The organism is Aequorivita marina (genome assembly GCF_031631895.2).
GTDB classification, from domain to species: domain Bacteria; phylum Bacteroidota; class Bacteroidia; order Flavobacteriales; family Flavobacteriaceae; genus Aequorivita; species Aequorivita marina.
In genome coordinates this window covers 1-57,671 of record NZ_JAVMBW020000016.1, presented here as the reverse complement: position 1 = coordinate 57,671, position 57,671 = coordinate 1, and the positions used below count along the sequence as shown (strand labels likewise).

General features: G+C 37.2%; 57 protein-coding genes, 1 tRNA gene and 1 pseudogene (1 of these 59 running past the window's edge). 32 read left to right on the top strand and 27 right to left on the bottom strand.

Features of this window, described 5'->3' with window-relative positions; genetic code table 11:
• The 5 genes from QPK98_RS14325 to QPK98_RS14305 all read left to right on the top strand — a co-directional run.
• Window positions 1–672, top strand: the 3' portion of a protein-coding gene (locus QPK98_RS14325; RefSeq protein ID WP_310994153.1) for an ABC transporter ATP-binding protein. 123 nt of this gene lie to the left of the window's left edge; the window shows 672 of its 795 coding nt (coding positions 124–795); its start codon lies off the left edge, out of view; it ends in the stop codon at window positions 670–672.
• Between the two features lie 91 nt (window positions 673–763).
• On the top strand, window positions 764–2,092 hold the full coding sequence (locus tag QPK98_RS14320) for a DNA recombination protein RmuC (RefSeq protein ID WP_310994152.1): 1,329 nt from the start codon (window positions 764–766) through the stop codon (window positions 2,090–2,092).
• Between the two features lie 58 nt (window positions 2,093–2,150).
• The gene (locus QPK98_RS14315; RefSeq protein ID WP_310994151.1) at window positions 2,151–3,368 is read left to right on the top strand and encodes a porin family protein; all 1,218 of its coding nucleotides are present in this window, start codon (window positions 2,151–2,153) and stop codon (window positions 3,366–3,368) included.
• A gap of 35 nt (window positions 3,369–3,403) precedes the next feature.
• Window positions 3,404–3,772, top strand: coding sequence for a DUF8785 domain-containing protein (locus tag QPK98_RS14310; RefSeq protein WP_310994150.1), 369 nt, complete (start codon window positions 3,404–3,406; stop codon window positions 3,770–3,772).
• Window positions 3,773–3,781: 9 nt separating this feature from the next.
• Window positions 3,782–4,324 (top strand): acyl-CoA thioesterase, encoded by a 543-nt coding sequence (locus QPK98_RS14305; protein WP_310994149.1) that lies wholly within the window; start codon window positions 3,782–3,784, stop codon window positions 4,322–4,324.
• 235 nt (window positions 4,325–4,559) lie between these two features.
• On the opposite strand, the gene QPK98_RS14300 is transcribed toward QPK98_RS14305, so the two are convergent.
• The 3 genes from QPK98_RS14300 to rpmH form a co-directional block, all read right to left on the bottom strand.
• Window positions 4,560–5,132 carry a T9SS type A sorting domain-containing protein gene (locus QPK98_RS14300; RefSeq protein ID WP_310994148.1) on the bottom strand — a complete coding sequence of 191 codons (573 nt, stop codon included), beginning with the start codon at window positions 5,130–5,132 and terminating at the stop codon, window positions 4,560–4,562.
• 80 nt (window positions 5,133–5,212) lie between these two features.
• Window positions 5,213–8,065, bottom strand: coding sequence for a carbamoyl-phosphate synthase large subunit (gene carB / locus QPK98_RS14295; RefSeq protein ID WP_310994147.1), 2,853 nt, complete (start codon window positions 8,063–8,065; stop codon window positions 5,213–5,215).
• A gap of 100 nt (window positions 8,066–8,165) precedes the next feature.
• Window positions 8,166–8,327, bottom strand: a complete 162-nt coding sequence (gene rpmH / locus QPK98_RS14290; protein ID WP_310994146.1) for a 50S ribosomal protein L34 — start codon at window positions 8,325–8,327, stop codon at window positions 8,166–8,168.
• An 898-nt stretch (window positions 8,328–9,225) separates the two neighbouring features.
• Here rpmH and QPK98_RS14285 point away from each other — a divergent pair.
• Together QPK98_RS14285 and QPK98_RS14280 are read left to right on the top strand one after the other, a co-directional pair.
• Entirely contained in the window at window positions 9,226–9,798 is a 573-nt protein-coding gene (locus tag QPK98_RS14285) for a DUF2892 domain-containing protein (protein ID WP_310994145.1), read from the top strand.
• A 115-nt stretch (window positions 9,799–9,913) separates the two neighbouring features.
• A complete protein-coding gene (locus tag QPK98_RS14280; RefSeq protein ID WP_310994144.1) occupies window positions 9,914–10,615 on the top strand; it encodes a TlpA family protein disulfide reductase in 702 nt (233 codons plus the stop codon).
• A 40-nt stretch (window positions 10,616–10,655) separates the two neighbouring features.
• Here QPK98_RS14280 and QPK98_RS14275 read toward each other — a convergent pair whose 3' ends face one another.
• Window positions 10,656–11,576: a lytic transglycosylase domain-containing protein gene (locus QPK98_RS14275; protein WP_310994143.1), complete on the bottom strand. Its 921-nt coding sequence runs from the start codon at window positions 11,574–11,576 to the stop codon at window positions 10,656–10,658.
• 58 nt (window positions 11,577–11,634) lie between these two features.
• Window positions 11,635–12,294, bottom strand: a complete 660-nt coding sequence (locus QPK98_RS14270) for an alpha/beta fold hydrolase (protein ID WP_310994142.1) — start codon at window positions 12,292–12,294, stop codon at window positions 11,635–11,637.
• A gap of 251 nt (window positions 12,295–12,545) precedes the next feature.
• On the opposite strand from QPK98_RS14270, the gene QPK98_RS14265 reads away from it, so the two are divergent.
• The gene (locus tag QPK98_RS14265; RefSeq protein WP_310994141.1) at window positions 12,546–12,845 is read left to right on the top strand and encodes a GNAT family N-acetyltransferase; all 300 of its coding nucleotides are present in this window, start codon (window positions 12,546–12,548) and stop codon (window positions 12,843–12,845) included.
• Window positions 12,846–12,857: 12 nt separating this feature from the next.
• Here the strand turns inward: QPK98_RS14265 and mtaB are convergent, their stop codons facing one another.
• Window positions 12,858–14,204, bottom strand: coding sequence for a tRNA (N(6)-L-threonylcarbamoyladenosine(37)-C(2))-methylthiotransferase MtaB (gene mtaB / locus QPK98_RS14260; RefSeq protein WP_310994140.1), 1,347 nt, complete (start codon window positions 14,202–14,204; stop codon window positions 12,858–12,860).
• A gap of 749 nt (window positions 14,205–14,953) precedes the next feature.
• Between mtaB and QPK98_RS14255 the strand changes: the two genes are divergently transcribed.
• Window positions 14,954–16,618, top strand: coding sequence for an ABC transporter substrate-binding protein (locus tag QPK98_RS14255; RefSeq protein WP_310994139.1), 1,665 nt, complete (start codon window positions 14,954–14,956; stop codon window positions 16,616–16,618).
• Between the two features lie 306 nt (window positions 16,619–16,924).
• On the opposite strand, the gene QPK98_RS14250 is transcribed toward QPK98_RS14255, so the two are convergent.
• Both QPK98_RS14250 and QPK98_RS14245 read right to left on the bottom strand, forming a co-directional pair.
• Window positions 16,925–18,100 (bottom strand): GlmU family protein, encoded by a 1,176-nt coding sequence (locus QPK98_RS14250; protein ID WP_310994138.1) that lies wholly within the window; start codon window positions 18,098–18,100, stop codon window positions 16,925–16,927.
• 171 nt (window positions 18,101–18,271) lie between these two features.
• Window positions 18,272–18,553, bottom strand: a complete 282-nt coding sequence (locus tag QPK98_RS14245) for a type B 50S ribosomal protein L31 (protein ID WP_310994137.1) — start codon at window positions 18,551–18,553, stop codon at window positions 18,272–18,274.
• A gap of 212 nt (window positions 18,554–18,765) precedes the next feature.
• Between QPK98_RS14245 and QPK98_RS14240 the strand changes: the two genes are divergently transcribed.
• The 9 genes from QPK98_RS14240 to QPK98_RS14200 all read left to right on the top strand — a co-directional run bounded on the left by QPK98_RS14240 (window position 18,766) and on the right by QPK98_RS14200 (window position 26,597).
• Entirely contained in the window at window positions 18,766–19,296 is a 531-nt protein-coding gene (locus QPK98_RS14240) for a DUF4199 domain-containing protein (protein WP_310994136.1), read from the top strand.
• A 4-nt stretch (window positions 19,297–19,300) separates the two neighbouring features.
• A complete protein-coding gene (locus QPK98_RS14235) occupies window positions 19,301–20,242 on the top strand; it encodes a glycosyltransferase family 2 protein (RefSeq protein ID WP_310994135.1) in 942 nt (313 codons plus the stop codon).
• A 118-nt stretch (window positions 20,243–20,360) separates the two neighbouring features.
• Entirely contained in the window at window positions 20,361–20,663 is a 303-nt protein-coding gene (locus QPK98_RS14230; protein ID WP_310994134.1) for a type II toxin-antitoxin system RelE/ParE family toxin, read from the top strand.
• 1 nt (window position 20,664) lies between these two features.
• Window positions 20,665–20,949, top strand: coding sequence for an addiction module antidote protein (locus QPK98_RS14225; RefSeq protein WP_191100631.1), 285 nt, complete (start codon window positions 20,665–20,667; stop codon window positions 20,947–20,949).
• A 534-nt stretch (window positions 20,950–21,483) separates the two neighbouring features.
• Window positions 21,484–23,199, top strand: coding sequence for a phospho-sugar mutase (locus QPK98_RS14220; RefSeq protein WP_310994133.1), 1,716 nt, complete (start codon window positions 21,484–21,486; stop codon window positions 23,197–23,199).
• A complete protein-coding gene (locus tag QPK98_RS14215; RefSeq protein WP_310994132.1) occupies window positions 23,199–25,025 on the top strand; it encodes an ABC transporter ATP-binding protein in 1,827 nt (608 codons plus the stop codon). The genes QPK98_RS14220 and QPK98_RS14215 overlap by 1 nt, the downstream gene beginning before the upstream one ends.
• A gap of 59 nt (window positions 25,026–25,084) precedes the next feature.
• The gene (locus tag QPK98_RS14210; protein ID WP_310994131.1) at window positions 25,085–25,636 is read left to right on the top strand and encodes an RNA polymerase sigma factor; all 552 of its coding nucleotides are present in this window, start codon (window positions 25,085–25,087) and stop codon (window positions 25,634–25,636) included.
• 23 nt (window positions 25,637–25,659) lie between these two features.
• Window positions 25,660–26,160, top strand: coding sequence for a hypothetical protein (locus QPK98_RS14205; RefSeq protein WP_310994130.1), 501 nt, complete (start codon window positions 25,660–25,662; stop codon window positions 26,158–26,160).
• Window positions 26,157–26,597 (top strand): hypothetical protein, encoded by a 441-nt coding sequence (locus tag QPK98_RS14200; RefSeq protein WP_310994129.1) that lies wholly within the window; start codon window positions 26,157–26,159, stop codon window positions 26,595–26,597. Before QPK98_RS14205 ends, QPK98_RS14200 begins: the two co-directional genes overlap by 4 nt.
• A 44-nt stretch (window positions 26,598–26,641) precedes the next feature.
• Here QPK98_RS14200 and QPK98_RS14195 read toward each other — a convergent pair whose 3' ends face one another.
• On the bottom strand, window positions 26,642–27,487 hold the full coding sequence (locus QPK98_RS14195) for a DUF2911 domain-containing protein (protein ID WP_310994128.1): 846 nt from the start codon (window positions 27,485–27,487) through the stop codon (window positions 26,642–26,644).
• 531 nt (window positions 27,488–28,018) lie between these two features.
• Here QPK98_RS14195 and QPK98_RS14190 point away from each other — a divergent pair.
• From QPK98_RS14190 to QPK98_RS14175, 4 genes are all read left to right on the top strand, one after another.
• Window positions 28,019–28,480, top strand: a complete 462-nt coding sequence (locus QPK98_RS14190; RefSeq protein WP_310994127.1) for an SRPBCC family protein — start codon at window positions 28,019–28,021, stop codon at window positions 28,478–28,480.
• Between the two features lie 15 nt (window positions 28,481–28,495).
• The gene (locus QPK98_RS14185) at window positions 28,496–29,191 is read left to right on the top strand and encodes an SDR family NAD(P)-dependent oxidoreductase (RefSeq protein WP_310994126.1); all 696 of its coding nucleotides are present in this window, start codon (window positions 28,496–28,498) and stop codon (window positions 29,189–29,191) included.
• A gap of 3 nt (window positions 29,192–29,194) precedes the next feature.
• Complete coding sequence (locus QPK98_RS14180) at window positions 29,195–30,502, top strand: cryptochrome/photolyase family protein (protein WP_310994125.1); 1,308 nt, start codon at window positions 29,195–29,197, stop codon at window positions 30,500–30,502.
• A gap of 117 nt (window positions 30,503–30,619) precedes the next feature.
• A complete protein-coding gene (locus QPK98_RS14175; protein ID WP_310994124.1) occupies window positions 30,620–31,210 on the top strand; it encodes a hypothetical protein in 591 nt (196 codons plus the stop codon).
• On the opposite strand, the gene murA is transcribed toward QPK98_RS14175, so the two are convergent.
• From murA to QPK98_RS14160, 3 genes are all read right to left on the bottom strand, one after another.
• Window positions 31,207–32,526 (bottom strand): UDP-N-acetylglucosamine 1-carboxyvinyltransferase, encoded by a 1,320-nt coding sequence (gene murA, locus QPK98_RS14170; RefSeq protein WP_310994123.1) that lies wholly within the window; start codon window positions 32,524–32,526, stop codon window positions 31,207–31,209. The two genes, QPK98_RS14175 and murA, sit on opposite strands and share 4 nt — an antisense overlap.
• A gap of 18 nt (window positions 32,527–32,544) precedes the next feature.
• Entirely contained in the window at window positions 32,545–33,195 is a 651-nt protein-coding gene (locus tag QPK98_RS14165) for a DUF4290 domain-containing protein (RefSeq protein WP_310994187.1), read from the bottom strand.
• A gap of 79 nt (window positions 33,196–33,274) precedes the next feature.
• On the bottom strand, window positions 33,275–33,565 hold the full coding sequence (locus QPK98_RS14160; RefSeq protein ID WP_310994122.1) for a DUF493 family protein: 291 nt from the start codon (window positions 33,563–33,565) through the stop codon (window positions 33,275–33,277).
• An 82-nt stretch (window positions 33,566–33,647) separates the two neighbouring features.
• Here QPK98_RS14160 and QPK98_RS14155 point away from each other — a divergent pair, with 82 nt between their 5' ends.
• The 5 genes and pseudogenes from QPK98_RS14155 (at window position 33,648) to QPK98_RS14135 (ending at window position 38,264) form a co-directional block, all read left to right on the top strand.
• Window positions 33,648–34,193 (top strand): AAA family ATPase, encoded by a 546-nt coding sequence (locus QPK98_RS14155; RefSeq protein WP_310994121.1) that lies wholly within the window; start codon window positions 33,648–33,650, stop codon window positions 34,191–34,193.
• Window positions 34,190–36,088 (top strand): RecQ family ATP-dependent DNA helicase, encoded by a 1,899-nt coding sequence (locus tag QPK98_RS14150; RefSeq protein ID WP_310994120.1) that lies wholly within the window; start codon window positions 34,190–34,192, stop codon window positions 36,086–36,088. Before QPK98_RS14155 ends, QPK98_RS14150 begins: the two co-directional genes overlap by 4 nt.
• A 5-nt stretch (window positions 36,089–36,093) precedes the next feature.
• Window positions 36,094–37,044: a methionyl-tRNA formyltransferase gene (gene fmt, locus QPK98_RS14145; RefSeq protein WP_310994119.1), complete on the top strand. Its 951-nt coding sequence runs from the start codon at window positions 36,094–36,096 to the stop codon at window positions 37,042–37,044.
• A 173-nt stretch (window positions 37,045–37,217) separates the two neighbouring features.
• A pseudogene (locus QPK98_RS14140) lies at window positions 37,218–37,499 on the top strand (HU family DNA-binding protein); the annotation flags it as partial.
• A 204-nt stretch (window positions 37,500–37,703) separates the two neighbouring features.
• Window positions 37,704–38,264 (top strand): YqgE/AlgH family protein, encoded by a 561-nt coding sequence (locus tag QPK98_RS14135; protein WP_310994118.1) that lies wholly within the window; start codon window positions 37,704–37,706, stop codon window positions 38,262–38,264.
• Here the strand turns inward: QPK98_RS14135 and QPK98_RS14130 are convergent.
• Window positions 38,261–39,106: an aminotransferase class IV gene (locus QPK98_RS14130; protein ID WP_310994117.1), complete on the bottom strand. Its 846-nt coding sequence runs from the start codon at window positions 39,104–39,106 to the stop codon at window positions 38,261–38,263. The two genes, QPK98_RS14135 and QPK98_RS14130, sit on opposite strands and share 4 nt — an antisense overlap.
• A gap of 57 nt (window positions 39,107–39,163) precedes the next feature.
• Window positions 39,164–39,550 carry an START-like domain-containing protein gene (locus QPK98_RS14125; RefSeq protein ID WP_310994116.1) on the bottom strand — a complete coding sequence of 129 codons (387 nt, stop codon included), beginning with the start codon at window positions 39,548–39,550 and terminating at the stop codon, window positions 39,164–39,166.
• A gap of 257 nt (window positions 39,551–39,807) precedes the next feature.
• Here QPK98_RS14125 and QPK98_RS14120 point away from each other — a divergent pair.
• A tRNA-Met gene (locus QPK98_RS14120) sits at window positions 39,808–39,881 on the top strand.
• 75 nt (window positions 39,882–39,956) lie between these two features.
• Here the strand turns inward: QPK98_RS14120 and hisS are convergent.
• Window positions 39,957–41,330: a histidine--tRNA ligase gene (hisS, locus tag QPK98_RS14115; RefSeq protein ID WP_310994115.1), complete on the bottom strand. Its 1,374-nt coding sequence runs from the start codon at window positions 41,328–41,330 to the stop codon at window positions 39,957–39,959.
• 204 nt (window positions 41,331–41,534) lie between these two features.
• Here hisS and QPK98_RS14110 point away from each other — a divergent pair, with 204 nt between their 5' ends.
• The gene (locus tag QPK98_RS14110; RefSeq protein ID WP_310994114.1) at window positions 41,535–42,776 is read left to right on the top strand and encodes an ABC transporter permease; all 1,242 of its coding nucleotides are present in this window, start codon (window positions 41,535–41,537) and stop codon (window positions 42,774–42,776) included.
• 94 nt (window positions 42,777–42,870) lie between these two features.
• Here QPK98_RS14110 and QPK98_RS14105 read toward each other — a convergent pair whose 3' ends face one another.
• The 4 genes from QPK98_RS14105 to rpsF all read right to left on the bottom strand — a co-directional run bounded on the left by QPK98_RS14105 (window position 42,871) and on the right by rpsF (window position 44,703).
• Window positions 42,871–43,344 (bottom strand): DUF6495 family protein, encoded by a 474-nt coding sequence (locus QPK98_RS14105; RefSeq protein WP_310994113.1) that lies wholly within the window; start codon window positions 43,342–43,344, stop codon window positions 42,871–42,873.
• A gap of 141 nt (window positions 43,345–43,485) precedes the next feature.
• Window positions 43,486–44,049 (bottom strand): 50S ribosomal protein L9, encoded by a 564-nt coding sequence (gene rplI, locus QPK98_RS14100; RefSeq protein ID WP_310994112.1) that lies wholly within the window; start codon window positions 44,047–44,049, stop codon window positions 43,486–43,488.
• Between the two features lie 15 nt (window positions 44,050–44,064).
• Window positions 44,065–44,361 (bottom strand): 30S ribosomal protein S18, encoded by a 297-nt coding sequence (gene rpsR, locus QPK98_RS14095; RefSeq protein WP_310994111.1) that lies wholly within the window; start codon window positions 44,359–44,361, stop codon window positions 44,065–44,067.
• Between the two features lie 3 nt (window positions 44,362–44,364).
• Window positions 44,365–44,703, bottom strand: a complete 339-nt coding sequence (rpsF, locus tag QPK98_RS14090; protein ID WP_310994110.1) for a 30S ribosomal protein S6 — start codon at window positions 44,701–44,703, stop codon at window positions 44,365–44,367.
• Between the two features lie 213 nt (window positions 44,704–44,916).
• Between rpsF and QPK98_RS14085 the strand changes: the two genes are divergently transcribed.
• Window positions 44,917–45,630: a LytR/AlgR family response regulator transcription factor gene (locus QPK98_RS14085; RefSeq protein ID WP_310994109.1), complete on the top strand. Its 714-nt coding sequence runs from the start codon at window positions 44,917–44,919 to the stop codon at window positions 45,628–45,630.
• On the opposite strand, the gene priA is transcribed toward QPK98_RS14085, so the two are convergent.
• The 4 genes from priA to nadC all read right to left on the bottom strand — a co-directional run bounded on the left by priA (window position 45,627) and on the right by nadC (window position 50,400).
• Window positions 45,627–48,083: a replication restart helicase PriA gene (gene priA, locus QPK98_RS14080; protein ID WP_310994108.1), complete on the bottom strand. Its 2,457-nt coding sequence runs from the start codon at window positions 48,081–48,083 to the stop codon at window positions 45,627–45,629. The two genes, QPK98_RS14085 and priA, sit on opposite strands and share 4 nt — an antisense overlap.
• 96 nt (window positions 48,084–48,179) lie before the next feature.
• Window positions 48,180–48,608: a DUF2147 domain-containing protein gene (locus tag QPK98_RS14075; RefSeq protein WP_310994107.1), complete on the bottom strand. Its 429-nt coding sequence runs from the start codon at window positions 48,606–48,608 to the stop codon at window positions 48,180–48,182.
• 20 nt (window positions 48,609–48,628) lie between these two features.
• Window positions 48,629–49,543 (bottom strand): YihY/virulence factor BrkB family protein, encoded by a 915-nt coding sequence (locus QPK98_RS14070; protein WP_310994106.1) that lies wholly within the window; start codon window positions 49,541–49,543, stop codon window positions 48,629–48,631.
• Complete coding sequence (gene nadC, locus QPK98_RS14065) at window positions 49,540–50,400, bottom strand: carboxylating nicotinate-nucleotide diphosphorylase (RefSeq protein ID WP_310994105.1); 861 nt, start codon at window positions 50,398–50,400, stop codon at window positions 49,540–49,542. The genes QPK98_RS14070 and nadC overlap by 4 nt, the downstream gene beginning before the upstream one ends.
• 98 nt (window positions 50,401–50,498) lie before the next feature.
• Here nadC and rlmH point away from each other — a divergent pair, with 98 nt between their 5' ends.
• Window positions 50,499–50,972, top strand: a complete 474-nt coding sequence (rlmH, locus tag QPK98_RS14060) for a 23S rRNA (pseudouridine(1915)-N(3))-methyltransferase RlmH (RefSeq protein WP_310994104.1) — start codon at window positions 50,499–50,501, stop codon at window positions 50,970–50,972.
• A gap of 38 nt (window positions 50,973–51,010) precedes the next feature.
• Here rlmH and QPK98_RS14055 read toward each other — a convergent pair whose 3' ends face one another.
• Window positions 51,011–51,316 carry a DUF6122 family protein gene (locus QPK98_RS14055; protein WP_310994103.1) on the bottom strand — a complete coding sequence of 102 codons (306 nt, stop codon included), beginning with the start codon at window positions 51,314–51,316 and terminating at the stop codon, window positions 51,011–51,013.
• A gap of 423 nt (window positions 51,317–51,739) precedes the next feature.
• On the opposite strand from QPK98_RS14055, the gene QPK98_RS14050 reads away from it, so the two are divergent.
• Complete coding sequence (locus QPK98_RS14050; protein ID WP_310994102.1) at window positions 51,740–52,834, top strand: T9SS type A sorting domain-containing protein; 1,095 nt, start codon at window positions 51,740–51,742, stop codon at window positions 52,832–52,834.
• 291 nt (window positions 52,835–53,125) lie between these two features.
• Here QPK98_RS14050 and hflC read toward each other — a convergent pair whose 3' ends face one another.
• The 3 genes from hflC to QPK98_RS14035 form a co-directional block, all read right to left on the bottom strand.
• Entirely contained in the window at window positions 53,126–54,070 is a 945-nt protein-coding gene (hflC, locus tag QPK98_RS14045; protein WP_310994101.1) for a protease modulator HflC, read from the bottom strand.
• A gap of 2 nt (window positions 54,071–54,072) precedes the next feature.
• Window positions 54,073–55,098 (bottom strand): FtsH protease activity modulator HflK, encoded by a 1,026-nt coding sequence (gene hflK, locus QPK98_RS14040; protein ID WP_310994100.1) that lies wholly within the window; start codon window positions 55,096–55,098, stop codon window positions 54,073–54,075.
• 261 nt (window positions 55,099–55,359) lie between these two features.
• Window positions 55,360–57,165, bottom strand: coding sequence for a hypothetical protein (locus tag QPK98_RS14035; protein WP_310994099.1), 1,806 nt, complete (start codon window positions 57,163–57,165; stop codon window positions 55,360–55,362).
• Window positions 57,166–57,671 lie beyond the last annotated feature (506 nt).

The following is a 57,671-nucleotide window of genomic DNA, read 5'->3' as shown; positions in this document are numbered from 1 at the left end:
ACGGGCCTTGTTGGGGCAAATGGCATAGGAAAATCAACATTATTGCGAACCTTAACAGGGATGCAAGGTAAATTAAAAGGCGAAGTATTGTTAAACGGAGAAAGCATAGATCAATACAGCTCTTTTCAACTAGCAACCAATTTAAGCGTAGTATTGACTGAAGCCCCTGCTTCAAAAAATCTGTCGGTTTTAGAAATGATTTCCTTAGGAAGACAGCCGTACACCAATTGGATTGGGAATCTTTCCGAAGCAGATAAAAACGCGGTAAATGCAGCTCTTGAAGCCACCGAAACAACTGGACTAGCCAACAGAAAATGTTTTGAGTTGAGCGACGGGCAAATGCAACGCGTAGCCATAGCACGAGCCTTAGCCCAAGATACACCCATTATAATTTTAGATGAACCTACAACACATTTAGACATTTATCATCGTGCCTACGTTTTAAAACTGCTTAAAAAACTGGCTTCAGAATCGCAAAAAACCATTCTCTTTTCTACGCATGAAATAGATTTGGCAATTCAACTTACTGATAAATTGTTGGTAATGGCAGAAAGCGAAACTTATTTTGGCGAGCCGTGTAAATTAATAGAAGCCGGAAGGTTTGACACACTATTCCCAAAGGAAACTATACATTTTGACGGCAATACAGGGCGGTTTATAATAAAAAAATAACAGCTTATTCGCTTCACTCTTTAAGTAGATTGTAAAGTCTTTTCTATCTTTAGCTATTCAACTAAAAACAAGAATCTAATATCCTCTTACATTGAACGAAACATTCATATTTATTCTTCTAATTGCAGTAGGAATACTCCTTGGCGCATTTTTAGGTAGCTATTTTACACGTTTAAAAAACAAAAGTATAAATGGTAAACTATCGGAGCGATTGCAAAACGCAAAGCTCCAAGAAGAAGCACTAAACCAGCGACTAGAAATTTCAGAAGATAAAAACGACAAGCTTCGAACCGAAAAAGAGCAGCTAAACATCCAACTTACCAGACAAAGCGCGGAATACGACGCGCTGTATGCCGAGCTTGAAAAAGAACAAAAGCGATTTAAGGAGTTTGAGAAAGACTTTCAGGAAAAGTTTGAAAATCTCGCCAACAAAATTCTCATTGATAAAACCGAAGTTTTTACGGTTGCAAATCAAAAAAACATAGAAGGCATCTTAAAGCCTTTAAACCAAAAAATAAAGGACTTTGAGGAAAAGGTTGGCAAAAACAATGTCGATTTTATTAAAACCCACGCCGAATTAAGCAAGCAACTTCAGTATTTAAACGAGCAAAATGTAAAAATAAGTCAAGAGGCAGACAACCTAACCAAAGCGCTAAAAGGCGATTCAAAGATCCAAGGAAATTGGGGCGAGATGATTCTATCCCGAGTATTGGAGGAATCAGGCTTGGAAGAAGGACGGGAATATACCATTCAAGATAGCCATGACAATCCGGATGGTGGCAGGTTGCAAACAGATGTTATTATCCACCTTCCCGATGGTAAAAAAATGATTATTGACAGTAAGGTTTCGCTTACAGATTTTGAAAGATTTGTTTCCGAAGAAAATGAAAATCTTAAAAAGAAGCATTTAAAAGACCATATCAACTCCATAAAACGACATATAAACAGTTTGAGCGAAAAAAAATACTATCATTTAATAAATGAAAGCCCAGACACCATTTTTATGTTTGTCCCCATTGAACCGGCTTTTGCCTTAGCGGTTGCTCATCAAAAAAACCTATATCAAGAAGCGTTTAAGCGCAAAGTAATGATTGTAACCCCTTCTACCCTTTTGGCTGCCCTGCGATTGGTAGAGAATCTCTGGGAAAATGACAACCAGAAAAAGAACACCCTAGAAATTGCAACAGAAGCTGGAAGATTGTACGACGCCTTTGTGGGACTTTTAGATGAGCTGAGTAAAATTAGACGTCAATTGGGCACCGTTCAAGGCTCTTTTGACAATGCTTTAGTTAAATTAGAAGGAAAAGGCAACCTCGTGCGAAGAGTTGAAAAATTACGCAAGCTCGGTGCGATTACCAGTAAAAATATTGATCAAAAATACTTAAAAGGCGCGTCTAAAAATGAAGACCATAATAAGTAAGGTTTTTAATTGATTTTACGCTACTTTCACTTTTTAAAATATAAAGCTGTCCGCCTCTATGAAATTAAAATTAATTACAACACTCCTTTTATTATCAGCTATCTCACTCTTTTCGCAAACCGACTATGAAGCTGGCTATATTATAAAAACCAATGGTCAAAAACTGGATTGCCTAATAAAAAACGAAGACTGGAAAGGATCTCCCAGCACATTTAATTATAAGCTTGAGAAAAATGGGGCAGTAAAAACTGGTAATGTTTCTACAATAAAAGAATTTGGTTCCGAAACCTACTTTAAATACATCGTTGAAACGGTAGCTATTGAACAATCAAGTGATAAAGTTTCAAATTTAACTGAGGACAGAAACCCAGATTTTAAAGACGAAACCCGCTTTTTAAAGGTTTTGATTGAAGGCGATGCTTCACTGTATTTCACAACAAAAAATAATGAGAATCGATTTTTTTATAAAATAAACGAAGGTGAAATAGAACCCTTAGTTTACAAACGTTTTCTAACTAAAAACAAACGCATTGCTGAGAACAATCGATATAAACAGCAACTTGCCACAGATATTACATGTTCTGAAATGGCTAATCCTAGTTTGAAAAATCTTGAGTACAAACGGACTAAGTTGATTAATCAATTTAAGAAATACAATACCTGCCTTAAAGCAGAAACAGTTGTTTACAAAAAGAAAGCTATTAAATATGGATTTAACTTAAGCCTTCGTCCCGGCATTACTTTTGGCAGTGCGAGCATCCAAAAGAGTGGAGAAACCAAGTTAGACTTTGGCAATAAGTCTGGGTTTAGAGTTGGGCTGGAAGCTGAATATATTTTTCCTTTCCACAACGGCAAATGGTCTATATTCATTGAGCCTACCTATCAAAGTTATACTGCTGACACCGAAATTGCGATAAATACAGATTTTCCCACAATGCAAAATTCAACCGTGGTTACGGTAGATTACAGCGCTCTTGAAGTTCCTATTGGCGGGCGTTTTTACATGTTTTTAAACAAAGATGCTGCATTCTTTATTAACGGCGCACTTTTGGTAGATCTTAGCGTGTTTGACTCAAGTATAAAGTCTAGCAACGATAGCAAATACGACCTTGAATTTGCCTCGGACGCTACAACTGCTGTTGGAGCTGGTTTTAAGTATAAAAACAAATACAGTATTGAGGCCAGATATCATACCTCACGGAATATCATTAACTATACAAATGTAAACGCAACCTACAGCTCTTTTGCCATTATCGCAGGGTATAACTTTTTATAAGCATCTAGTTGTAATATTTTAATTAAATTTAAAAAATGAAAAAGATACTATTTATCATTCTCGGTAGTCTGTTGGCATTATTTCTATGCTATGTTGCCTTTGTATATTACGTACCCTATAGCGAAGGTACCCGTGCGGGAGAGCTTATAAAGTTCAGCCATCGCGGTGTGGCCATTAAAACTTGGGAAGGAGAAATTAGCCAAGGTATCAGCGGCGCCCAGATTTTCTCGTTTTCCGTACTGGACCAAGATAAGGAAGTAATAGAAAGACTAAAGGAATACCAAGGAAGCTATGTAAAAGTTACTTATATAGAACGTTTCGCATCCTTCGCAATTTGGGGCGAAACCAAGTATTTTATAACCAACGTAGTACAAGAAAACTCTCCCCATTTCAACAGAAAATAATCAAGAAATATGCATAAAAACATTGAAGAATCGCAAGTGAAAATTTCGCAACTGATGCTGCCTTCCCATGCCAACTTTGGTGGTAAAATACACGGAGGCTATATATTGTCGCTTATGGATCAGATTGCTTTTGCATGCGCATCTAAACACAGCAAATATTATTGCGTTACCGCTTCGGTAGATAATGTTAACTTTTTAAACCCCATTGAAGTAGGCGAACTGGTTACCTTAAAAGCTTCGGTAAATTATGTAGGGAGAACCTCTATGGTTATTGGTATTCGCGTTGAATCTGAAAATATTCATACAGGCGAAAAAAAACACTGTAACTCCTGCTATTTTACTATGGTAGCAAAAGATGATGAAGGCAACGGAATGGAGGTTCCTGGGTTAATTTTAGATTCAAAAACCGAAATAAGACGCTTTTTAAAAAGTGCAAATCGACTAGCTATAAAAAAACAACAGAAATTCCAAGAGCCTAACTTTGAAGTTGAAAAACATATTAACGAATTAAAAGACCATAAGGTTATCGTGGCCTATAAAGGCTACCTTTAAAACTTAATTCTTCTACTCGAATCCCCCCAAGATTACGAATTTTGGCTATCTTGAAATTGAAATCAAAATGCTAATCGTTTTAATAGTTATTGGAGTGAAGACTGCAATTCTTTTTTTAACTTTGAAATATGGAAACAGTTAGTATTTGGAAATAAGCCTAAAAATCCAATTATAAGCCGAAGCCATATATACGCCTTACTGCTAGTTATTTACAAAATGAATTAGACAACGGCAACTATTCTTTGGCAATTTTTAAGGTGGCCTGCAGAGTGTTAGAAACAACCTTAACAAAGTACAAGCCGCTACTTAAACGAGACATATCAACGTAGGTGCTAATTCCACCGCCTTTACCTTCAGAAACCAAGGTTCCCAAAACATTGTAAACCTGATAGCTATCCACAACAAATAGTGAGGAGATTGTTAGCTTATCCGTTACAGGGTTTGGATAGAAATTTAGGTTTTTAACAAATTTTTCTTCCGAAGATAGCTTTCCCACCACCCTTATCTTTCCGCGCATTAAAGCATCTAAATCATTGTGGTACCGTGTAATCCCTTCATGGGTAAAAGTAATAGAAAACTCTTGGTTTACACCCGATAACAATCCGCTATCAAATGCTTCCGCACCTGAAATACTCGTCACACTTTTCTGCGAGTTATCGGTCCACACCCAGATTACCGTATCACCCACCTCAATAGTTGGGCTGGCAACGGGCATCTCAACCCCCTCTTCCCATGGAATTTCATAAACATTCTGGGCAGAGAGAATAGGTATTGAAAGCAAGAAAAGCAGCAAAGTAATTTTATTCATAAATCAAGATACATTTAAGTAGATTCCTTAATTTACAAAAAAAAATTAACAAAAATCAAAGTAAAATCAGAATGAAACGACTATTTACTTAAATACATTTTTCGTCTAGCATACAAATCGTAAAACTGATCGTCCTTTAAACTGTCGATAAACAAGATACTTTCACCGGTACTTTTCATTTCTGGTCCCAACTGCTTGTTTACATTCGGGAATTTGTTAAAGCTAAACACTGGTTGCTTTATTGCAAAACCATCTAATTTAGGGCTAAAGTCGAAATCCGTCACTTTATTATGGCCAAGCATAATTTTGGTTGCATAATTTACGTAGGGCTCACCGTACGCCTTTGCTATAAAAGGCACCGTTCGGGAAGCACGCGGATTAGCTTCAATTATATATACAATATCATCTTTTATAGCAAACTGCACATTGATTAAGCCAACGGTATTCAGCGATTTAGCAATTTTTACAGTATGGTCTTTAATTTGCTGCATTACAAATTCGCCAATATTGAAAGGCGGAAGAGTTGCGTTAGAATCTCCAGAGTGGATTCCACAGGGCTCAATATGCTCCATAATACCGATGATATAAGCATTCTCACCATCGCAAATTGCGTCTGCTTCAGCTTCTATAGCTCCATCTAAATAATGATCAAGCAATAACTTATTATTCGGAATCTTACGAAGCAAATCTACCACGTGTTCCTCCAATTCCATTTTATTGATTACAATTTTCATCCCTTGCCCACCAAGAACATACGACGGACGTATCAATAACGGAAAATCCAATTGATCTGCCAATGCCAAAGCCTGTTCTGTTGTTTCTGCAACACCAAACTCAGGATAAGGAATGTTGTTTTCTTTCAGCAGTTTAGAAAAGCTTCCGCGATCTTCTGCCAAATCTAAGGAGTCATAGGTAGTACCAATAATGTTAATTCCGTAGCGGTCTAGTTTTTCGGCAAGTTTTAATGCTGTTTGGCCTCCTAACTGCACAATAACCCCCTCCGGTTTTTCGTGGCGGATAATATCATAAATATGCTCCCAGAAAACGGGTTCAAAATACAGTTTATCGGCAACGTCAAAATCTGTAGATACCGTTTCCGGGTTACAGTTTATCATAATGGTTTCGTAGCCACATTCGGCAGCTGCCAATACTCCGTGCACGCAGCAATAATCAAACTCAATTCCCTGCCCTATTCTATTGGGGCCAGAGCCTAGGACGATAATCTTTTTCTTTTCGGTAACAACACTGTCATTTTCTGCATACGGCTCCTCGCCTTCGCGTTGCATTTCATTCTCAAAAGTTGAGTAATAATAGGGTGTCTCGGCTTTAAATTCGGCGGCACATGTATCTACCAATTTGTAAACCCGCTGAATGTGCATTTCTTCACGCTTTTTATATACGTGACTTTCCAGACATTTCAGCATGTGGGCAATCTGTCTGTCACCATAGCCTTTCTGTTTGGCTTCCAGTAATAATTCCCTTGGAAGGGTTTCCAACGTATATTTCGAAATTTCTTTCTCCAACAAGTACAGTTCTTCATATTGACGCAAGAACCACATGTCAATTTTAGTGATTTCGTGAATTCTACTTAAAGGAATGCCAATGTGTATGGCGTCATAAATTACAAACACGCGGTCCCAACTTGCATTTTTAAGCTTATCGAGAATTTGTTCGTAATTGGTGTAACTTTTTCCATCAGCACCTATTCCATTTCGCTTAATCTCAAGAGATTGTGTTGCCTTGTGAAGCGCTTCCTGAAAGGATCGCCCTATCCCCATAACCTCTCCAACAGATTTCATTTGAAGACCCAATGTGCGGTCTGACCCTTCAAATTTATCAAAATTCCAACGCGGTATTTTAACGATCACATAGTCTAATGTAGGTTCAAATAAGGCTGAAGTAGATTTGGTTATTTGGTTGTTTAACTCGTCCAAGGTGTAGCCAATTGCCAATTTAGATGCAATCTTCGCAATAGGATATCCTGTTGCTTTTGAAGCCAATGCTGAAGAACGCGAAACACGAGGGTTAATCTCGATGGCAATTATTTCTTCATTTTCATCGGGACTAACGGCAAATTGTACGTTACAGCCTCCGGCGAAATCACCAATACTGCGCATCATCTTTATTGCCATATCGCGCATGCGTTGGTAGGTACGGTCATTCAGCGTCATTGCAGGAGCAACGGTAATGGAATCTCCGGTATGGATACCCATTGGGTCCATGTTTTCAATAGAGCAGATAATTACCACATTGTCATTTTTATCGCGAAGAAGCTCAAGTTCATACTCCTTCCAGCCCATCATAGCTTTGTCTATCATTACCTCATGGATTGGTGAAATTTCCAAGCCATAAGACAACATTTCATCAAAATCTTCTTCCTTGTATACAATTGAAGCTCCGGCGCCACCTAAGGTGTAAGATGCTCTAATAACCAATGGAAAGCCAAATTCTTGAGCTATTTCCTTTCCTTCTAAATACGAAGTTGCGGTAGCCTGTGGTGCCATGGCCACGTCAATTTTTTCCATCAAGCCTCTAAACTCTTCCCGATCTTCAGTAATATTGATGGCATTTATATCAACTCCGATTAATTTAACACCAAAGTCTTCCCATATTCCTTTTTCATCTGCCTCAATACACAGGTTAAGCGCAGTTTGCCCTCCCATTGTAGGAAGAACCGCATCAATTTGTGGATGTTCTTTTAATATTTGCACCAATGATTTTGTTGTCAACGGTAACAAATACACATGATCGGCCATAGATGGGTCGGTCATAATTGTAGCGGGATTGCTATTGATCAAAATGGTTTCAATACCGTCTTCACGTAGTGATCGTAAGGATTGTGAACCAGCATAATCAAATTCACAAGCCTGCCCAATAACGATAGGGCCAGAACCAATAAGAAGTACGGATTTAATGGAAGGGTTTTTTGGCATTTCTTTTACTTTTTCTGAGCCGCAAAATTACGACAGGATTAGGTATAAAAAAAAGGTGTTGCTAAAGAAACAACACCTTTTTATATAAAATTTATCAACATTATTTTTTGTGACGCATTTCAGACGACACAGATAGTCTTTTTCTGCCTTTCGCTCTGCGGGCAGCCAAAACTTTTCTTCCGTTTACAGAAGCCATACGCTCTCTAAAACCGTGTTTGTTCTTTCTTTTTCTTTTTGATGGCTGAAATGTTCTTTTGCTCATTTTCTTATACTTTAACTGCTGAAATATCTTGTTCTGTTGCCCTCTTTAGGTATCTACCAAAAACTACAGGCTAAATACCAATGCTTATCTTTGCATAGGCGGGTGCAAAAGTACAACAAGTTTTTACTTTTACAAACCTTTTTTAAAAAATATCAATGAATATTTCAGACTTTCGTCTTCTTTAAAAGCCACAACAAATAATTTAAGATTAAACTAGGGCGAAACCTCAATTTAAATTAGTCGTGTCCGACTAAGATATAAGACCGCTGCACTGAAAGACATAAGACGTAAGACTTGCTTTTTAATAGATTGAAAACTAGATAAAATTGATTAAACATCAATAGCGTCCTAAACGTTCACAAGGAAACCATTGAAAGCCTTTATTTAATGGGGCTTTAGAGATAATATGAAGCTTAGGGGGCTGTAATTCAGAATTCCTGTTTTTTGGCCTATCGAAAATTTATCGTAAAATTAGAAGTGAAGTTCCCGTAAAATTTTAGGCTGTTTGAGCCAGCAAAGATAATCATCAAAGCAATGGATTTAAAGGCGAGTTCCTAAAATTTAGGGGACGAACAAAAAATTTAGAGAAGATTTCGTAAGCCTAGCCCCGATGGCTATCGGGGTTTGGTTCGTTTTTTCATCAATGGAAAAAATGAACAGGTTAAATATTTAGGACAGGATTGATTAAACATACTTTTTAATTGATAAATTTTGATGCTAAGTATAATAGCATGCTGTCATTAAATAAAAAATATTCTAATTGCCTATTATCTGTGGCTCAACAAATTTTCTCACTTTTTAATCGGACACTAATGAATTTAAATCGCTTCTTAAACTCCAAAATCTTCAAAATAGCATTTAGTTTTTATACCTTTGCAGCCCATTTTAAAGATGACCCATGTTCAATAAAAATATAAAATTGGTTTTGGCCGCCCTCGTATTAGGAGTAGCGGTTTGGCAGTTTACAGAAACAAATATAGGAAATGGTATTATGCTAATCCTACTTGCAGCGATGTTTGTTTTTCTTTATTTTAAAAATGAAATTATACTGCTTGCATTTCTACGTTTAAGAAAACAAGATTTTCCAGGTGCAAAAAAATGGTTGGACAAAATTAAAGATCCTCATGCTGCCTTAGTGCCAAAACAGGAAGGTTATTACAACTACCTAAATGGCCTGATGATTTCGCAAACCAATATGTCTGCAGCCGAAAAGTACTTTAAAAAAGCAGAAAAACTAGGTTTGAATATGTCTGCAGATATGGCAATGACCAAACTAAACCTTGCCGGGATAGCGATGACCAAGAACCGTAAACGCGAGGCAGAGTTGCTCATGGCCGAGGCCAAAAAACTAGACAAGCACAACATGCTGGACGAGCAAATAAAAATGATGAAGCAGCAAATGAAAAAAGCCGGACAGCCTCGTCAACAATTTGGACGTGGAGGTCGCGGTGGTGGCGGAAGAAGGTTTTAAGAACCAATAAACACTCCTTTTACACGTTTTATCTTTGCATTTGGTCTGCTAAAAACCTGTAAAACTGAACCTTACCTATACAGATTCTTCGTATATTTACGTAAAGCTGTTGTTTATGGGTATAAAACTACGCTATCTACTTTTTTTCTTGACGCTTACCGCCCAATCTCAAATTGAGCAAGGAACCCTATTTTCCGAAGCCATTGAAAAAAATATAAAACACTACAAACAGCAATCTCAAAATGCCTATGCCAATCACAATTTCCAACGTGGCGAGTTTTTATTTGATTCACTAATAAGTCATGTGGTTAATGGAAGCTATCTCGATAACTTTAAGGTGAAAAAGCGTTCCGGTAGAAAAATAGATCTCTACAAGTTTAAAAAGCCAATTTTTTTAATGACCTATGCCTCATGGTGCACTCCTGGCATTGGAGAAGTTCCCGCTCTAAATGCAATAGCTAAAACCCATTATAAAGACATCGATTTTGTAATTCTATTTTGGGACTCGAAAAAAAATGTGCGAAAATCCTCCAAAAAATACTTCCGAAAAATCAAGGTGGTTTATGTAGATGAAAGCGAAAACATAAACAATCATGTTATTGAAGTAATGAAACACAGCCTTGGGTTTCCAACTTCCTTTTTTATTGACGCCAACAAGAAAATTGTAGACGTTAGGCGAGGTGCTTTACATCCATACAACAAAGCCTATGAGGTTTCGTACGAGTTAAACTACAATTCGTTTAAAAATGGAATCTCACTTCTTAAAAACCTGGATACCCAGAAAAAAGATCGTTTTGCTGCAAAACAAAACCCGTAACTTTAGAAAAGCTACGGGTATAAATTTAGTTTAAACCGGTTTATTGATAATAGCCTTTCTCCGGTATTTCAATAAAGTATTCTTTCCCCGATGCGTTTTTTAAATACGTATCGCGCAGCCATGGATTATGGATTTTAAGTATTTTGTAATTAATTCCATATTGCTTTACCCATTCAGCCCAGTCGTCAACGGGCGTATCAACCATTACCTTAAATGTAGGGATATTGGCATACAAATCTTTTGGCCTAAAATTGAAGCCGTATCGTTCTGGATGAGTTAGTATTTCTTTTATTGCTATGATTCTAAAAACATAGCGACTGGTTTCGCTATTGAGCAACAAATCGTAGTAATCGGATTGTTTTTGCCGCTTTATTTGCCTGTTCATTCCAGCCACCCCAGCATTGTAAGACGCGGCAGCCATAGTCCAACTCCCGAATTTAGCTTTAGATTTTTTTAAGTACTCTGCAGCAACCATGGTAGCTTTTTCAAGGTTGTATCGCTCATCAACATAACTGTTAATTTCAAGCCCATACTCTTTTCCTGTACCTTTCATAAAATGCCAGATTCCACTTGCACCTGCGGGCGAACTTTTGTATTCCAGGGCGCTTTCGGCTACTGCCAAATATTTAAAATCGTCTGGTAAGCCGTATTTCTTTAAAAGCGGTTCAATTTGCGGAAAGTACTTATTCGCTCTTTTAAAAAGCAAAAGACCATTAGATTGCCAATAGGCATTAACCAGCAACTCCCTGTCTATACGCTCTCTTATATCTGGATTATAAAGTGGCACGGGCTCTCCCGCAAACTCCAATTGATCTGGTATTGGCAATGCATAAACATTATAGTCATTTACTAATTTTTTCTCCAGATGTTCATCGGTTTGGGTATCCTGTACGGCATTAATACTAATGGCGCTTACTGCCAAAACTGCTATCACCACCCCTAATTTACCTATCAATTTCATAGTGTTTTACTTTTTAAAATATGTACCAATTAAATCATTTTTTATAAGAAATAAAAATCTATTCCTTAAAAATCATCAATAGTTTTTTTGATATCTCGCGCCCCCTGTTTAAGATCATAATATGGGTGCCATTTTCAATAACCTCGCAATCGTGAATATATTTTATAGGAAACACCGAATCTTTTTCGCCGTGAATATGCACCACCTCTGGCAAGACTTTATTACTGCTCCAGTTTATCATTTTTTCAAGTGCCCAATCTAAATATTGTTTATTGCGAACGTGCAGATAGTCTTGATAAAGCGATAGACGTTTTTTAGACTTAGGCCCTATGGAAAACTTGGTTAAATCTTCCACGCTCAGCACTAACTTTGTAGGTATTAACTTATATGCCTTAGTAATGCTAGCCATTTTCATCCGCCTAGGAAGCTCATCCCTTGTTTTTACACTAGAAATAATAATCAGTTTTTTCAGGTTTAAAAAACGGCTCATTTCCTGCACCACAACACCTCCAAATGAAACCCCTATCAAAATAGAACGATCGTGTTTCACAAAATGTGCCATTCGTTTTGAATACGCCGCTAAGGATTCATTTTTTTCCGGAATCAACCACTCAATAATATGGACCTTATAATTCTCCGGAAACCGAATATTTCTAAAGATTTCTCGTCCCGCTGCCATTCCTGGCACGAAATAAACATGATATATATCAGAATTCATAAGTCTTTTGTGAAGAAAATGGGATAGCCCAAAGATTATTCGTAAATTTACGTAAATAAAGATAGAAATATAAATATGCTTTCTATTTCTGCTAAAATTTTCTTTAATTTTATTTTAAAAACAACCTAAATTTATTTTTTGTAGTCACTCTAAATGAATTTTTTAGTTAAACAAAACTGCCTTTTAAAAATTTATTCCTCTGTTGGCTACGCTGAAATTTTATTTCTTAAAAAATATAAAAACAACTCCCAATGATTGAAGATGTAGAAATTACCGACAACGAATTTTTAAGACAATTTGAACTCGAGATTGGAGACAATATAGCCCGGATAGAATACGCCTTACAGGAACGGAAAATTTTCCTTACCAAATATGAAATGCCCGAAGAAATGGAAGACCAAGGCTTTAGAGAGATTTTTATACGAGCCGTTTTTGAAGAAGTAAAAGATCGCGGTATAAGCCTTGTTCCAACAAGCCCTGAAGTAGCAGGCTTTATGCGTAAAAACCGAAGGCGATATAAAGATTTACTACCGGTTGGAATCAATATTTAAAGCCGCATACAACTAAGCGTCCAGAGCCTCCATCGGCGCATTAACAACCTCCTCAAAACGCACCAAGCCATCTTTATCTATCTTGGTAAGTTTTATTTCTTTTAACGTATTTACCAACTCAGGATTCCACGGCGCCTTTACCTTTACATAATTTTCGGTAAATCCGTGAATATAACCTTGCTTGTTCTCTCCTTCAAAAAGAACGGTATGCGTACTGCCCAACTGGCTTTCATAAAAAGCTCTTCTCTTTTTTACTGAAAGCCCACGCAGCATCTTACTCCGCTTATTTCGAACCTTTTTAGGCACAACAGCTTTCATTTCTGCTGCCGGCGTATTGTCTCTTTCGGAATATGTGAAAACGTGTAAGTAAGAAATATCCAATTCATTCAAAAAATGATAGGTCTCTAAAAAATGCGCATCCGTTTCACCCGGAAAACCAACAATTACGTCCACGCCAATACAAGCATGTGGCATTTGCTCACGAATTGTATTTACGCGATCTATATAAAGTTCGCGCATATAACGACGTCGCATCAATTTTAGAATTTCATTGCTCCCACTCTGTAGCGGAATATGGAAATGTGGTACAAATGTGCGCGATTTCGAAACAAACTCTATGGTTTCATTCTTTAAAAGATTGGGCTCTATTGATGAGATACGCAAGCGCTCAATCCCATCTACTTCGTCCAGGGCCTTTACCAAATCTAGAAATGTGTGTTCGTGTTTCTTATTGCCGAATTCACCCTTACCATAATCACCAATATTAACTCCGGTAAGCACTATTTCCTTAATTCCCTGTTGCGAAATATCAGAAGCATTCTTTAATACATTTTCTAGCGTATCACTTCTCGAAATACCACGCGCAAGTGGAATGGTGCAATAGGTACACTTGTAATCGCAGCCGTCCTGAACCTTTAAAAATGCTCGGGTCCTATCGCCTACGGAATAAGAGCCAACATAAAAGTCGGCATCTTCAATTTCGCAGGAATGTACCTCGCCGAAATCATTTTTTGTAAGGTCGTTTAGATAATCCGTAATCTTAAATTTTTCGGTTGCTCCAAGTACCAAATCTACACCATCTACGTCTGCCAACTCATGGGGTTTCAACTGCGCATAGCATCCTATTGCAGCAACAAAGGCTTCTGGGTTTGCTTTTTGCGCTTGCTTAACGATAGTTTTAAAACGTTTATCGGCATTTTGGGTAACACTGCAGGTGTTAATCACGTAAATATCAGCTTTTTCAGAAAATTCAACGCGCTCAAAGCCTTCTCCCTCAAAACCTCTGGCAATTGTAGAAGTTTCGCTGAAGTTTAGCTTACACCCTAGCGTATAAAAGGCAACTTTTTTTGAAGTATCCATAACATTTATTAAACTGCAAATATAAGCGATTCTTGTTAAAAACTAGGATGTTGAACGCCGGATGTTCTATACTAAAACCCAATCTTGGAATGTAATTTAAAACATTAGGGATTTTGAAAAAGTATGTTTTATATTTGAAAAATGATAACAAGTACTTTCAAAGATTAAACTGAATTGGTTAGATTAATCATTGCCTATCAATAGCGTCCTAAACGTTCATAAGGTAACCATTGAAAGCCTTTGTTTAATGGGGCTTAGAGATAATATGAAGCTTAGGGGTCTGTAATTGAGAATTCCTGTTTTTTTGGCCTATCGAAAATTTATCGTAAAATTTGAAGTGAAGTTCCCGTAAAATTTTAGGCTGTTTGAGCCAGCAAAGATAGTCATCAAAGCACTGGATTTAAAGGCGAGTTCCTAAAATTTAGGGGACGAACAAAAAATTTAGAGAAAATTTCGTAAGCCTAGATTTTTTTGGTTCGTTTTTTCATCAATGGAAAAAATGAACAGGTTAAATATTTAGGACAGGATTGTTGCCTATCCGTTTTTTAACATGTAAACAAAAAATTCTGCGAATATCTGCGTAATCAGCGGGAAACATGATTTTTTTCCAAAACAAGAAATTCATCCTATTTATACATCGCGCAGAATAGAATGTGTAGAAGCCAAGTTTATTTTGTGGAAAAGTATGATTTTTGCTATCGTATAATGAATACGCTTCTATCCTATCAAAAAACCTTATATTGAATTGAATGCTACAGTCGAGGTCTAAAATAACATCCCACATCCAGTACCCCACAACTCGTGTTTTACTTTTAATCGCAGTGCTTTTTTCTGTTTTTACTTCCTGTAAAAAAAATTCCGAAACGGAACGCGACCACCTGGTGTTCAGATACAATGAACACGGCAACATCCCTACCTTAGATCCTGCTTTTGCCAGGAATCCACAGGCTATTTGGCCAGACAATCAATTATACAATGGTCTGGTACAACTGGACGATTCGTTAAATATTAAGCCCGATATTGCAAAAAGCTGGGTTATAAATGATTCCACTTATACCTATACTTTTTATCTTCGCGACGATGTATATTTTCATCAAAATAAAGCTTTTGCCCAAGAAGGGCTTCACAGTCCAACCCGTTATACCCGCAAGGTAGTAGCGCAAGATTTTGTTTACAGTTTTGATCGTTTAACTGATGAAAACCTAGCCTCCCCCGGAAGCTGGGTAATGAATTATGTTGCAAATTATAAGGCAATAGACGATCATACCTTTGTAATTCAGTTAAAGCAATCATTTCCGGCTTTTTTAGGCTTGCTCTCAATGCGGTATTGCTCGGTTGTGCCCAAGGAAGCTGTAAGCTTTTACGGCAATGACTTCCGAAGAAATCCAGTAGGAACGGGCCCTTTTCAATTTAAAATGTGGGAAGAAAATATAAAACTCGTTTTTAGAAAAAACCCCTTGTATTTTGAAAGGGACAAAGCGGGCAACAGACTTCCGTATTTAGAAGCAGTAGCCATTACATTTCTGCCAGATAAGCAAAGTGAATTTTTACAGTTTGCCCAAGGAAAGCTCGATTTTATTTCGGGGTTAGATGGCAGCTATAAAGATGAACTCTTAACCAGCAACGGCGAATTACGACCAAAATATACAGATGAAGCCTATATGGTTACGGGGCCATATTTAAACACGGAATACCTTGGATTTTTCTTAGGAGCCGAAACGCCCGAAATAAAAAACAAAACTTTGCGACAGGCCATAAATTATGGCTTTGACCGTTCAAAAATGGTGAAGTATTTGCGTAACGGCATTGGTATTCCCGCCACTCACGGCTTTATTCCCAAAGGTTTACCAGGCTATGACGAAATTGATGGATACACCTACAATCCTCAAAAAGCAAAAGCATTACTTGAAGAATACAAAACTGAAACTGGTGATCTAAAACCGGAAATAACCATAGGCACCAACAGCCAATATTTAGACTTATGCGAATATGTGCAACGCGAACTGGAAAAAATAGGAATAGCCGTAAACATTGATGTCATGCCACCTTCCACTTTACGACAGATGAAAAGCAGCGGCGAACTGGATATTTTTAGAGCCAGTTGGATTGCAGATTACCCCGATGCCGAAAACTATCTATCCTTGTTTTACAGCCCCAACTTTACTCCAAACGGCCCCAACTATATGCATTTTAAAAATGCCACCTATGATAGTTTATATTTAAAGGCACTCTCAATTTCAGATATTGCCAAAAGAAAGGCACTTTATACAAAAATGGACTCTATTATAGTTGAAGAAGCGCCTGTAATTCCCTTGTTTTATGACATGGCGGTACGCTTTGTAAATAAAAAAGTAAGCGGACTAGGAATTAATCCACAGAATTTTTTGGTTTTAAAACGAGTGAAAAAACAATAAGATGGGGTTTGGAGGTTCGGTAGCGGCAATGGTACAGTCAATTCGCAATAATGCGAAACAAATTACCAAACGTAAAAATTACTTTGAAAAAGACGTCGTTTCGAAATACACGACATCCACAAAATCATAGATTATAAAAAGTGCTCACCAACTCAAATTCAAGCCTTCAGAGAAAAATTAAAAAGGGAAGAGTTACATCGACAAAAAAAGATGGCAACTATCTTTGGGATTGTAATGCTTGTAATTGTTGGTCTTTTAATCTATTTTTTATTTTACTGTTAAAGTTCACCTGCCCTTTATAGGCCATCAACCTTTCCGCCATTTCGCTGTTTCCTCAAAAATGTGGTCTAAGATTTTTGCATCGGTTTCTGAAAATTCAATACTTCTTCTTTGCATAACCACTTTAGCCACTTCAAAGGCTTTATTGGTTTTATAGGTAGTAAATCCACCGCTTCCGCCCCAACTAAAACTAGGGATAAAGTTTCGCGGGAAACCACTCCCGAATATATTGGCACTCACGCCCACGACGGTTCCCGTATTAAACATGGTATTAATACCACATTTACTATGATCGCCCATCATTAAGCCACAAAACTGCAATCCGGTTCTGGCAAAACCTTCCGTTTCATAATCCCAAAGACGTACTTCCGCATAGTTATTTTTCAAATTGGAGTTGTTGGTATCTGCCCCCAGATTACACCATTCGCCTAAAACAGAATTACCCAAAAACCCATCATGGCCTTTGTTTGAATATCCAAAAATCACTGAATTGTTTACCTCTCCCCCAACCTTACTATGAGGACCAATAGTTGTATTGGAATAAATTTTAGCCCCCATCTTCAGAGTAGCATTGTGGCAAAGTGCAAAAGGCCCGCGCACCAAGGCACCTTCCATAATTTCGGCATTTTTACCAATGTATATGGGGCCATCAGCGGCATTTAACGTGCAAAACTCAACCTTAGCGCCTTCTTCCACAAAGATATTTTCAGGATTTTTTGTCCAAATATTCGCAGGAAGATCTTGCGAGGTTTTGCCTTTTGTAAGCATTGCAAAATCGCGTTTTATAGCTTCGCCATTTTTTGAAAATATATCCCAAGTGTGGGTAATACGCAACACATCATCAAACTCATATTGAATTATATCAAAACTATCAAAATCAACCTCTTGGCCTTCTGTTGTAAAGAAAGCAATAGGCTCATCTTCTAAAAAAACAGCTTGGTTCTCTTCGAGTCCTTTAACTATATTTACTAAATTTTCTGACGGAAGAAAAGAAGCGTTTATCAAAATGTTCCTTTCCAACTCCAGGAACGGATATTTTTCTGAAAGATAATCTTCAGTAACACTTGTGGTAGTAAAGCCCAAAAGATGCTCCCATTTTTCACGAATAGTCAATATTCCTACTCGAATATCGGCTACTGGTCGTGTATATGTGAATGGCAACAATTGATTTCGGACGTTTCCATCAAAAAGAATATAGTTCATTGATCTGAAGTTATGGGTTAAACACTGTAGGCTTTAAGAAACCAAAGTTAAGCAATCGGGAAATTATAAATTAAAAAAGCCTTCGATTTCTCAAAGGCTTTTAATGATAATATAAGCAGTTGTGTAATTCAATATAAAATTGAGACTACATTATAACCGCCAATTTGAAGACTACTCTTCAGTTTTAGCTTCTTTTTTAGCAGGTTTTTTAAACTTGCTGTATTTGTTTTTGAATTTATCAATACGTCCTGCAGTATCAATAAGTTTTGCTTTTCCAGTGTAGAAAGGGTGTGACGTACGTGAAATTTCCATTTTCACCAAAGGATACTCAACACCATCAACTTCGACAGTTTCTCTAGTATCGGCAGTTGACTTTGTAAGGAAAACTTCATCGTTACTCATATCCTTAAATGCAACCAATCTATAATTTTCTGGGTGGATACCTTTTTTCATCGCTATAATAATTTGTATTAAAAATATTCTCTCCCGACCTTTCGGAAATGAGTTTGCAAATTTAAGTATAAATTAGAAATTAGCAACAAAATACTACACTTTTTTAATTCACTTCAAAATTGATTGCAAATGTAACGTTTTACTATCTTTGTTTACTAACAATTAAAACCAGTGCACCGTACTTTTACAGGTGTAAATTAATTTCAGAAAAAATGGAAAACCAACAAGTCTCGCTTAAAAAAATCGCACTAAACTACGGTGTATTGCTTGCGCTTCTATCTATTGTACTACAGGTAATTTCTTATGTACTTGATGCACACATTGACCGCCCATTATGGCTAACCCTTGCACAACTAGTAATATCAATAGGTGTAATTGTATATGGTATAAAGGCTTTTAAATCTGGAAACGCTGGTTACCTCACCTTGGGCCAGGCACTTAAAACAGGGGTTGCCATTAGCTTAGTTGCCGGATTAATAGCTGTAGTTTTCAACTATATTTTTATGAATTATATTGATCCTGATTTTATTGAAAAAACCATGGAATTTTCTCGGGAACAGATGATCCAGGACAACCCGAACTTAACCCAAGAACAGGTAGATAATGCTATGGATATTTCTGCTAAATTTATGTCGCCTTTAATAATGTCTGCATTTGCTATTATTTCAACATTGTTTTTCGGGTTTATAATTTCATTGGTGTCAGGCTTGATTATGAAAAGGAATCCTCCACAACAATTTTAATTGAATGAACCTATCCATTGTCATCCCTCTTCTTAACGAGGAAGAATCACTTAATGAACTTTACCCTTGGATTGAAAGCGTGATGCAAGCCAATGGTTATTCATACGAGCTCCTATTTATTGACGATGGTAGCACAGATGGCTCATGGAATATAATTGAAAAACTAGCTAAGGAAAACCCAGCGGTTAAGGGAATTCGCTTTCAAAAAAACTACGGTAAGTCGCAAGCCTTACACGCCGGTTTTGCAATGACTCACGGCGATGTAATTATAACAATGGACGCCGATTTGCAGGACAATCCTGAAGAAATTCCAGAACTGTACAACATGATTACCGAAGATGGTTTTGACCTTGTTTCGGGATGGAAAAAGAAACGATATGATTCCGTGCTGAGTAAAAACTTACCTTCAAAACTCTTTAACTATGCCGCACGAAGAACCTCTGGCGTAAAACTGCACGACTTTAATTGTGGGCTAAAAGCCTATAGAAAAGAAGTGGTTAAAACCATTGAAGTAACAGGCGATATGCACCGTTATATTCCCGTTTTGGCCAAAAATGCAGGGTTTAGCAAGATTTCTGAAAAACCCGTACTCCACCAGGCCAGAAAATATGGAACCACCAAGTTTGGCGCTGAACGTTTTATTAGAGGCTTTTTAGATTTAATCACCATTTGGTTTTTATCCACTTTTGGAAAGCGGCCCATGCACCTGTTTGGCGCTTGGGGAGCAGTAATGTTGGTTATTGGGTTTCTGCTTACCCTATATCTGGGCATTGATAAATTGTTTTTAAATCCAGATGGAAGGCTTATCGCTGAACGCCCACAATTCTTTATTGCCCTAACTGCTATGATTTTGGGAACGCAACTTTTTTTAGCCGGATTTCTAGGCGAATTGATATTGCGAAGCAAAAAAGATTCCCAGAATTATATTATTAAAGAGCAAGTATAGTAAGTAAAGTATATTTTTATGTTGTGGTGCATTTAAGAGCAACTTTCTGGAAAATCTAAAATTTCTATTTTAAATCCAAAATTTAGATTACATTTGTATCTAAATGGATACATTCTAAATGATTATTACCGAAAAAACAACTGAATTTGATAAGTGGATTAGGAAGCTAAAAGACATTAGAGCGAAATCTAAAATACTCTTCCGAATTCAGAAACTCGAAACCGATGAGCATTTTGGAGATTGTAAACCTGTTGGAGATGGAATTAGCGAAATGCGAATTAATTATGCAAAAGGCTATCGCGTGTATTTCAAAGAAAAAGAAAGCAAAATCGTTATTCTTTTAATTGGCGGAGATAAATCAAGTCAGCAAAAGGATATCGAGAAAGCGAAAAAAATATGGAACAGAATAAAAAATGATTGATATGGCAACTACAAAATTTGATATTGCGGACTATTTGGACAGCGAAGAAATGATTGCTGAATATCTAAATACAGTTCTTGAAGACGGAGAAAGTTCTGATTTGATTGTGGCAATTGGACATATTGCAAAGGCAATCGGAATGACTAAAATTGCGGAAAAAACTGGAATGAGCAGACCAAGTCTTTACAAAGCTCTATCTGATGGAGCGAAACCACAATTCGGAACAATAATGAAAGTGCTAAAAGCTATTGGCGGACAAATAAATGTGAAACCAATGTCAGCGTAGAAAAACGCACCACAATAACTAAGCATTCGTGTGGTCGGAACGACCTAACATGAATGCAGTGTTGACTGAACCGGTGTAAGTCGATTTGCCTCTATGGGGATTGGTCTGTTTTGGGATGGGTTTTCAGGAGTTGGTTGTTCCGGTTTTGGTTATATCGGTCTCCTTTATTGCTAAGGAATGGAAAAGCTTATTACGTTTTGTGGTCTCCCTCCGCTGTTTTTCAGTTCTTTTGGACGATTTTCTTCCCCCGAAGTTTCGGGGTGGCCATAGCTTTCCCATTACGCTGGGATCTGCGTTTTTAGATAGGTCTGTTCATTTGTTTTTTGATCTGCTCCCGTCAATCATTAGGTGGGCCTCGAGCTAAAAAGGTTGCAATGGTAACGAGGTTTCCTTTTTTACACTACCCTTCCCCACTCTCTAAGCTTACTTTTTACCAGCAACTGCGAAGACTAAAAAGCTTTTTAAAGCACATATATGTCAAAATCTTAAAAAGCAGCATATAAATACCTATTTTTGCACTTTTAATTTAAGCAAATGATATACGTAGATCCAAAGACTTTAACCCGTGTAAACAAATGGCTCACTCCTTTTTTCGACACAAAAACGCAAGCCGAGATTAAGGAAATGATTGCCAACGACCCCGAAGGTCTGGAAGACAGCTTTTATAAAAACCTAGCCTTTGGAACAGGTGGCATGCGCGGAATAATGGGCCACGGCGACAATAGAATCAATAAATATACCTTGGGGAAAAACACCCAAGGGCTTTCAAATTACCTAAATAAACAATTTCAAAACCAAGAAATTAAAGTTGCAATAGCTTACGATTGTCGCCACAACAGTAAGAAATTTGCAAAAATTGTAGCCGATGTTTTTTCTGCCAATAACATTAAGGTTTTTCTCTTTTCAGAGTTACGGCCTACACCAGAGCTTTCCTTTGCCGTTAAACACTTAGACTGTCAGGCAGGAATCGTTTTAACAGCGTCGCACAATCCGCCAGAATACAACGGCTATAAAGTGTATTGGGAAGATGGCGGCCAATTGGTGCCACCGCAAGACGGCGATATTATTGCTGAAATAAATTCACTTCAATACGAAGACATAAAGTTTGAGGCCAATGAAGGCTTAATTAAAAGTATAGACACCCAAGTAGATCAAGCCTTTGCAAAAGCTTCAGTTAAAAACGGAACTTTTAATACTTCACAAGCGGCAAAAGACAACTTAAAAATTGTTTTCACCTCCCTTCACGGAACTTCAATAACCATGGTTCCTGATGTATTGGAAGCAGCCGGTTATAAAAATGTTTCCATCGTTACGGGACAAGCAGAACCCAATGGCGATTTCCCTACGGTAAAATCTCCAAATCCTGAAGAGCCCGCTGCCTTAAAAATGGCACTGGACCTCGCAGAAAAAGAACATGCAGATATTGTAATTGGAACCGACCCAGACTGCGACCGATTAGGCATTGCGGTTAGAAACAACAATAACGAAATGGTGCTGCTAAACGGCAATCAAACCATGGTGTTAATGACGCATTTTCTTTTAGAGCAGTGGCAAAAAGCGGGAAGACTGAATGGAAAACAGTTTGTTGCTTCAACCATCGTTTCAACCCCAATGGTAGAAAAAGTAGCTAATCATTTTAACGTAAAATACATTGAGGGCCTAACTGGCTTTAAGTGGATTGCAAAAATGATAAAAGATTTTCCCGAGTTAGAATTCATTGGTGGCGGCGAAGAGAGTTTTGGATATTTGGTAGGCGATTTTGTTCGCGATAAAGATGCCGTTACCGCTACCCTATTGGCTTGCGAAATTGCCGCACAAAAGAAAAATGCCGGCAGTAGCATGTTTCAGTATATGGAAGAAACCTATAATGAATTCGGAAATTATCGAGAGCATTTAATTTCGGTTACAAAAAAAGGTAAACAAGGTGCCGAGGAAATTTCAGCGATGATGAAAACACTTCGCGAAAACCCCTTTACTGAGATTGCCGGAAATAAAGTAGTGCGTTTAGACGATGTTTTAAAAAATGAAACAACAGATTTTAACACCCAGCAAACCTCAGCTTTAAACCTTCCAAAGTCCAATGTATTGGTCTATTACACGGAAGACGGCAGTAAAATTGCAGCCCGTCCAAGCGGCACCGAACCCAAAATAAAGTTCTACATTAGCGTAAACACGAAGGAAAAAGATAACTTTGAAGAAATACTTCAGAAAAAGATAGACGCTATTGCTGCACAACTAAACATTAGTTAATGAATTATTTCAAAAAAGTATTAAGTTACGTTTTACCTTATAAAAGGTTCGCTTTCCTGAATATATTTTTTAATATTCTATATGCTTTATTCAGCACCCTTTCATTTGTGGCGCTTATTCCGGTTTTCGAAATTATATTCAGCAAAAATCGAGACTTAGGCCCAAAACCCGTTTATGAAGGAATTTCAAGTATAAAAGATTATTTCCAAGAGTCTTTAAACTACATTATTCTAGATAACATCAATAAGCACGGCGAGTTTAAGGTGCTTATGTATATGGTAGGTATTATTATTTCGCTGTTTTTATTAAAGAACTTGAGTAATTACTTGGCCATGTTCTACTCTACTTTTATGCGAAATGGAGTTTTAAGAGACCTTAGAAATGAGCTATACCGGAAAGTGATTAGCTTTCCTTTGGCGTTTTATTCTGAAAAAAGAAAAGGCGATACAATCTCGCGCCTTAGTGGTGATGTAGATGAAGTGAAAAACTCGGTGCTATCTGTTTTAGAAATGATTGTTCGCGAACCCTTAACCATAATTACCTCTTTAATAGTAATGCTGGTAATAAGTCCGAAATTGACTTTATTTGTATTCCTATTTCTACCAATTTCTGGCTTTTTAATTTCTAAAATTGGCAAATCATTAAAAAAACGTTCCTTAAGAGTACAGGAAGAGCAAGGTGTTTTTCTTTCCATTTTAGAAGAAACCATGGGCGGCTTGCGTATTATAAAAGCATTTCATGCTGAACATATTTTTCAGGAAAAGTTTGAACAAAGCAACCAGCGCTTTTACCATCATTCTAATAAAGTAACAAACCGTCAGAATCTCGGTTCCCCCGTAAGTGAGCTTCTTGGAATTATCACTATTGGAATTTTGTTGGTATTTGGCGGATACTTAGTGTTTATTGATCGCTCCCTAGAAGCTAGTTTTTTTATTGGATACATTACCTTAGCCTACAATATTTTAACCCCAGCAAAAGCTATTGCCAAAGCTAGTTACTCTATAAAACGAGCCGATGGTTCAGCAAAACGTATTTTTGAATTGCTTGAGACTAAAAACACAATTACCGATATTGAAAACCCAGTTACTAAAGAAGAGTTTGATGATGTTATTTCCATTAAGGATATTTCGTTTAAATATGAAGATCAATATGTGTTAAAAAACTTCTCTTTAGATATTCCGAAAGGAAAAACTGTAGCCCTCGTTGGTCAATCGGGAAGTGGAAAAAGCACCATTGCCAATCTATTAACCCGTTTTTACGATGTAAACGAAGGAAGCATCGAAATTGACGGAGTAGATATAAAAAACATCTCAAAAAAATCGCTACGTGGTTTAATGGGCATTGTTTCGCAGGATTCCATTCTTTTTAACGATTCTGTAGCCGATAACTTAAAGCTTGGAAAACCACATGCCTCTGATGCCGAATTATTAGAAGCTGCCGAAATAAGCAACTCATATGAGTTTATAAAAGACCTTCCCGAAAGCTTTGAGACCAATATTGGGGACAGTGGTAATAAATTAAGTGGCGGACAAAAACAACGTCTGAGCATTGCGCGTGCCGTTCTTAAAAACCCACCGATCATGATTTTAGACGAAGCCACTTCTGCCCTAGATACCGAAAGTGAACGCTTGGTACAGGACGCATTAGAGAAAATGATGAAAAACAGAACATCAATTGTCATTGCTCACAGACTATCTACTATTCAGAACGCCGACAACATTGTGGTCCTTTCCAAAGGTGAAATTGTAGAGCAAGGTAAACACCAAGAGCTTTTAGCATTAAAAGGCGTTTATTACAGTTTGGTAGAGATGCAATCACTTGCCTAGTTCCTACCCCTAATTAAACTATTCCTTCGTACTTTAGTCCAAGTTAATAATTGCACAAAGTGGTTGAAGAAAAAGAACTGGTAGCGGCATTACAGACCGAAGCGGAAAAAGAAGCCGCCTTCAGGCAATTGGTTACGGAATACAAGCAACGGCTTTACTGGCAGATACGGAATATGGTTCTGGATCATGAAGACGCCGATGACGTGCTTCAAAATACTTTTATAAAAATTTTTCGCAATATAAATTCCTTTAAGGGCGATAGCAAGCTTCACACCTGGATGTACCGAATAGCGGCAAACGAATCCATCACTTTTCTCAATAAAAAAGCGAAGCGCAATAATATTACCCTAGAAGAAGTAAAAGACAACGCCCTTCGCAACCTTGAAAGTGATGTGTATTTTGAAGGTGATGCCATCCAGTTGCAGTTTCAAAAAGCCATTGCCACACTACCCGAAAAACAACGGCTGATCTTTACTATGAAATATTTTGAAGACCACACTTTTAAGGAACTTTCTGAAATTTTAGAAACATCTGTCGGCGGACTCAAAAGCAGCTACCACATTGCAGTAAAAAAAATTACAGCGTTTATAAAAACCAATGAAACTTTATAACATATTAATAGTCAAATATTAAAGTGAAGCAAAAAAATAACATACCGCATTATAAAGTTCCAGAAGATTATTTTAAAGACTTTGAGGAGCAGCTTTTTAGTAAGGTTTTAGAGGAAAAGCTACCCAAAATCAATGGCTTCTCAGTACCAAAAGGATATTTTGAAGCTTATGAGGAGCGTATTTTAGATGCAGTTACGGTTTCAGAAAAACCGACTAAAACAATTTCTTTATTTCCGAAGAAATACTTTAGTTATGCGGCAGCTATTGCGGCTTGTATGATTATTGGGTTATCAATTTTTAACACGGCCACTGAACGGCAAAATTTAGATACCTTACAATGGTCTGCGGTTGACACCTACATTGAAGAAGGAAATCTAAATTTAGATTTATATGAGCTCACAACCATGCTGGAATATTCAGATATTTCGGGTGTGGGAAATGAAAATTGGGAAATCTCCCAGGACGATTTAGAAGAATATCTTTTTGAAGATATAGATTCAGAACCCTTAATAGAAGAACCATGAAGAAGTTGTTGATAATACTACTATTTTCCACGTTAAGCCTACAAGCTCAGCAAAAGAAACACGAAAAAATAAAGGCGCTTAAAACAGCGTATATTACCGAGAAGCTAGACTTAACCTCTTCAGAAGCAGAAAAATTCTGGCCCGTTTATAACCGTTTTAGCGAAAAACTACACACCCTAAAAGTACGCGAACACAAAGAAATATATAGAAAGTTACGCGATGGAATTGAAACCTTAAGCGATGCAGAAGCAAATAAACTCATTGATGAAAACCAATCTATTGAAACAAGCGAAATGGAGCTGCGCCAGCAAATGACAGACCAGTTACGAAAAGTGATTTCACCCAAAAAGATAATTCTCCTAAAAAAAGCAGAACACGATTTTAAGCGGAAGCTACTTCAAAAATACAGACACGGAAAAGAAAAGAGAAAGTCATAAAAAAAGCCCCAAAACGGGGCTTTTTCTAATTTAAATGCATTGGATTACATAGCACCCCACTCTTTTAGAGACTTTTCGTTTAGTGCAATATAGTCGCTATTCTTAGCTTCTTTAGATAACCTTAAAGATTCCTTTGCCGCTTTAATTGCTCCATCCTTATCTCCTGCCTTAGCATAGATCAAAGACTTTTGACGCAATTGATAAAACTTTGGTTCTTTAGTTAACTCCATGGCTTTATCCATCCAAGTTTTTGCCTGGTTTATGTCTTTTCCCGCTTCAAAATAATACATAGCAGCAGCGTAGTATTCACCTGCTCCCGGACCGTTCATCACACGTTTAATACTTGAAGTTACAGCTGCATCGGTATTAAATTTAATTGGCACACCTACGTAAGTTTTATCCCAAAGCATACCTAAAGTAACAGCGTCATACGCTAAATCGTCAAACGACATTGTAAAGGATTCAAAACGCTTAGTTAGCGGAGCTGGTTTTACAGAAACTTGAGCCACAATCTTGCTGTTATCAAGTTTTTTTGGAGCACCCCAATTGTTTATGTCGTTATAAAAATAAACTTCCCAATTTGAAACTCCTGGTTTGGTGAAAATTGCATACGAACCCGCAGAAACTTTCTTACCGCCAATTTCTACGTCATTACTAAATGTAATTGTTGTATTGGTATTGGCACCTGTACGCCATATAGCGTCATAAGGAACAAGTTCGCCAAAAATTGCTCTACCCTTCATTGAAGGTCTAGAGTATTCAAGGGTAACATCGGTTAGCCCAACTTTTTGTTCAATTTTTTGGAACGGACTTGGTTGTGGCGTTTTAATTTGGGCTTGAGATCCCACCGTCAATATGAAGGCAGAAAAAAGCAAAATAATCTTTTTCATGGTTGTAGTTTTTAAATAAATATAGTTTTTACGAAGGTAGTGTTTGAATTAATTCTAATTTGTTAATATAAACCTAAAAAACGCTCTTGAACACAAGCCAACAATCAATTATAAGTCCATACTTTATGCAACCCAAGCAAGAGATGTTAATTTTTTGTTTAATCTTTTTGTAAGAATGTAAAACAAACTAGTTTTAGATCGAATTAAAAATGAAAAGATACAAACTGTTCTGAGGCTCTTTAGGTTAGAGTTGAGAAATAAAATTTCTAATTAGTCGTGTCCGACTAAGATATAAGACCGCTGCGCTGAAAGACATAAGACGTAAGACTTGCTTTTTAATTGATAAATTTTGATGCTAAGTATAATAGTATGCTGTCATTAAATAAAAAATATTCTAATTGCCTATTATCTGTGACTCAACAAATTTTCTCACTCTTTTAATCGGACACTAATGATTTCTAATAGTAACACCTACAGGTTAGTACGTATGAAGAACAATCTTTTAACAAAATTGCATAATCCAAGCCTTGAATGAAAATTTATACCTTACAAGCAAAGCAAAATCTACCAATATCCATAGATGAAGCCTGGTCTTTTTTATCAGACCCCAAAAACCTTAAAGTCATAACACCAGACTACATGGGCTTTAACATTAAATCTGGCGCAGATAGACCCATGTTTGCCGGACAGATTATTGAGTATATTGTTACTCCAATTTTAGGAATAAAGACAAAATGGGTAACCGAAATTACACACTCCCAAGACAAAAGCTATTTTGTTGACGAACAACGCTTTGGTCCCTATGCCCTTTGGCATCACAAACATTTTATTAAAGAAATAGACGGAGGCGTTGAAATGGAAGATTTACTACATTACAAACTCCCTTTTGGAATATTAGGACAAATGGTACATCCCTTTTTAGTGAAACCAAAGTTGAATGAAATTTTTGAATACCGAAAAAACAAACTCAATGAGCTTTTCGGAACCCTATAATCTCGAAGAAATACTATGAAAAAAAATATTTTATTAATCGGTGGATCTTACGGAATAGGTGCATCAATTCCAACAAGATTAAAGGATAAGCATCACGTTTATATAGCCGCTAGAACAAATAAAAATATTCCTGAAGCGGTTCATTATATTGAATTTGATGCTCTAAAAGATGATGTAACCCGATTAGATTTGCCTGAAAAGCTTCATGGATTGGTTTACTGTCCTGGAAGTATTAACTTAAAGCCTTTTAAAATGATGGGCAATCAAGTATTTTTAGACGACATGGAAGTCAATTTTCATTCCTTACAGCGGGTTGTTCACGGATTGCTTCCGAAGTTAAAAAACTCAGATCAGGCAAGTTTGGTTTTCTTTAGTAGTGTAGCGGCTCAAGTTGGTATGCCGTTTCACACCAGTGTAGCGGCGGCCAAAGGTGCCATAGAAGGTTTCGCAAAAGCGCTGGCTGCCGAATATGCCCCCAATTTTAGAGTAAATGTTATTGCACCCTCACTAACCGACTCTCCTTTAGCTTCAAAATTGCTAAACAGCGATTCAAAAAAAGAAAAAATGGCAGAGCGCCATCCCTTAAAAAAAGTGGGATCAACCCAAGACATTGCCGCAATGGCCAGTTTTCTTCTCAGTGAAGACGCCAAATGGATTACAGGTCAGGTTTTAGGCGTTGACGGCGGACTTTCAACATTAAATACCCATTAAGTTTTGACAGAAAAAGTAAATATATTTTGGTTTCGAAGAGATCTGCGTATCGATGATAATATAGGTTTTTATAAAGCTCTAAATGGAAAATATCCGGTGCTGCCTCTATTTATTTTCGATTCAGAAATACTAAACGAACTTCCTAAAGACGACGCACGGGTTAGCTTTATTTCAGAAACACTTCAGAAAATGCGCAATACATTGCAAAAGCATGGCAGTAGTATTGCTATCTACCATGGAAAACCAGAAGTTGTTTTTAAGGAAATACTCAATACATTCCAGGTTCAAAATGTAATTACAAATCGAGATTATGAGCCGTACTCAAAAACACGAGATACCGCGATAGAAGCTTTACTTTCCAAAAAAGATATTGGGTTTTATACGTTTAAGGATCAGGTGATTTTTGAAAAAGACGAAGTGGTGAAAGGCAATGGCGATCCATATATTGTTTATACGCCCTATATGAAGGTCTGGAAAGAAAAATTCAGGAACGAATACAAAGAAAAGATTTATTATACTTCAGAAGTTATTGACAATCTGCATCAAGACTCAAGGTTACCAAATCTTTCCCTTACCGATATTGGGTTTAAAAAATCTAAGATAGAAATTCCTGAATACGATGTAACGCCAACTACGATACAAGCCTATGAAGAAAAAAGAAACTTCCCATCACAAGATGCCACTTCACACCTAGGGCCGCACTTGCGTTTTGGTACGGTTAGTATTCGGAAAATGCTAAAAAAAGCAACTTCGGAAAAAAATGAAGTGTTTTGGCAGGAGTTAATTTGGAGGGAGTTTTTTATGCAAATATTATGGCACTTCCCTGAAACAGTTAAAAACGCCTTTAAAAAGAAATACGACCGAATTGAATGGCGCAACAACCCAACAGAATTTGAAGCCTGGAAAGCCGGAAAAACTGGATACCCAATGGTAGATGCCGGTATGCGCGAACTGAACAAAACAGGATATATGCACAATAGGGTGCGAATGGTTGTTGCCAGTTTTTTATGCAAACACCTTTTGATAGATTGGCGATGGGGTGAAGCCTATTTTGCCGAAAAACTGTTAGATTATGAAATGGCTAGCAATGTGGGCAATTGGCAATGGGCGGCTGGAAGTGGTGTAGATGCCGCGCCATATTTCAGAATTTTTAATCCCACTACCCAGATTGAAAAATTTGACAAGGATTATAAATATATTAAAAATTGGATCCCAGAATTTGAAACAAATCACTACCCGCAAAAGATTGTTGACCATAAAGAGGCTCGAGAGCGTTGCCTAAGGGTTTATAAGGCAGCGGTTTCGCAATAGAAAGTGTTCTAGCTTTTATTGTTAAAAAAAATGTAAATGAAGGCTAAATTTATGCTATACTGAACAATTTTACTACTCTTGCAGAGTTAAGTTAAGCAGTATAACAAACCCGACGCTATGAAAAAGATTCTATTTTTAACCATCCCCCTACTTTTAGTTGTGTTTCAAGCAACGGCGCAAGACGACTCCGTTGAAGTAAGAAAAAACACATTAAAAGATCAAATGGAAAAGGCATTTGATAAAAGCAACAGTTACCAAGAATATAAGGTAATTAAAAAGACACAACTTGCTACCTTAAAGCGAAACATTCTAGATTCCGTTGGCAACTTGGAGCAGCGTATAAATACTCAGGAAAAAGAGCTAGGACTTCAAAATAACGAAATAGATTCACTTCGTCAAAACTTAAAGCAGACCCAAGAAAACTTAGTTACTTCACAAGAAAAAGAAAACGGTATCGAAGTTTTGGGAATTCAAACTTCAAAATCAACCTACAATACAGTAATGTGGAGCATTATCCTCTTTTTAGTATTGATGACCGCTTTTCTATTTTACCGATTCTTAAATAGTCATAAGGTCACAAATTCAGCTCAACTTAAAATGGCTGAGATGGAAATAGAAATGGAAGATTATCGCAGAAACAGTCTAGAGCGTGAACAAAAGTTACGCAGAAAACTTCAGGATGAAATCAATAAAAATAGAAAGGCTTAATTTGAAGAGGCGTTTCTAGTAATTTTAGCCCCTATTTTCCGAAGTCTTTCGTCTATATTTTCATACCCCCTATCAATCTGTTCAATATTATGGATGGTGCTGGTTCCCTGCGCCGAAAGTGCAGCTATAAGTAGCGAAACCCCTGCTCTAATATCTGGCGAAACCATTGTTGTTGCCTTAAGATTAGATTTAAAGTTGTGCCCTATAACCGTAGCGCGGTGTGGATCGCAAAGAATAATCTTAGCCCCCATATCTATTAGTTTATCAACAAAAAACAAACGGCTTTCAAACATTTTTTGATGAATGAGCACACTGCCTTTTGCCTGTGTACATACCACAAGAACAATACTTAAAAGGTCTGGTGTAAATCCTGGCCAAGGTGCATCGGCTACCGTAAGGATAGAGCCGTCTATATAACCTTGAATTTCGTACTCTTCCTGTGCTGGAATATGAATATCGTCGCCTTTTTTCTCCAGTTTTATCCCTAGTTTTCTAAAGGTATCGGGTATTAAACCCAAGTTTTCCCAACTCACGTCCTTAATGGTTATTTCGCTTTGGGTCATTGCAGCAAGACCAATCCAACTGCCAATCTCTATCATATCTGGCAAAACGCGATGGGTACAACCTCCAAGACTTTTCACACCTTCAATTACTAAAAGGTTTGAGGCTACTCCGCTTATTTTGGCGCCCATGGAATTTAGCATTTTACAAAGCTGCTGTATGTAAGGCTCGCAAGCCGCATTATAAATGGTAGTGGTCCCTTCGGCCATCACTGCAGCCATAATAATATTTGCCGTTCCAGTTACCGAGGCTTGATCTAACAGCATGTAGGTTCCTTTAAGACCGTTAGGTGCTTCCACGCCATAAAACCGATCTTCTTTATTATACCTAAACGCTGCACCAAGCTTTATAAACCCTTCAAAATGTGTGTCTAGCCTTCTTCGGCCTATTTTATCGCCTCCCGGTCTAGGAATATATCCCTTACCAAAACGAGCCAAAAGTGGCCCTACAATCATTATTGATCCGCGAAGTGAACTTCCTTCTTTTTTAAAAAGCTCAGATTCCAGGTATTCTAGGTTTAATTCGTCGGCAATAAAGGCATATTTACCTTTACCGAGTTTTTGGATTTTCACTCCCAAATTCTCTAAAATACCAATGAGTTTATTAATGTCGAGTATGTCTGGAATGTTATCAATCACCACTTTCTCTGGTGTTAATAATACTGCGCAAAGAATTTGTAAGGCTTCATTTTTGGCACCTTGGGGCGTTATCTCACCTTTTAGTTTGTGCCCGCCTTCTATCTGGAAAGTTCCCATGTTTAAAGCTTGTAAATTTTAATGACGTTTACGTCCGCGATGGCTGCCAGATTTGTAGTTTTTCTTACTGGAGCTAGAGCTATATCGCTTTTTATTTTTTAATAAGTTTGAGGCATCTCTTAAATCTTCATCACTGTTTTTAAGGTTTATTTTTCCTTCAGACAGTTCATAAAGATGCGAGAAAATAACATCGTCCGCTACGGTATCCCTATTCCAATTAAGAAAACATTTTTTCATATGATTGGCTATAGTAAGGATTAGGCCTTCTTTTTTATCACCTTCCTCCCATTTAACAGCTACATCAATCATTCTTTTAATATTGTTGCCATAAAACCGATACTTTGGGTGGTTTTGCGGATAATCAAGCGGATCTGGATGCTCCATAAGTTCTTCCCTAGAAGGTACAGGGAAAGGCGAATCCACATCCAGTTTAAAGTCTGAGATTATAAACAGTTGGTCCCACAGCATGTGTTGAAAATCTGGCACATCTCGTAAATGTGGGTTTAGATTGCCCATTACGTTAATAATGCTCTTCGCCATTTTATTGCGTTCATCTTTATCTTCTTTGGCTACCGCCTGATCTACCATTTTTTGAATATGGCGTCCGTATTCTGGAATAATCAATTTTGGGCGTTCTGTATTATATTCTATTTGGGCTGCTTCTTGCATCAAAATTTATTGTAGTTATTGGGAAAGATTAATTTATTCGGAAAGATTGAAAATCGTTTCAGTGGCAAAATACTAAAAATTATAGCGAAATGACCCCTTCAACTTTAGAAACTTCAAGATATTTTTCAATTACGGCATCTGGAGATCCCATGGTTACCTTTATCGAAACGCTAGTATAGGTTCCTTTTGAAGAATTACGTGTACTTACCTCAGCGTCTGTTTTATCGAAAATAGCTTCTATTTCAGCAATTTTTTCAAGATCGGCCGGAACAATAAACTTGAAAAGATACGGCGCAGGCCATGTAACATCATCTTCAAGTTGTTTTTTTAAGCGTTCGTAAAATTCGGTGGTCTTTTTTTCTTGACTCATTTATATAATAGCTGGATTAGCAACAAAGATACACTTTCATCACAAATATTTATTTACTTACTTTGTACAAAATTATAACTTTTTGAAAACAGAACGAATTGTAATAACAGGTGGTCCTGGATCAGGGAAAACTGCACTAATAAATTACCTGGAAAAACAAGGCCATCATGTAATGCACGAAATTTCTAGGGAAGTCATCTTGGCCGCACAACGGGAAGGGATTTCACAACTCTTTTTAGTAAACCCAATCCTCTTTAGTGAAAGGCTGCTGGAAGGAAGGTTAAAGCAGTTTCAAGAAGGAGAAAGCCTAGAAGCCAAAACATTATTTTACGACCGAGGTTTGCCAGACGTTACAGCTTATATGGATTTTGTAAACACCCATTATCCTAAAGTATTTTCAGAAACTTGTACTACACATAAGTATGATAAAGTTTTTGTATTACCCCCTTGGGAAGAAATTTACGAACAAGACAACGAGCGCTACGAATCTTTTGAAAAAGCCGAAAAACTATTCCATTTTTTAAAAAGCGCCTATGAAAATTATGGATACAAAACCTGCGAAGTACCAGTAGGATCAATAGCCGAACGCGCAAAATTTATTATAGACAGCATCAAACACACATCTTGATAAGTGCACAATCCATCTTGACCAAATATTGGGGCTTTTCCTCCTTCAAACCCATGCAGGAGGAAATAATTACATCTGTATTAGATGGAAAAGATACGGTTGCACTCCTACCCACGGGCGGCGGAAAGTCCTTATGCTTTCAGGTTCCCGCATTGGCCATGGATGGAATTTGCATTGTAGTTTCCCCTTTGATTGCGTTAATGGGCGACCAAGTAAATGCACTAAAAGCGATTGGCATAAAAGCCCTAAAAATAACAGGTGGCATATCTTTTAACGATTTGAATACGCTATTAGACAATGCTCTTTATGGCAATTATAAGTTTTTATACCTTTCTCCCGAACGTTTGCAACAGGAAATAGTTCAAAATTACATTCGGCAGATGAATGTTAACCTCATTGCTGTTGACGAAGCGCATTGTATTTCGCAGTGGGGAAATGATTTTAGACCCGCGTATAAAAACATCACCATTCTCCGTGAGCTTCACCCGCTAGTTCCAATAATTGCGTTAACGGCAACAGCCACCGCTGAAGTTTTGGAAGACACCATTTCAGAATTGAACATGGAACTACCCGCTGTATTTAAAAATTCGTTTGTTAGGGACAATCTTTCCTATCAGGTTTTTAAGGAGGACGATAAGCTTTATAGAACTGAGCAATTATTAAAAAACAATCCTGGTGCGGCAATTGTATATGTTCGAAGCAGAAAAAATACAGTTGAAATAAGCAACCAGCTCAATAGTTTAGGCATTTCGGCGAGCTTTTACCACGGCGGAATTTCAGCAAAGGAAAAGTCGGATAAGCTGGATTCATGGCGAAATGGCAATGTTTCAACCATGGTAGCTACAAATGCTTTTGGAATGGGAATTGACCATCCAGATGTGCGTTACGTTATCCATTTACAAATTCCGGAAAGCATTGAAAGTTATTTTCAAGAAGCCGGACGTGCCGGTAGAGATGGACAATTTGCTTCTGCCGTGCTTTTATATAATGATTACGACAAAATATATGTAAAAAAACAGTTTGTAGCGTCTCTGCCCACTACTTCAGATTTAAAAAGCATTTACAGAAGGTTAAACAATTATTTTCAAATTTCTTATGGCGAAGGCGAATTCACCAAACACAACTTTAGTTTCTCTGAGTTCTGTAAAACATACAAACTCAATACCATACTTACCTATAACGCGCTGAACAGCTTAGACCGATTGGGGATTATTCAACTCTCTCAAGAATTTGGTCGAAAATCCATTCTTCAGTTTGTGATTTCTTCTAAAAAAGTACTGGGATATTTTGAGAAAGATGTGGCAACCTCGGTCATAGGAAAAACTATTCTTAGAATCTACGGCGGTATTTTTGAAATGCCAACGGCAGTAAACCTAGACTTAATAGCCGCTAAGACTGGACAATCTTTAGAGACTATCATTGCTGTTTTAAAGAAGATGGAACGGGATCAAGTTATTGAAATGACGTTACAGATAACCGATGCCACACTTACGTTTCTGGTTCCGCGGGAAGATGACAAAACAATAAACACAATTTCAAGAGAAGTGGAGGCTCTTAACCAAAAGAAAAAAGCTCAGGTTCATGCCGTACTTCATTACCTAGCGAATACCAAAACCTGCCGAAGCCTACAATTGGTTTCTTACTTTGGTGAAACAACGGCGGAGGTTTGCGGAGTCTGTTCGGTTTGTAACTTGCAACATCCCAACCCCTCCAAAAAAGAACTACAGGCAATAGCCAAAAAAATAGTCACCATACTAGGAGACGAATATTTAACCTCTCGGGAAATTTCTGAAAGACTTACATTTGCTGAAGCTAACATCATAAAGGTCTTGGGGCTTTTAATGGACACCGAGCGAATTAAGAAAAACATGAGAAATCAATATTACCTAAATTAAAACAAATGTCGAAAGCCTTAAGAATTGTATTTATGGGAACTCCCGAATTTGCTGTGGGAGTTCTAGAGAAAATGATAGCCTCTGGAAAAAATGTTGTAGGCGTAATTACAGCTCCCGATAGACCTGCGGGCCGTGGCAGAAAGTTGATGGCATCTGCGGTAAAAAAATATGCAATTTCAGAAAATCTTCCGGTGCTTCAGCCAACAAACTTAAAAGAGAAAGCTTTTTTAAAAGAACTGAAAGCCTTAAATGCAAACCTTCAAGTGGTTGTTGCCTTTAGAATGCTTCCTAAGCAAGTGTGGCAAATGCCAGAATATGGCACTTTTAACCTTCACGCTTCGCTACTGCCACAATATAGAGGTGCTGCCCCCATAAATTGGGCTATTATCAATATGGAGGAAAAAACTGGAGTGACTACTTTTTTTATTGATGAAAAAATTGATACTGGCGAGATTATCGCAAACAAACCGGTGTTGATCAAAAATGATGAAACCGCAGAAACGCTTCACGATAAGTTAATGGCAACAGGAAGTAATTTGGTCTTGGAAACACTCACGCTTATTGAAAGCGGACAGGCCAATCCAAAACCACAACCCCAGAACAATGCGTTAAAAGACGCTCCAAAGCTTACACCTGAAAACACAAGAATTGATTGGCAAAAACCAGGCGCTCAAATTGAAGCATTTATAAGAGGGCTTACCCCATACCCCGTAGCCTGGTCTATTTTATTGAATACCGGTGAAAAGCTAAAAGCCAAGATTTACAGCGCAGATTTTGAAAAGGTGCAGCACGACAAAACAATAGGACAGATTGAGACCTCTAAAAAAGAATTAAAAGTAGCTTGTTTAGATGGCTATATACGAATTAAGGAGATTCAGCTACCGGGAAAACGGAAAATGGAGGTTTCAGCACTTTTGAATGGCTATAATTTTTCTAACGAGGCAAAACTAATGTAAACCCTTATCAACACTGATTTTGTCTAAAACAACGAAATAACGCTCATTTTTGTTAACAAACTCCCAAAGTTATTAACAAAAAAGTGGATTTACTGCGTGGTTACTTGCCTAGCCGGATAATCCTACTAAATTTGTAGAGCAATTAATCGAAGTTTAACCAACAATTTAATTTAAACAAAATTATGAACAAATCAGATTTAATCGATGCAATGGCAGCTGATGCCGGAATTACTAAAGCTGCTGCTAAGAAATCACTAGAATCTTTCTTAGGCAACGTAGAAAAATCCCTTAAAAAAGGAGATAGAGTTTCTCTTGTAGGTTTCGGATCTTGGTCAGTTTCTAGAAGAGCTGCTAGAGAAGGTAGAAACCCACAAACAGGTAAGACAATCCAAATTGCTGCAAAAAATGTAGTAAAATTCAAAGCAGGTTCAGATTTACAGAGTAGCGTAAATTAATTGTAAATAAAGTTTACAATATAAAAGTTCTTTTTCCCATTTAAATGGAAAAAAGAACTTTTTTTAGTTAGCTGACACTTAGTTATTTGTGATTTTGTAAGATATTTACATATTTACTCGTAAAATCATAAGCTTAATATCCGTTTGCTAAGTTTTTGGTATTATAGAAATAATTACTTAGATTTATTTTATCAAAATCAACTTATGACCACTTTAAAACCAGCGAAAGGCCTTCTATTAGTTGCAGAGCCATCCATTATCGGGGATGTATCCTTTAACCGTTCTGTGGTATTATTGGCCGAATATAACCAAAGTGGATCTGTTGGGTTTATCTTAAACAAGCCATTACATTATAAACTTAGGGATTTTGTTCCAGGGATAAACTCAGAGCTTCCTGTGTATAACGGTGGCCCAGTTGAGCAAGACAATCTTTACTTTATTCATTCCATTCCAGATATTATACCCGGCAGTATTGAAATATCCAACGGTATTTATTGGGGTGGGGATTTTAGTGCAATCATAGATTTACTCGAAAAAGATCAATTAAAAAAAGATCAAATTCGATTTTTTCTGGGATATTCCGGCTGGGAAGAAAATCAGTTAGAACATGAGCTTAAAGTTAACAGCTGGATAGTAGCGCCAAACAGCTACAACAACTCCTTAATAGGAAAAACCAATACCAACTTCTGGAAAGAAAAAATGATTGAGTTTGGAGGAGACTACCTGTTATGGTCTAATGCACCAGAGAATCCCACCTTAAACTAATCCATCTTCGCTCTTACGTTTAGCTTCAAAATTAACTCCTTTGCGTTTTTGTTTCCATATTGCTTATCACCGAATTTAGAGACCGGAACTATACCTTGAATTATATTTGTAATAAACAACTCATCGGCTTCCTGTAGTTCTACAAGTGCAATTGAAGTTTCTTCTAAGGTATAACTAGGCATTTCATTTATAATAGCAATAATCTGTTTTCGTAAAATACCATTTATGCAACCATCAGTTAATGGCGGTGTTTTTATTTTATTTCCTGATACCAAAAAAATATTCCCGTTAAGCGCTTCAACTAACTTTGAGTTTTCGTTCAAAAGCAAACAATTTTGAAACTCATGCTCTCGTGCATAAATTCCGCCCAGGATATTGATAAGTCTGTTGCTGGTTTTTAAAGTTGAAATTAAACCACTGGTAATACAATGTTCTTTATAAATGGTTACTTTGCAAGGGGCTTCATTTAAAAGGTAGAATGAAGTAGGCAAAGCTTCGCAAGAAATCACATATTCAATCTCATTTGTTTTTGGCGTGTATTTTCCGCCGGTCTTCCGCCACACCAGTAGTTTTACTCGTACACCGCTCTCTGCTATTCCCGCAAACTTAATCGTTTTTAGAACCTCAGCCTTAAGGAAATTCTTTGAAAAATTGGATGGAATTTCCATTTTTAGAACTTCCATCGAATTTGTTAATCGGGAATAATGATCTTCCCAAAAGTAAATTTTTTCTTCTGAAATACGTAAAGTTTCAAAAACTGCATCGCCATAGTTTAGGCCCCGGTTATCAGTATAAACCGTTGCATCTTCAGCTTGTAACAGATTTCCGTTTAAGTTTATCATAAAAAAAACCGTCTGTTTTGTAAGACGGTTTAAAGATATTATATTTTTTTACTTTTATTACGTAGAACCTAGAATTTGCTTTAGGTCAGAAACCATATTCTCCCATAACATTTTCCCTTCATCTACCTCATCTTCCTCGGCAAAATCGGTTATCATTAACGATACGTCTTTGGTAATTTCATCTACCTGGATACGCAGTTCAAAATAGTAGTCTTCTCCTTCGTCTTCAATCCATCTAAACTTAATGCGTTCCGGACTTTTTTTACTTAAAAGTTTTGCCTTTTCTTCACTTCCTTCCCATATAAAGTTATAGAACTCTCCACGGGAATTCACGTTGTCAGCATACCACTCTGATAAGCCTGAAGGTGTTGATATATATTGGTATAACAATGAAGGTGAAACCTGAATAGGAAACTCCATTTCATATTTAATTTTATCTTCCATAGCACTCTATTAGTTGCTGCCCAATATATATATATTAATCCTAAACTCAAATTAAAGATTGAAAATATTTCATTTTAAGAGCTTTTATTTTTTTAAAATAATTTCCTTAAAAATAGAACGTAATGTTTGCGTCAGATAATTTTGTTTTTATCTTTGCAGCCGCTTAGGTAAAATATTTCGTTATGGATATGAGCCTAAACCGTACTACGTAGCTCGTTTAAAGAGCAAGAGTTGAAGTATGGTGATTTTGAAAGCATGGCGAGGTAGCTCAGCTGGTTAGAGCGTCGGATTCATAACCCGGAGGCCTCGGGTTCAAGTCCCGATCTCGCTACGAAAACCCCTTGAAAATATTTCTTGGGGTTTTTTTATGGATAATACTGAAGCTATAGTATATCTTCCAGAACCCTTATTGCTTCAGAAACTTTGTTAATGCATCAAAATCAATAACTGACTGCTCCCCACTTTTCATATTTTTAAGCGTATAAGATTGCTCTGCCATCTCTTTATCTCCAGCTAAAATGGTAAAGGGAATATTTCTCTTATCGGCATACCCCATTTGCTTCCCCATTTTTGCGGCATCAGGATACATTTCAACCTTAACACCCAATTTACGTAGGCTTGTAATGGCTTTCATGGCATACAAGGCTTCCTTTTCGCCAAAATTTATAAAAAGTGCATCGCTATTTTCCGAAACGGTTTCAGGGAACAATTTTAGCTCTTCCATAACCAGGTAAATCCTATCCAGACCGAAAGAAATACCCATGCCGCTCATGTTTTTCAATCCAAATATTCCGGTAAGGTCGTCGTATCTTCCGCCGCCGCCAATGCTTCCCATATTCACTTTTTCGGGTGCGGCAACCTCAATTATAGCACCTGTGTAATAATTTAAGCCACGGGCAAGGGTAACGTCAATTTGCAATCTTGATGTCTGTAAGCCTAATGTTTCGATGTTTTTTGCTATAAACTCTAGCTCTGCAATACCTTTCATTCCCACTTCGGAAGCATGAAGCATTTCCGTCAAAGACTTTATTTTTTCCACATTACTTCCTGTAAATGAAAACAAAGGTTGAAGTTTTTGTAGGGCTTCTTCAGAAATACCCTTTTTGCGCATTTCCTTTTTAACGCCATCTTCCCCAATTTTGTCTAGCTTGTCCAGAGCAACGGTAAAATCAATCAATTTATCTTCAGCACCAATAGTTTCAGCAATACCACTTAAGATTTTTCGGTTGTTAATTTTAATAGTTACTCCATTTAGACCGAATTTGCTAAAAACAGCGTCGTAGAGTTGTACAAATTCTACTTCTTGCCACAACGATTTTGAGCCCACAACATCTGCATCGCACTGATAAAACTCTCTAAAACGACCTTTTTGCGGTCTGTCTGCTCGCCATACCGGCTGTATTTGATAGCGTTTAAACGGAAAGGTAATTTCATTCTGGTGCTGAACTACATAACGAGCAAAAGGCACCGTAAGATCGTAACGAAGTGCTTTTTCTGAAATTTTTGATGTAATTTGAGCACTGTCTTTTTCGGTATATAAAGCATCGTCAACCTTAGACAGGTAATCACCACTATTTAATATCTTAAAAATTAAGCGATCCCCTTCTTCGCCATATTTCCCCATTAAAGTATCGCTGTTTTCAAAAGAGGGGGTTTCTATGGGCTGGAAACCGTACAAAGCAAAGGTTTCCTTGATTGTATTAAAAATATAATTGCGGCGTGCAACTTCGTTTGGGGCGAAATCGCGTGTACCTTTTGGAGTAGATGGTTTTTTTGACAAGAGTTTATATATTTGAGCGAGATGAGATTTTCAGGAATCGAGCGCCTAGGTCACGTAACAAATAAAGTTTTCAAAATTTACCTTGGGCATTCCTTCCGTTTAATCCTGCTTTATTTAGAATTATAGATTTAAAAAGCAAATATCTTAAATATTGGTAACTTTATCCAACTTTTAGAGTCTAATGAATAACACAAACTAAAAAATATGTTTTCACTGTTTTGGGAAAACGTCCGTATTGCAATGGACTCGATAAAAAGCCAGTTGCTCAGGACCATACTTACCATTGTTATTATAGGGATAGGCATTTGGGCACTTGTGGGTATCCTGAGTGCGGTAAAAGCGCTTGAAACCACAATCTCGAGTAACTTTGCATCTATGGGAGCAAACACGTTCAATATTCAGCAATATGAATTTGAAGTACAATCTAACCGAAGCGGAGAAAAAGAAAAAATAAACCCAATTATCAAGTATCACAACGTTCGTGAGTTTGTTGACAAATATGAATTTCCATATACAAAAACAGCAGTTTCCTTTCAAGGAACCTCTTCTGCCGAAGTGAAATACGGCTCTGAAAAAACCGATCCCGAAGTACAGGTTTTTGGCGTGAATGAAAATTATCTTGAAAATACAGGAACTGAAATTGACCACGGAAGAAACTTTACCGTTTTCGATATCCGAAACAACAACAAAGTTTGTTTAGTAGGTTCTGATTTTACAAAAAACCTATTTCAAAATGAAGACCCAATAAATAAAACTATTAGTATCCGTGGCGTAAAGTTTAAGATTGTCGGCTTGCTGGAGTCTAAAGGTTCCACTTTTGGAAACAATCAGGATTTAAAGGTTTTGATTCCCGTTCAAGTGGCGCGCGGAATATATACTCAGCCCAATATAAATTATAGCATTAGCGTAAAGGTTGACGACAAACAGATGATGGAGGCCGCAACAGACGAAGCCATAATTACATTTCGTAACATTCGCGGATTAAGCCCTGTGGAAGCGAATAATTTTGGCATAGAACGCAGCGATGACCTTATAAACCGAATTGCTTCCATTACCCAATATTTAGAAATTGCAGCTTGGATTATTAGCATCATTACTATTTTGGGCTCCTCTATTGCACTTATGAACATTATGTTGGTTTCCGTAACGGAACGAACTCGCGAAATTGGAGTTAGAAAAGCCTTAGGAGCAAAACGTTCTACTATTTCTACCCAATTTTTTATGGAGACCATTGTTATTGGTCAATTTGGAAGTATCCTAGGAATTATCCTGGGTATATTGACCGGTTTTGGATTTGCGAAAATATTCGATTTTGATTTTAGTCTTCCTTGGGCCGCAGTTATTTGGGCTACAATTATCACTTTTATTGTAGCGGTAATCGCCGGATCTTATCCTGCTACCAAGGCCGCGCGCCTAGATCCTATTGAAAGTTTAAGGTATGAGTAGGTAGGGGAAAATCAAAAAATCATAACGTCCTTCAAAGACGAACGACCGCTTTGCTAAATGACATAAGTCTTAGCCGGACACTACTAATAAAAATTTATTCCTTTAATAAATCACTAAAATAGGTATAAAGATCTCCTTTAGTAATAACTGCTCCCTGCTGAATAAGCGCAAAAATATCTTTGTTGCGATCTTCTTTTAAAGCTTTTGTAGAGGTATATAAACTCACCACATCGTCATGTAGGTTTTGCTGTAGCCATTTGTACCCGTATTCTGTAGTAATATCTACATTATCCGATTCAATTTTTATAGCGACCAGCTCAATAAATGCTTCAGTAATATGAAAGAGCATCATTTGTTTGGGCGAGATATGCTCTAGGTATTTTACTTTATTCAAGACCCCTTCCCAAACCAGGTCGCTGAAAATATCCAGTTCCTGTTCGGCAAGTTCGGGTTTATTGGTTTTTATCTCGGTCCATTCGTCTGCAGTGATAGACTGTGTAGCAAGAAAGTTTATAAATTCCTTATGTAGCTCTTCAAATTGTTCTTTTGTTAATCTAGCGTATTTCATAAAGCTTGTCTGTTCTTGTTTAAGGAAATGTAATTATAATATTTTTTAGACCGCTACCCCATCGGTAAAGCGGCACTAATTTCTAAACAAAAAGCCTTCCCCATAACTGGGAAAGGCTTTATAAAATTCAATTGGAAAAAATTATTCAGTTTCCGTATTGTCATCTTCTGTTTGCGCTTCAGACTCAGCTTCAGCTTTAACTTCTGGCTTAGCTTTAGCTTTAGCTTTAGGTGCTGGTTTAGCTTTAGGCTCAGCAACAGGTTCTGCAATCACTTCAAAAGTAAGGTTACTTATTACTTCTCTGTGGAAACGAATAGTAGCATCATACGGCCCGGTACGTTTAATAGCTCCACCAGCAATTGTGATGAATTTTTTCTCAATAGAAACACCTTCTTTTTCTAGTGCTTCGGCAAGATCTGCATTCGTAACAGAGCCAAACAGCTTATCGCCACCACCAGTTTTGGCAGTAATTTTAATTTCAAGACCGTTTAATTTTTCGGCTTGTGTTTTAGCTTCATCAACTATTTTCTTTTCTTTAAAGGCGCGTTGCTTCAGCATTTCATTCAATGCTTTTTTAGCAGAAGGAGTAGCAAGTACAGCGTGCCCTTGTGGAATCAAAAAATTTCTTCCGTAACCGTTCTTTACCGTTACAAGATCATCTGTAAAACCCAGATTATCTACGTCTTTTTTTAATATAAGTTCCATATCTTTCTCTGGTTTTTATTTTAATAAATCGGCTACATACGGCATTAGTGCCAAGTGGCGTGCTCGCTTAACCGCTACGGCAACTTTACGTTGGTATTTCAATGAAGTTCCGGTAAGTCTTCTAGGAAGGATTTTACCTTGTTCATTTACAAAACGCATTAAGAAATCTGGATCTTTATAGTCAACATATTTAATGCCTGACCTTTTAAACATACAGTATTTCTTAGCCTTAGTGGTCTCTATATTAAGCGGCGTCAGATATCTGATCTCACCGTCTTTTTTTCCTTTTGCTTGTTGTTGTAATGTGGCCATAATTTAAGCTGATTTTTTATTGCGGTTTCTTCTTTTTTCTGCCCAAGCAATTGCATGCTTATCAAGGCTTACTGTAAGGTAACGCATAAAACGTTCGTCCCTTTTAAACTCCTTTTCAAGTTCGTTTACAGTATCACCTTCTACAGTGTACTCGAATAAGTGGTAAAACCCACTTTTTTTGTTTTGAATTGGGTAAGCTAGTTTTTTCAAGCCCCAATTTTCCTTGGATATCATCTCAGCACCTTTAGAAACAAGAAGATCTTCGTATTTCTTTACTGTTTCCTTTATCTGATCATCAGATAAAACGGGATTTAAGATGAAAACAGTTTCGTAATGATTCATAAAAAATCGATTAAAATTAATAATTAAAACCTTGACTTTCTGTCAAAGAGGGTGCAAAAATAATACTTTATTTACTATTATCAAACCAAAATGCAAATATACTTAAATGATAATAGTTTAAGAGAAAACTTATAACTGCATCAACTATAAAGCAAAATAGTTGCATTTCATCGAATATTTCTATAATATTGTGTTAAATTAAATCTACTCATCGTGGAAAAAACAATACTTAAATGTGCGATTGTAGATGATTCAACGCTACAAAGACTTTCTATAGTAAAATTAATACAATCCCACTCTTCTCTTGAACTGGTTGGGGAATACAAGAACGCTATTGAAGCAAAAAAAGCAATTTCCGCAACGCAAATCGACCTTATTTTTTTAGACATTGAAATGCCAATACTCTCTGGGTTTGACCTCTTAGATGATATTGAAGTAAAACCGCAGGTGATTTTTATTACCGGAAAAACAAAATATGCCTATAAAGCGTTTGGATATGACGCTATTGATTACCTAAAAAAACCGATAGCAAAAGATCTTTTCTTCAACGCGGTACATAAGGCACTAGTAAACCAAAAGCTTAAAAATGAAGAGTTCTTTGATGAAGAGGACTTCATATTCGTAAAAAGCAACCTTAAAAAGCAGAAGGTATTTTTAAATGAATTGCTGTTTGTAGAGGCCCTGGGCGACTATGTAAAGCTTGTTACCGAACACGACTCACTTGTAGTGCTCTCTACTATGAAAGCTTTTCTAAAACGCTTGCCAAACGACAGGTTTATGAGAATTCACAAGTCGTATATTGTCAACTTAGAAAAAGTACAGCGCTATAATAGCAAGTCTATAGAACTAGAAAACGACAAACTTCCGCTAAGCCGAAATAGAAAGGCAGAGCTCATTGAAGCACTTGCAGATACGCAAAATTCTTAATAATTATCTACATCAATATTTACGCGTACGCTAGAAAACTCCTTAACGGTATTAAACTTGCGTTGCACGTTTGCTATGTATTTCTTCGTTTTATCTAAGGATTGTTGCTTCGGAATTTTAAGCAGAAGATTGATAATGTATTTATTTTTTATCCTTCCTATTGGTGGTGCTTCCGGACCTAAAACATTTTCTTTAAACTTAATCTCCAAGGCTTGACCAAACCATGTGGAAGCCCGTTCTACGCGCGTTAGGTTTTTATCCTTAAAAACAATTTTAACCGTTCTGTAAAAAGGCGGATACTTATAATTGTAGCGCTCCTCTAATTGCTCCTTAAACATCCCTTTGTAATCATTTACACTAACCTGTTTTAAAATTTGATGGTACGGATTATAGGTCTGTATTAAAACCTTGCCTCTTTCATGGGTACGCCCTGCCCTTCCCGAAACTTGTTGAAGCAATTGAAAGCTACGTTCGTGCGCTCTAAAGTCTGGGAAGTTTAAAAGGTTGTCCGCATTCATAACCCCCACGAGCTGGATGTTTCTAAAATCTAATCCTTTTGCCAGCATTTGTGTGCCCACCAAGATATCAATTTCCTCATTCTCCAAGGCTTCAATTAATTTTGAATAGGCATTTTTTCGTCGGGTGGTATCTTGGTCCATCCGTGCAATTTTATGATTTGGAAACAAAGATTTCAGTTCCGTTTCAATCTGTTCTGTTCCAAACCCTTTTGTATCTAGGGTTTCACTTCCACAGGCAATACAACTGTGCATCATGGCCATCTGGTAGCCACAATAATGGCATCGCAGCTCATTTTTGTACTGATGAAACGTCAAACTTACGTCGCAATTGGGGCATTGTGGCGAGACCCCACAGGTTGTACACTCTACAACGGGCGAAAACCCTCTTCGGTTTTGAAATAGAATAACCTGTTGTTCATTTTTTAAAACCTCCCGCATTTCCTCCAGCAATCTATCGCTAAAATGCCCCTTCATTTGCTTTTTTCGGGTTTTTTCTTTTATATCTACCAGCTCAATATCTGGCATCAAAACATTTCCGAAGCGCTTTTTTAAAGTTACTAGGCCATACTTTCCGGCTTTGGCATTGTGGTAACTCTCTAAGGAAGGGGTTGCCGAACCCATTAACAGTTTTGCTTGGTGCAGATTTGCCAATACAATTGCACTATCGCGGGCGTTATAGCGTGGCGCCGGGCTGTATTGCTTAAACGAAGGTTCATGCTCTTCATCAACAATGATAAATCCTAAATTCTTAAAAGGAAGAAATAACGACGAACGCGCACCAATAACTACCTGTGCTTTGGTCTTTTCCTGAAGTATATTATTCCAAACCTCAACTCTTTCGTTTACAGAAAACTTGGAATGATAGACCGATATTTTTTCGCCAAAATATTTTTGAAGCCGTGTAATAAGCTGGGTTGTCAAGGCAATTTCCGGAAGCATATACAACACTTGCTTCCCAGAGGCTATCATCTCTTTAATAAGCCGAACATAAATTTCTGTTTTACCACTGGAGGTAACTCCATGCAACAAAACAACCGGCTTTTCGTGAAAACTAGCTTTTATTTCTTGATATGCTCGGGTTTGGGCTTCATTCAATTCTTTTATCTCGGTAGCCTCTTCACCAGAAAACGTTACGCGATCATGCTGAATATAATACTCCTCCAAAATACCTTTATCTATAAGGCTTTTTAAAGTTCCTGCAGAGGCATCGCTCTTTTTTTGAAGCGTTACCGAGCCAATGGGTTTTTTAGACTGCCCACTTAGCATAAAAAGGTTCATAAGCACAGCACGTTGCTTTGGCGCTCTACTTAAGGTCTCTAATAAATTTTTCAGATTTTCTTCGGAAGTATAGGCCGGTGCAAGTTTTATATATCGTTTTAATTTTGGTTTGTACTGTTCATAAACTGTTTCTTCTACCGCAATCACTCCTTTTTCGAATAATTTCTGTATTACCGAAACCACGTTTTTCTTGTCCAAAATAGAGCGAACATCATTAATATGAAGCGAGGACTGATGCTGTAAGGCTTCAAAAACTAAAAACTCTTCATCAGTTAACGATCCTTCCTCCCACTCCTTTTCCTGTTCTGAGGATAATTTTATTACGGTTTCACTTTCAAGTAGAAAAGCACTTGGAAGGGCTGCTTTTATTACTTCGCCTAAAGCACACATATAGTAATTTGCAAGCCACTCCCAATGTTGCAATTGATGCTTTGTAATAATTGGGGTTTCATCCAGAATATGATCAATAGACTTAGTTTGATAACCAACCGGCGCCTGATTGTGAACCTGAAAAACAATACCGGTGTAAACCTTGGTTTTGCCAAAGGGAATGGCCACCCGCATTCCAGGTTTTAAAAAAGCGGCTTCATCCTTATTTACGCTGTACGTAAAGGTTTGCTTTAATGGAATGGGGAGAATGACGTCTATAAAAAACAAGTGGTTCGTTTTTGAGTGATGAGTGCTAAATTTTGAGTTATGAACCTAAAAAGGCCACCTAATTTGGCGGCCTAAAGATACTGTTTTTAAAAATTTTTATTGAACGCGCGTCCAAGTTTGTGTTCGCCCCAAAAGGGAGAAACCAATATAGCCACGCACTTTCAGTTTATTGGCACTGTCCAATTCAATATAACATTTATAAACCTTTCCATTGTTGGGGTCCATAATGGTGCCGTCATTGTATTCAGAGCCATCTTTTTCTAAATCTTTCAAGATAACAAGACCCAAAATAGGTTTATCCTTATACTCCTCTGGACATTTAAAGCAAGTTGCATCACGTTTGGATGGATCGGCAATTTCTACAACTTTCCCGTAAACTTTTCCATTTTGTTTATAAATTTCTACTACCGACTTTGCCTTTCCAGTATCCTCGTCAAAGGTTTGCCATTTTCCAGTTACATCCTGGGCAAAGGCTGTCATTACAGAAAGTAGAACAACAGCGAAGCTTAAAAGTATTTTTTTCATAATTAAATAATTAGGTTGCGTTACAATTTTTCCTTTAGCCGCTTTATTGAAACATTTAATTCAAAACCTAGCAGCAAGAGGTTTGAGTTAATCCAAATATATAACATCAAGATCAAAAGTGCACCAATAGAACCGTATAACTCGTTATAATTTGAAAAATTATTGATATAAATACCAAAAAAGTAAGTAGTTAATATAAAAAGAACCGTTGTGGTAAGCGCTCCTATTGAAAAAAACCTTGATGTTTTACCTTCTTTGGTGCCAAAGTAGTAAAGCGTGGCAATGACCACATAAATCATTACTACAAATACAAGAAATTGAAAGAACGAGATCCAAAAAATATTGTTGTTTATATAGGCTCTTGATTGAAGGTCGCGTATAATATATTCACCATACAAAATAACCCCTACCATAGACAACAAAAACAATGCCAGCAAAATAGAAACCCCTAATGCTACAAAATACTGCTTAAAAAAAGATCGGTTTATACGTACATGAAACGAGTATTCAAACGCACTAAAAATTGCATTTACTCCGTTTGCCGATAAAAATACAGATAGAAAAAAAACAAACGAAAGCAAGCCTGTACGTGGGTTTACCGCAATATCTGCAATAACAGGATAGAAAAACTGAGTTGTTTGTGGTGGAAGTAAGGCTTCAATAAATATTAAAAATCTAGTTTGAAAACCCTCAATAGGTATATATGGAATTAAATTTAAAAGGAATAGTAGGAACGGAAATAGCGCCAAAAAAAAGCTATAGGCAATAGAGCTGGCTCGTGGCGAAAACGATCCCTTTATTATTCCAGTACCATAAATATCCAACAAATGGTAAAGCGAAAACTCCCCCAAACCTGGCAGTTTAATTCGTTTACTAAGCTTCACCAAGTCCCGAATTATCGGAATGTTGATTTCCTTTTCCGCTTCTTCGTTCATTTAACCGCTTTTAGGCTTAGATCCATGTTATAAACGGAATGTGTAAGAGCACCGCTAGAAATATAATCAACTCCACATTCGGCATAATGCCTGGCTGTTTCCAAAGTAATACCGCCGCTGGATTCCGTAAGACATTTACCATTTATTAGCTTTACTGCCCTTCGGGTGTCTTCATAATTAAAATTATCTATAAGAATTCTATAAACGCCATCCGTTTTAAGTATTTCTTCTATTTCTTCAAGATTTCTAGCCTCTACAATTATTTTTAAATCTAAGTGACGCTCCTTTAAGTATTGTTTGGTTTTTTCAATCGCCTTTGTAATTCCACCACAAAAGTCAATATGGTTGTCTTTTAGCATTACCATATCATATAAAGCAAAACGATGGTTTTCTCCACCGCCAATCTTAACGCCCCACTTTTCCAAAGCGCGAATTCCAGGAGTAGTCTTTCGTGTATCCAAAATTTTGGTGTTGGTGCCTTCCAGAAGTTGCACATATTCATTAGTTTTTGTTGCAATGGCACTCATACGCTGCATGGCGTTTAGCACCAATCTTTCCGATTTTAAAATAGATTGCGAAAGTCCCGAAACATAAAAGCATATATCGCCATATTTTACGGAGCTTCCATCTTCTATTTTAACATCCAGCTCCAATCCCGGATCTACATACTCAAAAACCTGTCGGGCAAATTCCACTCCAGCAATAACTCCTCGGTCCTTTACTAATAGTTTGGCGGTTCCCGTGGCGTCTTCAGGAATGCATGCAAGAGAGCTGTGGTCGCCATTACCTACGTCTTCACGAACGGCGTTGGTAATAATAATATCTATCTCGCGATTAAATTGTTTTTCTGAAATCATAACATGGAAATTTCTGCTAAAATAACAAAAAGAGTTGGCAGTATTCAGTTTCAATGGTTCGTTATGTGAAATCAGCCGAATTCTCTTACTTTTGAAAAATGAAAATAAGACTGCTCGCTATTGGAAAAACTGATAATAAACACTTACAAAGCTTGATGGATGACTACACCAAGCGGTTGGGTTTTTATGTTTCTTTTAAAATGGAAGTAATTCGGGATATAAAAAATGCCAAAAACCTATCCGAATCACTTCAAAAGCAAGCTGAAGGTGAAGAAATCTTAAAGCGAGTCACTACTGCTGATGTATTGGTTATTCTCGATGAAAAAGGTAAAGCCTATACTTCTGAAGACTTTTCAAAATTCCTTCAAAAGAAAATGAACAGTGGTATTAAAAATCTAATCTTTGTTATTGGCGGCCCCTACGGGTTTAGCGATGCCGTTTATACGCGTGCAAATGGCAAGATCTCACTCTCTTCCATGACATTTTCGCACCAAATGGTTCGGCTTTTCTTTATTGAGCAACTGTATCGCGGTTTTACAATCCTTCGGAATGAGCCCTATCATCATAGATAAAAACGAAGCATTGAAGAAACGAAGGAGTAATTATTTTGTCACCACTGACAATCAATAAAATCAGTGACCATATGAAATAGTAATCCTACGGCAATTATTCTCGTTTTCTTAAAAAACAACAATCCAAAGTAAACTCCTATTGCCCAATACGAATGCAACGGATGAAAGCCAATGCTGCAACGGTTGGGGTCAAAGATGGGTGTAGCAAAAAGATGGTCCACATCAACCAGCATTGTTGCGAGCATGATTAACCACGCTTTTTTCCACTGGCTACGAAAGAAAATGTAGGCGATAAACCCCGGAACCAGCAAGTGTAAGGAATAATGTACAAGAGTTTGGAGCATCGTGAAGTTTAGGTGTTGATTGATTTTAAAAGTAGTTCTTTCTTTTCTTCTGGCAAAAATAGAATATTTTACCGTGTAGAATTGAACCACGCCAACTAAGCGTTAGATTTACTGTTGAACCCACTCTGGGGTTCTTTATAGATAGCTACCCCATAACCCCACACTGCACTGCGTTGGTGTGAGGTTAATAATGTGAAACTCCTTCGGAGTTAATTCTCAGTACGTCAAATTAACCCACAGTTTTTCGTACGCTTGGATCTTATAATTCACTTAGCAATATAAAATACCCAACAACCCCAAAGGGGGTAAACACAGATAAGCATATAGACTTAAAATTTTGTGAATAGCTTAAAAAAGTTTAATTTCCCACAGCGCAAGGAGTCATTTAACTAAATTAGAGACCAAATTTATCTAGCAAAAAACATGAAACGAATATACACTTTATCACTTTTGTTCATACTCTTCTCGATGGCTCCAAACATGCTATTCGCACAATGTGAAGATGTAACACTAGCAAGTTTAACAAACCCCGGACCTTTTGAAGTGGCTACGCTTACCGAAGCAGATGGAATAAGAAATGGCCCTGATTACTTAGGCGCCACCATATATTACCCAATCAATGCCGCTCCACCTTACCCGAGTATTGCAATAGTTCCTGGTTTTACCGCGCTACCCTTTAGCGTTGCAGAATGGGGGCCGTTTTACGCCTCTCATGGGATTGTTACTATTATTATTGGCACCAATTCTATTTTTGATTTTCCTGAAGCTAGGGCTATTGCGCTCTTAGACGCTTTAGAAACAATGCGGCAGGAAAACGCCAGAAGTGCGTCGCCCCTAGAAAACAAGCTTGACGTCACCAAATTTGCAGTCAGCGGCTGGTCAATGGGCGGTGGTGGCGCACAACTTGCCGCAGTTATGGACAACAGCATCAAAGGTGTTGTAGCACTATGCCCTTGGTTGCCCAACCCATCCTTGAATCACGAGAGCCCCGTATTAATATTTAGTGGCCAAAATGATCCTACCGCACCCCCGGCACAGCATGCAGACATTCATTATGACGTAACTCCAGAGACAACCAACAAACTACTTTTTGAAGTTGAAAACGGAGGTCACTCCGTTGCAAATACACCCAATGGAGGTAATGGTGCGGTGGGTAAAATCGCCTTATCCTGGTTAAAATTATATGTAGATCAAAACGACTGTTATTGCCCTTTATTAACAAATGAACTTCTAGTTAATCCTCCAGCCGCCTCTAAAGTTGAATCCAGTTTTGAATGTGAGCTACTCAATATAGCTAACGCCACATACGATATAAGCATATATCCAAACCCGACACGGGACTTTGTACAAGTAAATATCCATAGACCCACACAATTTAAAATTTACTCTACCTTGGGTCAACTTCTAAGTGCTGGGGAAATTACCGAAAACAATAAGCAAATTAATCTCTCGCAATATCCAAATGGTATTTACTACTTGCGTTTAGAAAATGAAACATTAAAAATAGTCAAAAACTAAGTGTTTTAAACCTCACACTACACTGTGTTTGTGTGAGGTTAATAATGTGAGGCTCCTTCGGAGTTATTTCCCAACACGTTAAATTAATCTAGAATTTCTTAAATGTTTGGATCTTTAAATTCACCTAGCAATATAAAATACCTAACAACCCCAAAGGGGTTATACACAGATAACCCTGAATAAAACGAAATGAAATAAAGGTTTTATTCAGGGGAAATCGTGATTGTCGCTATTTAGAACTCTGAAAGAGTTCAACTATAGTTTTATCTAAATACAGAAGATACTAAACCTCTATTGTTTAGACTTTAGGTATTTGTACAATTCGCTATCTGTAGAAAGAATAACAGATGTCTCTGCATCAAAGGTATTCTCAAAAGTCTCCATAGACTTTAAAAAGGAGTACAGTTTCTTTGATTGGGCCGACTGATTATAAGCTTCAGCATAAATAGCGGCTGCCGAGGCATCTGCTTTCCCTTTTATTTTCTCTGCCTGCTCAAAAGCGGTAGATTGTATGGTTTTCAGATCACGTACTTTTTTTCCGTTGATCTTGGAAGCTTCACCTTGCCCTTGAGAACGAAACTTATCCGCAATTCTAAACCGTTCACTGTTCATTCTTTTGAATACATTCTGGCGCACCTCTTCAACATAATTAAGCCTTTTTATCTTAAAGTCTAAAATAACAATTCCCAAATCTGAAACTCTTTGGTTTCCTGTTTTTAAAATCATTTTTTCTATTTTTTCCCTTCCTACCTTAATATCTATCAGGGTGTCTGAAGAAGGCTCGGTAAGCGTGTCGGTTACTCTTGCTTCCCGATTGCTGTTTCGTACGGCCTCTACTAATTCATGATTAGCAATATAATCCCTGGTTTCCCCATCTAAAATGTCGTTCAGCCTAGTTTGGGCACCACGTTCATCGGTAAGTCGTTTATAAAACTGAAGCGGATCGGTAATTTGCCATCGAGCATAAGTATCTATAAAAATAAATTTCTTGTCTTTTGTAGGAATCTGATTGGGCTTTCCATCCCATTCCAGATATCGCTTGTCAAAAACATTGGCGGTCTGGATAAACGGAACTTTAAAGTTTACACCTGGCGTGGTGACTGCCACACCTATTGGTCTACCGAACTGGGTAATTACTACCTGTTCTTTTTCATCTACGATATATGCACTAGAAATGATAGCAATGAGCACCACTCCTAAAGCGATTCCTAATATAATGAGTTTCTTTTTAGACATGCTTAATTTGCTTTTGGTGGGTTTAACGTATTTGGTGTTTTTTGATTCTGCATCTGCATCTGTAAAAGTGGAAGTACATTATTCCCCTTTCCATCGGTAATGATTTTATTTCCGAGTTTAGGCAATACCCTATTCATAGTTTCAAGATAGATTCTTGTTCGGGTTACCTCAGCAGCTTTTATATATTCTTTGTATAGGTCGTTAAACCTAGCAACTTGACCTTGTGCGTTATTGACTCGTTCTGCTGCATAACCTTCAGCTTTCTGAATGGTTTCCTCCGCCTGTCCTTTAGCTCTAGGGATAACTTTATTGTATTCAGATTCCGCCTCATTAATCATAGTTTCCCTTTCTTGCTGTGCTTGGTTTACGGCATTAAATGCGGCCTTCACGGCGTCTGGCGGATTTACATCCTGCAATACCACCTGATCTATTCGTATACCAAGAGAATATTCAGTACTTAATTCCTGAACAATCACCTGAACTCTATTGGCCACTTCTGTTCTTCCAACGGTTAACACCTCGTTTACCGTTCGGTCACCTACTACTTGGCGCATTGCCGCTTCAGACATATCGCGTAAAGTTTTTATAGGATGCTTCACCTTAAACAAATAATTGTAGGGGTTCTCAATTCTGTATTGCACTACCCATTCTACATCGGCCAGATTGAGATCGCCGGTAAGCATCAAGGATTCGTCTTTTGTATTGCCCTTGCTATAGCCCGTTTTAAGGGAACGTGTATCCGTAGTCCTAAAACCAAACTCTTCTTTTTGTTGCCGCTCTACTGCGACCTTATACACGGTTTCTGCAAAGGGAATTTTTAAGTTAAGGCCTGGATCTACAGTTCTTACATATTTTCCAAATCTCGTAATGACCCCCAATTCCTCAGGTTCTACTTGAAAAAACGACCCAAAGGCAACAATTAGTGCAAGAATGACAAGAATAATAACTTTTATATTATTTCGAATCACATCGACAATTCCCCAAATAGATTCGGGAGTTTGAAATTCCTGCTGTTCATTATTAAACATAAATTTATTTTTAGCAATTAACGAAAAATCACGGCTATTAGTGGCCAGCTTCTTAGTGAAAATATATGGCTAAAGTACAATAACAAGCCATTTTACTACCACTAGTTTTAACCAACTATTTCCTAATGCTCAAGATGATAAAAATAAGCTACTTTACCACAAAAATTGAGTATAATTTTAAGCCACTTCAATGGCGTCAAAAAATTAAAATTCAGGAAGCAGCCAAATAGCTAAATTTCATAACTGCTCCCATCGTTTCAATTACGACTCTACTACAAGCTTAGATTCCTGTAATTGAACAACCTCATACTGAGCTTTTTCTAAATCGGTTTTAAATTTCACCTTATTAAACACAGAATAACTTGATAATAATTCGCGGTAATGTGCTATTCCATCTAAAAGGTTATTACTAAACTTTTTCCAGTTTTTATAATCGCGTTTAGAAGGTGAAGATTTTTGCGCTATTTCCTTTTTTAGGAAGTCGATATATAATTGTAATTCCGTAATAAACATCGAGGTTCGATTGGGTTTTTGTACAATGTCTCTTCTACCGTAAATGTGGTCAGTCATTTCACGAAGGCTACTAGTTTTTGAGAAATTTATAATATTTGGTCCTGGGCAGATTGTAACGGCTTTTAGTTTTTTTAGAAAGGGCTCTTCATATTTAACAGGTGCTGCGTTGCTCAACCCAATGCAAAGACACTCTTTACTGAGTACATTATCTACTTGTTTCTCATATTCTTCTGCGGGCAGGTCTAGCGACTTTAATTGCTTTAGCTTCAGTTTTTGATACTTTGTTGATGCCGTACATATCGGCGTTTTAGTAAACTCAGTATTAGACTCTAATAACTTTTCGGTACAAGGGCTACCTGGTTTTTGTTTTGAAATTCTATCCAAACGTTCATTTTCAGCGGTAGTTCCTTTTAGATAATTAAATTCAACGCCAAGAGGCGAAGCTTTACTTCGAACCACATCATTTTCTTTAGACTTCACCAATAACTCTAATGTATTTTCATCTACTGTAGTAGCTTCTGGGCATACTAAAAAAGGGGTTCCCCAGCCTGTACCATCAACTTGATAACATTTGTACAGTAAACTAGCTTCTTGATTGGTGCCTATACCACCTTGAACGGTTATCTTTATTGGGTGTGGCTTATCAAAACCCAGTTTACCTTTTGCAGCAATTGCAGGTTTGTACAATTGAAAAAGACTAGATTCCAGTTCTTGCTTTTTAGTTTTAAACTCCTTCAAAATTGGTCCCATTAGTAATCCTTGGGTTGCAAAAACATGGCCGCCACAATTGAGTCCCGATTCAATTCGAAACTCACTAACCCAAATTCCTTTTTTAGCTAAGTATTTTCCTTGAATTAAAGCTGAACGGTAATCGCTGACTTTGATAATGACTTTTTTATGAAATCCTCCCCATTCATAAGCATCAAATGCCGAAAAGTTTGCCATATAATTATACAAACGCGGATTCATTCCAGCTGACAGAACCAAGGCCGAATTGCTCAATTCGCATTCAGCATAACCTTTTAGGGCAGTAAGGGCATCAGATCCATTTTCAATAGGTGCTTGATTATTATCTAATTGGTCTTTATCAACTTTAGTCATTATATTAACCTCAATCGCACCCGGTGTTAGGTTTTCTCTTAAGAAGTTTTCAAGTTTTTGCTTTTCCTTGTCATTTTCTAGCTTAACCCATTCGTTGTATTTTTCTTTCAGCATACTAGTATCCGGAAGCATTTCAAAATATTTAACAAGATCTGAACCCGTTTCAAATGCCGAAGTCTTCAATTTCTCAACTTTAGAAGTCACAATGCGCTGCATTAAATTGAGGTAGTCTGTAACGCGGTGCGCTCTAGAGTTTTCTTCCTTTGCAGGAATAGGGCTGTAGGTTTCATTGATTTCTTGATAATAATACTTCCGCATTATTTCTATTAAATTATCTTCTATAATAGAAAGCGCCGAATTTATTCCAAAATGGGCAACTTTAATGGGAGAGTCAATGGTGTAAGCAATTCCCATTACGGGAATATGGAACGTATGTGGACTTGTAATCTGCATTTTACAGGAATTTATTAAAAAGCAGTAAATGTGAGAAATCTAAACTTTCTGTTTTATGATAAATGTCATAAAATAAAACCTATTTATCCTTATTTGTTTATTAGTATCCAATTAAAAACCTGAAGCATCAATTTAGTAAGTGATATTAGGCATTTGAACAATTTTTAAAAACTCAAACCATACTATTGATTTTACAAGTAGGGTTCTATGCAAAAGAGTTACATTAATCCATCTAATTATCAACCTATTCGGAATCAAGTCTTACACCTGCTTGCCAATGCACGTCAGGCAGGTCTAAAGTAATTTAGCGAAGCGGTCGTTCGTCTTTGTCGGACGTTAATGATATTTTTTTAGTCGTGTCCGACTAAGACATAAGACGTAAGACTTGCTTTTTAATAGATTGAAAACTAGATAAAATTGATTAAACATACTTTTTAATTGATAAATTTTGATGCTAAGTATAATAGCATGCTGTCATTAAATAAAAAATATTCTAATTGCCTATT

Excerpts from the sequence above, each read along its gene's own strand:
- mtaB (WP_310994140.1), bottom strand. The coding sequence starts at position 14,204 with ATGGATACTTCAAAAAAAGTTGCCTTTTATACGCTAGGGTGTAAGCTA.
- QPK98_RS14035 (WP_310994099.1), bottom strand. The coding sequence starts at position 57,165 with ATGCAGATTACAAGTCCACATACGTTCCATATTCCCGTAATGGGAATT.
- QPK98_RS14110 (WP_310994114.1), top strand. The coding sequence starts at position 41,535 with ATGTTTTCACTGTTTTGGGAAAACGTCCGTATTGCAATGGACTCGATA.
- QPK98_RS14175 (WP_310994124.1), top strand. The coding sequence starts at position 30,620 with ATGAAAAAGATTCTATTTTTAACCATCCCCCTACTTTTAGTTGTGTTT.
- QPK98_RS14305 (WP_310994149.1), top strand. The coding sequence starts at position 3,782 with ATGCATAAAAACATTGAAGAATCGCAAGTGAAAATTTCGCAACTGATG.
- QPK98_RS14215 (WP_310994132.1), top strand. The coding sequence starts at position 23,199 with ATGAATTATTTCAAAAAAGTATTAAGTTACGTTTTACCTTATAAAAGG.
- QPK98_RS14255 (WP_310994139.1), top strand. The coding sequence starts at position 14,954 with ATGCTACAGTCGAGGTCTAAAATAACATCCCACATCCAGTACCCCACA.
- nadC (WP_310994105.1), bottom strand. The coding sequence starts at position 50,400 with ATGATTTCAGAAAAACAATTTAATCGCGAGATAGATATTATTATTACC.
- QPK98_RS14105 (WP_310994113.1), bottom strand. The coding sequence starts at position 43,344 with ATGAAATACGCTAGATTAACAAAAGAACAATTTGAAGAGCTACATAAG.
- QPK98_RS14135 (WP_310994118.1), top strand. The coding sequence starts at position 37,704 with ATGACCACTTTAAAACCAGCGAAAGGCCTTCTATTAGTTGCAGAGCCA.
- QPK98_RS14230 (WP_310994134.1), top strand. The coding sequence starts at position 20,361 with ATGATTATTACCGAAAAAACAACTGAATTTGATAAGTGGATTAGGAAG.
- QPK98_RS14275 (WP_310994143.1), bottom strand. The coding sequence starts at position 11,576 with ATGAAATTGATAGGTAAATTAGGGGTGGTGATAGCAGTTTTGGCAGTA.
- QPK98_RS14160 (WP_310994122.1), bottom strand. The coding sequence starts at position 33,565 with ATGAGTCAAGAAAAAAAGACCACCGAATTTTACGAACGCTTAAAAAAA.
- QPK98_RS14240 (WP_310994136.1), top strand. The coding sequence starts at position 18,766 with ATGGAAAACCAACAAGTCTCGCTTAAAAAAATCGCACTAAACTACGGT.
- QPK98_RS14315 (WP_310994151.1), top strand. The coding sequence starts at position 2,151 with ATGAAATTAAAATTAATTACAACACTCCTTTTATTATCAGCTATCTCA.
- carB (WP_310994147.1), bottom strand. The coding sequence starts at position 8,065 with ATGCCAAAAAACCCTTCCATTAAATCCGTACTTCTTATTGGTTCTGGC.
- QPK98_RS14125 (WP_310994116.1), bottom strand. The coding sequence starts at position 39,550 with ATGGAAGATAAAATTAAATATGAAATGGAGTTTCCTATTCAGGTTTCA.
- QPK98_RS14185 (WP_310994126.1), top strand. The coding sequence starts at position 28,496 with ATGAAAAAAAATATTTTATTAATCGGTGGATCTTACGGAATAGGTGCA.
- QPK98_RS14300 (WP_310994148.1), bottom strand. The coding sequence starts at position 5,132 with ATGAATAAAATTACTTTGCTGCTTTTCTTGCTTTCAATACCTATTCTC.
- QPK98_RS14075 (WP_310994107.1), bottom strand. The coding sequence starts at position 48,608 with ATGAAAAAAATACTTTTAAGCTTCGCTGTTGTTCTACTTTCTGTAATG.
- hflC (WP_310994101.1), bottom strand. The coding sequence starts at position 54,070 with ATGTCTAAAAAGAAACTCATTATATTAGGAATCGCTTTAGGAGTGGTG.
- hflK (WP_310994100.1), bottom strand. The coding sequence starts at position 55,098 with ATGTTTAATAATGAACAGCAGGAATTTCAAACTCCCGAATCTATTTGG.
- rplI (WP_310994112.1), bottom strand. The coding sequence starts at position 44,049 with ATGGAACTTATATTAAAAAAAGACGTAGATAATCTGGGTTTTACAGAT.
- rpsF (WP_310994110.1), bottom strand. The coding sequence starts at position 44,703 with ATGAATCATTACGAAACTGTTTTCATCTTAAATCCCGTTTTATCTGAT.
- QPK98_RS14285 (WP_310994145.1), top strand. The coding sequence starts at position 9,226 with ATGTTCAATAAAAATATAAAATTGGTTTTGGCCGCCCTCGTATTAGGA.
- murA (WP_310994123.1), bottom strand. The coding sequence starts at position 32,526 with ATGGGAACTTTCCAGATAGAAGGCGGGCACAAACTAAAAGGTGAGATA.
- QPK98_RS14050 (WP_310994102.1), top strand. The coding sequence starts at position 51,740 with ATGAAACGAATATACACTTTATCACTTTTGTTCATACTCTTCTCGATG.
- QPK98_RS14280 (WP_310994144.1), top strand. The coding sequence starts at position 9,914 with ATGGGTATAAAACTACGCTATCTACTTTTTTTCTTGACGCTTACCGCC.
- QPK98_RS14225 (WP_191100631.1), top strand. The coding sequence starts at position 20,665 with ATGGCAACTACAAAATTTGATATTGCGGACTATTTGGACAGCGAAGAA.
- fmt (WP_310994119.1), top strand. The coding sequence starts at position 36,094 with ATGTCGAAAGCCTTAAGAATTGTATTTATGGGAACTCCCGAATTTGCT.
- QPK98_RS14265 (WP_310994141.1), top strand. The coding sequence starts at position 12,546 with ATGATTGAAGATGTAGAAATTACCGACAACGAATTTTTAAGACAATTT.
- rpmH (WP_310994146.1), bottom strand. The coding sequence starts at position 8,327 with ATGAGCAAAAGAACATTTCAGCCATCAAAAAGAAAAAGAAAGAACAAA.
- QPK98_RS14245 (WP_310994137.1), bottom strand. The coding sequence starts at position 18,553 with ATGAAAAAAGGTATCCACCCAGAAAATTATAGATTGGTTGCATTTAAG.
- QPK98_RS14165 (WP_310994187.1), bottom strand. The coding sequence starts at position 33,195 with ATGCAAGAAGCAGCCCAAATAGAATATAATACAGAACGCCCAAAATTG.
- QPK98_RS14270 (WP_310994142.1), bottom strand. The coding sequence starts at position 12,294 with ATGAATTCTGATATATATCATGTTTATTTCGTGCCAGGAATGGCAGCG.
- QPK98_RS14055 (WP_310994103.1), bottom strand. The coding sequence starts at position 51,316 with ATGCTCCAAACTCTTGTACATTATTCCTTACACTTGCTGGTTCCGGGG.
- QPK98_RS14200 (WP_310994129.1), top strand. The coding sequence starts at position 26,157 with ATGAAGAAGTTGTTGATAATACTACTATTTTCCACGTTAAGCCTACAA.
- QPK98_RS14250 (WP_310994138.1), bottom strand. The coding sequence starts at position 18,100 with ATGAACTATATTCTTTTTGATGGAAACGTCCGAAATCAATTGTTGCCA.
- QPK98_RS14220 (WP_310994133.1), top strand. The coding sequence starts at position 21,484 with ATGATATACGTAGATCCAAAGACTTTAACCCGTGTAAACAAATGGCTC.
- QPK98_RS14235 (WP_310994135.1), top strand. The coding sequence starts at position 19,301 with ATGAACCTATCCATTGTCATCCCTCTTCTTAACGAGGAAGAATCACTT.
- QPK98_RS14190 (WP_310994127.1), top strand. The coding sequence starts at position 28,019 with ATGAAAATTTATACCTTACAAGCAAAGCAAAATCTACCAATATCCATA.
- rlmH (WP_310994104.1), top strand. The coding sequence starts at position 50,499 with ATGAAAATAAGACTGCTCGCTATTGGAAAAACTGATAATAAACACTTA.
- rpsR (WP_310994111.1), bottom strand. The coding sequence starts at position 44,361 with ATGGCCACATTACAACAACAAGCAAAAGGAAAAAAAGACGGTGAGATC.
- QPK98_RS14195 (WP_310994128.1), bottom strand. The coding sequence starts at position 27,487 with ATGAAAAAGATTATTTTGCTTTTTTCTGCCTTCATATTGACGGTGGGA.
- QPK98_RS14130 (WP_310994117.1), bottom strand. The coding sequence starts at position 39,106 with ATGATAAACTTAAACGGAAATCTGTTACAAGCTGAAGATGCAACGGTT.
- QPK98_RS14070 (WP_310994106.1), bottom strand. The coding sequence starts at position 49,543 with ATGAACGAAGAAGCGGAAAAGGAAATCAACATTCCGATAATTCGGGAC.
- QPK98_RS14310 (WP_310994150.1), top strand. The coding sequence starts at position 3,404 with ATGAAAAAGATACTATTTATCATTCTCGGTAGTCTGTTGGCATTATTT.